At 51.6% G+C, this 57,671-nt stretch carries 51 protein-coding genes and 3 pseudogenes (1 of these 54 running past the window's edge); 29 read left to right on the top strand and 25 right to left on the bottom strand.

Annotated features, from left to right (window positions below; translation table 11 throughout):
• The 4 genes from J4728_RS00005 to ybiB all read left to right on the top strand — a co-directional run.
• The coding region (locus tag J4728_RS00005; protein WP_072276872.1) for an iron-containing alcohol dehydrogenase at positions 1-311 on the top strand (311 nt) is incomplete at its 5' end.
• Positions 312-492: 181 nt separating this feature from the next.
• Entirely contained in the window at positions 493-1,857 is a 1,365-nt protein-coding gene (rhlE, locus tag J4728_RS00010) for an ATP-dependent RNA helicase RhlE (protein WP_000007059.1), read from the top strand.
• 207 nt (positions 1,858-2,064) lie between these two features.
• Positions 2,065-4,209 carry an ATP-dependent DNA helicase DinG gene (dinG, locus tag J4728_RS00015; RefSeq protein WP_001218630.1) on the top strand — a complete coding sequence of 715 codons (2,145 nt, stop codon included), beginning with the start codon at positions 2,065-2,067 and terminating at the stop codon, positions 4,207-4,209.
• A 29-nt stretch (positions 4,210-4,238) separates the two neighbouring features.
• The gene (gene ybiB / locus J4728_RS00020) at positions 4,239-5,213 is read left to right on the top strand and encodes a DNA-binding protein YbiB (protein ID WP_208210819.1); all 975 of its coding nucleotides are present in this window, start codon (positions 4,239-4,241) and stop codon (positions 5,211-5,213) included.
• A 155-nt stretch (positions 5,214-5,368) separates the two neighbouring features.
• Here the strand turns inward: ybiB and ybiJ are convergent, their stop codons facing one another.
• Complete coding sequence (ybiJ, locus tag J4728_RS00025) at positions 5,369-5,629, bottom strand: DUF1471 family protein YbiJ (RefSeq protein WP_000849089.1); 261 nt, start codon at positions 5,627-5,629, stop codon at positions 5,369-5,371.
• A 284-nt stretch (positions 5,630-5,913) separates the two neighbouring features.
• Complete coding sequence (locus J4728_RS00030) at positions 5,914-6,180, bottom strand: DksA/TraR family C4-type zinc finger protein (protein WP_000146330.1); 267 nt, start codon at positions 6,178-6,180, stop codon at positions 5,914-5,916.
• Between the two features lie 204 nt (positions 6,181-6,384).
• Between J4728_RS00030 and rlmF the strand changes: the two genes are divergently transcribed.
• Complete coding sequence (gene rlmF / locus J4728_RS00035; protein WP_001275962.1) at positions 6,385-7,311, top strand: 23S rRNA (adenine(1618)-N(6))-methyltransferase RlmF; 927 nt, start codon at positions 6,385-6,387, stop codon at positions 7,309-7,311.
• Here the strand turns inward: rlmF and ybiO are convergent.
• The 6 genes from ybiO to rhtA all read right to left on the bottom strand — a co-directional run bounded on the left by ybiO (position 7,308) and on the right by rhtA (position 14,089).
• Positions 7,308-9,530, bottom strand: coding sequence for a mechanosensitive channel protein (gene ybiO / locus J4728_RS00040; protein WP_001267701.1), 2,223 nt, complete (start codon positions 9,528-9,530; stop codon positions 7,308-7,310). The two genes, rlmF and ybiO, sit on opposite strands and share 4 nt — an antisense overlap.
• Before the next feature lie 118 nt (positions 9,531-9,648).
• Positions 9,649-10,371 (bottom strand): glutamine ABC transporter ATP-binding protein GlnQ, encoded by a 723-nt coding sequence (glnQ, locus tag J4728_RS00045; protein WP_000569093.1) that lies wholly within the window; start codon positions 10,369-10,371, stop codon positions 9,649-9,651.
• Positions 10,368-11,027, bottom strand: a complete 660-nt coding sequence (glnP, locus tag J4728_RS00050) for a glutamine ABC transporter permease GlnP (RefSeq protein ID WP_001159076.1) — start codon at positions 11,025-11,027, stop codon at positions 10,368-10,370. Before glnP ends, glnQ begins: the two co-directional genes overlap by 4 nt.
• Positions 11,028-11,172: 145 nt before the next feature.
• A complete protein-coding gene (gene glnH / locus J4728_RS00055) occupies positions 11,173-11,919 on the bottom strand; it encodes a glutamine ABC transporter substrate-binding protein GlnH (RefSeq protein WP_000838671.1) in 747 nt (248 codons plus the stop codon).
• A 476-nt stretch (positions 11,920-12,395) separates the two neighbouring features.
• On the bottom strand, positions 12,396-12,899 hold the full coding sequence (dps, locus tag J4728_RS00060; RefSeq protein WP_000100805.1) for a DNA starvation/stationary phase protection protein Dps: 504 nt from the start codon (positions 12,897-12,899) through the stop codon (positions 12,396-12,398).
• A gap of 302 nt (positions 12,900-13,201) precedes the next feature.
• Positions 13,202-14,089 (bottom strand): threonine/homoserine exporter RhtA, encoded by an 888-nt coding sequence (gene rhtA / locus J4728_RS00065; protein WP_001119554.1) that lies wholly within the window; start codon positions 14,087-14,089, stop codon positions 13,202-13,204.
• Positions 14,090-14,442: 353 nt separating this feature from the next.
• On the opposite strand from rhtA, the gene ompX reads away from it, so the two are divergent.
• On the top strand, positions 14,443-14,958 hold the full coding sequence (gene ompX, locus J4728_RS00070) for an outer membrane protein OmpX (RefSeq protein WP_000716763.1): 516 nt from the start codon (positions 14,443-14,445) through the stop codon (positions 14,956-14,958).
• Between the two features lie 62 nt (positions 14,959-15,020).
• Here the strand turns inward: ompX and J4728_RS00075 are convergent, their stop codons facing one another.
• Both J4728_RS00075 and mntS read right to left on the bottom strand, forming a co-directional pair.
• Complete coding sequence (locus tag J4728_RS00075; RefSeq protein ID WP_001089319.1) at positions 15,021-16,601, bottom strand: phosphoethanolamine transferase; 1,581 nt, start codon at positions 16,599-16,601, stop codon at positions 15,021-15,023.
• A 264-nt stretch (positions 16,602-16,865) separates the two neighbouring features.
• Positions 16,866-16,994 carry a manganase accumulation protein MntS gene (mntS, locus tag J4728_RS00080; protein ID WP_001001755.1) on the bottom strand — a complete coding sequence of 43 codons (129 nt, stop codon included), beginning with the start codon at positions 16,992-16,994 and terminating at the stop codon, positions 16,866-16,868.
• Positions 16,995-17,179: 185 nt separating this feature from the next.
• On the opposite strand from mntS, the gene mntR reads away from it, so the two are divergent.
• Together mntR and J4728_RS00090 are read left to right on the top strand one after the other, a co-directional pair.
• Positions 17,180-17,653, top strand: coding sequence for a manganese-binding transcriptional regulator MntR (gene mntR, locus J4728_RS00085; RefSeq protein WP_000533542.1), 474 nt, complete (start codon positions 17,180-17,182; stop codon positions 17,651-17,653).
• On the top strand, positions 17,650-18,762 hold the full coding sequence (locus J4728_RS00090) for an anion transporter (protein WP_001046521.1): 1,113 nt from the start codon (positions 17,650-17,652) through the stop codon (positions 18,760-18,762). Before mntR ends, J4728_RS00090 begins: the two co-directional genes overlap by 4 nt.
• Positions 18,763-18,805: 43 nt before the next feature.
• Here J4728_RS00090 and ldtB read toward each other — a convergent pair whose 3' ends face one another.
• Positions 18,806-19,726 (bottom strand): L,D-transpeptidase, encoded by a 921-nt coding sequence (gene ldtB / locus J4728_RS00095; protein WP_001056404.1) that lies wholly within the window; start codon positions 19,724-19,726, stop codon positions 18,806-18,808.
• Positions 19,727-19,944: 218 nt separating this feature from the next.
• On the opposite strand from ldtB, the gene J4728_RS00100 reads away from it, so the two are divergent.
• Complete coding sequence (locus tag J4728_RS00100) at positions 19,945-21,540, top strand: ABC-F family ATPase (protein WP_208210822.1); 1,596 nt, start codon at positions 19,945-19,947, stop codon at positions 21,538-21,540.
• Between the two features lie 121 nt (positions 21,541-21,661).
• Here the strand turns inward: J4728_RS00100 and J4728_RS00105 are convergent, their stop codons facing one another.
• Positions 21,662-22,927, bottom strand: coding sequence for a DUF1479 domain-containing protein (locus J4728_RS00105; protein WP_208210825.1), 1,266 nt, complete (start codon positions 22,925-22,927; stop codon positions 21,662-21,664).
• Positions 22,928-23,188: 261 nt separating this feature from the next.
• On the opposite strand from J4728_RS00105, the gene J4728_RS00110 reads away from it, so the two are divergent.
• Entirely contained in the window at positions 23,189-23,998 is an 810-nt protein-coding gene (locus J4728_RS00110; RefSeq protein ID WP_000217910.1) for a Cof-type HAD-IIB family hydrolase, read from the top strand.
• Between the two features lie 77 nt (positions 23,999-24,075).
• On the opposite strand, the gene J4728_RS00115 is transcribed toward J4728_RS00110, so the two are convergent.
• From J4728_RS00115 to moeA, 4 genes are all read right to left on the bottom strand, one after another.
• Complete coding sequence (locus J4728_RS00115) at positions 24,076-26,508, bottom strand: glycyl radical protein (protein ID WP_064043249.1); 2,433 nt, start codon at positions 26,506-26,508, stop codon at positions 24,076-24,078.
• Positions 26,509-26,513: 5 nt separating this feature from the next.
• A complete protein-coding gene (locus tag J4728_RS00120; protein WP_000576947.1) occupies positions 26,514-27,413 on the bottom strand; it encodes a glycyl-radical enzyme activating protein in 900 nt (299 codons plus the stop codon).
• A 277-nt stretch (positions 27,414-27,690) separates the two neighbouring features.
• Positions 27,691-28,440: a molybdopterin-synthase adenylyltransferase MoeB gene (moeB, locus tag J4728_RS00125; RefSeq protein ID WP_208210828.1), complete on the bottom strand. Its 750-nt coding sequence runs from the start codon at positions 28,438-28,440 to the stop codon at positions 27,691-27,693.
• Complete coding sequence (gene moeA / locus J4728_RS00130) at positions 28,440-29,675, bottom strand: molybdopterin molybdotransferase MoeA (RefSeq protein WP_208210832.1); 1,236 nt, start codon at positions 29,673-29,675, stop codon at positions 28,440-28,442. Before moeA ends, moeB begins: the two co-directional genes overlap by 1 nt.
• Before the next feature lie 203 nt (positions 29,676-29,878).
• Here moeA and iaaA point away from each other — a divergent pair, with 203 nt between their 5' ends.
• Genes iaaA through gsiD form a run of 5 tightly spaced genes read left to right on the top strand, consistent with a single transcriptional unit; the run spans position 29,879 to position 36,168 of the window.
• On the top strand, positions 29,879-30,820 hold the full coding sequence (iaaA, locus tag J4728_RS00135) for a beta-aspartyl-peptidase (protein ID WP_020437977.1): 942 nt from the start codon (positions 29,879-29,881) through the stop codon (positions 30,818-30,820).
• Positions 30,821-30,830: 10 nt separating this feature from the next.
• On the top strand, positions 30,831-32,702 hold the full coding sequence (gene gsiA, locus J4728_RS00140; protein WP_208210835.1) for a glutathione ABC transporter ATP-binding protein GsiA: 1,872 nt from the start codon (positions 30,831-30,833) through the stop codon (positions 32,700-32,702).
• 32 nt (positions 32,703-32,734) lie between these two features.
• Positions 32,735-34,273 (top strand): glutathione ABC transporter substrate-binding protein GsiB, encoded by a 1,539-nt coding sequence (gsiB, locus tag J4728_RS00145; protein ID WP_000191427.1) that lies wholly within the window; start codon positions 32,735-32,737, stop codon positions 34,271-34,273.
• A gap of 60 nt (positions 34,274-34,333) precedes the next feature.
• Positions 34,334-35,254, top strand: a complete 921-nt coding sequence (gsiC, locus tag J4728_RS00150; RefSeq protein ID WP_000936067.1) for a glutathione ABC transporter permease GsiC — start codon at positions 34,334-34,336, stop codon at positions 35,252-35,254.
• Between the two features lie 2 nt (positions 35,255-35,256).
• A complete protein-coding gene (gene gsiD, locus J4728_RS00155) occupies positions 35,257-36,168 on the top strand; it encodes a glutathione ABC transporter permease GsiD (RefSeq protein WP_001236024.1) in 912 nt (303 codons plus the stop codon).
• Positions 36,169-36,258: 90 nt separating this feature from the next.
• Here the strand turns inward: gsiD and rimO are convergent, their stop codons facing one another.
• Positions 36,259-37,584 carry a 30S ribosomal protein S12 methylthiotransferase RimO gene (gene rimO / locus J4728_RS00160; protein WP_000073317.1) on the bottom strand — a complete coding sequence of 442 codons (1,326 nt, stop codon included), beginning with the start codon at positions 37,582-37,584 and terminating at the stop codon, positions 36,259-36,261.
• Positions 37,585-37,814: 230 nt separating this feature from the next.
• On the opposite strand from rimO, the gene bssR reads away from it, so the two are divergent.
• The 8 genes and pseudogenes from bssR (at position 37,815) to J4728_RS00195 (ending at position 44,753) form a co-directional block, all read left to right on the top strand.
• The gene (gene bssR, locus J4728_RS00165) at positions 37,815-38,198 is read left to right on the top strand and encodes a biofilm formation regulator BssR (RefSeq protein ID WP_208210838.1); all 384 of its coding nucleotides are present in this window, start codon (positions 37,815-37,817) and stop codon (positions 38,196-38,198) included.
• Positions 38,199-38,299: 101 nt separating this feature from the next.
• Positions 38,300-38,585 (top strand): annotated as a pseudogene (locus tag J4728_RS23740) (IS4 family transposase); the annotation flags it as partial.
• A gap of 325 nt (positions 38,586-38,910) precedes the next feature.
• On the top strand, positions 38,911-39,426 hold the full coding sequence (locus tag J4728_RS00170) for a CoA ester lyase (protein ID WP_001521476.1): 516 nt from the start codon (positions 38,911-38,913) through the stop codon (positions 39,424-39,426).
• A gap of 22 nt (positions 39,427-39,448) precedes the next feature.
• Complete coding sequence (locus J4728_RS00175) at positions 39,449-40,198, top strand: electron transfer flavoprotein subunit beta/FixA family protein (RefSeq protein WP_001523061.1); 750 nt, start codon at positions 39,449-39,451, stop codon at positions 40,196-40,198.
• Between the two features lie 10 nt (positions 40,199-40,208).
• Entirely contained in the window at positions 40,209-41,162 is a 954-nt protein-coding gene (locus J4728_RS00180) for an electron transfer flavoprotein subunit alpha/FixB family protein (RefSeq protein WP_000157772.1), read from the top strand.
• Positions 41,163-41,194: 32 nt separating this feature from the next.
• Positions 41,195-41,392: a hypothetical protein gene (locus tag J4728_RS00185; protein WP_001200424.1), complete on the top strand. Its 198-nt coding sequence runs from the start codon at positions 41,195-41,197 to the stop codon at positions 41,390-41,392.
• Positions 41,393-41,455: 63 nt separating this feature from the next.
• Complete coding sequence (locus J4728_RS00190) at positions 41,456-42,619, top strand: acyl-CoA dehydrogenase family protein (protein WP_000835387.1); 1,164 nt, start codon at positions 41,456-41,458, stop codon at positions 42,617-42,619.
• 448 nt (positions 42,620-43,067) lie between these two features.
• A complete protein-coding gene (locus J4728_RS00195) occupies positions 43,068-44,753 on the top strand; it encodes an electron transfer flavoprotein-ubiquinone oxidoreductase (protein ID WP_208210841.1) in 1,686 nt (561 codons plus the stop codon).
• Between the two features lie 5 nt (positions 44,754-44,758).
• Here the strand turns inward: J4728_RS00195 and J4728_RS00200 are convergent, their stop codons facing one another.
• Entirely contained in the window at positions 44,759-45,649 is an 891-nt protein-coding gene (locus J4728_RS00200) for a LysR family transcriptional regulator (protein WP_000545335.1), read from the bottom strand.
• A gap of 264 nt (positions 45,650-45,913) precedes the next feature.
• Positions 45,914-46,339, bottom strand: a complete 426-nt coding sequence (locus J4728_RS00205) for a GntP family permease (protein ID WP_000287110.1) — start codon at positions 46,337-46,339, stop codon at positions 45,914-45,916.
• A gap of 346 nt (positions 46,340-46,685) precedes the next feature.
• On the opposite strand from J4728_RS00205, the pseudogene J4728_RS24225 reads away from it, so the two are divergent.
• A pseudogene (locus tag J4728_RS24225) lies at positions 46,686-46,889 on the top strand (IS1 family transposase); the annotation flags it as partial.
• Positions 46,875-47,365, top strand: a pseudogene (locus J4728_RS24230) (PQQ-dependent sugar dehydrogenase); the annotation flags it as partial. The pseudogenes J4728_RS24225 and J4728_RS24230, both read left to right, overlap by 15 nt.
• On the opposite strand, the gene J4728_RS00220 reads toward J4728_RS24230, so the two are convergent.
• Positions 47,362-47,988 carry a glutathione S-transferase family protein gene (locus J4728_RS00220; RefSeq protein ID WP_079787718.1) on the bottom strand — a complete coding sequence of 209 codons (627 nt, stop codon included), beginning with the start codon at positions 47,986-47,988 and terminating at the stop codon, positions 47,362-47,364. The pseudogene J4728_RS24230 and the gene J4728_RS00220 overlap by 4 nt on opposite strands.
• Before the next feature lie 243 nt (positions 47,989-48,231).
• Here J4728_RS00220 and dacC point away from each other — a divergent pair, with 243 nt between their 5' ends.
• Entirely contained in the window at positions 48,232-49,434 is a 1,203-nt protein-coding gene (gene dacC, locus J4728_RS00225; RefSeq protein ID WP_000195712.1) for a serine-type D-Ala-D-Ala carboxypeptidase, read from the top strand.
• A gap of 45 nt (positions 49,435-49,479) precedes the next feature.
• On the opposite strand, the gene deoR is transcribed toward dacC, so the two are convergent.
• A complete protein-coding gene (gene deoR / locus J4728_RS00230; protein WP_000450103.1) occupies positions 49,480-50,238 on the bottom strand; it encodes a DNA-binding transcriptional repressor DeoR in 759 nt (252 codons plus the stop codon).
• Positions 50,239-50,309: 71 nt separating this feature from the next.
• On the bottom strand, positions 50,310-50,918 hold the full coding sequence (ybjG, locus tag J4728_RS00235; protein WP_023221706.1) for an undecaprenyl-diphosphate phosphatase: 609 nt from the start codon (positions 50,916-50,918) through the stop codon (positions 50,310-50,312).
• A 312-nt stretch (positions 50,919-51,230) separates the two neighbouring features.
• Here ybjG and J4728_RS00240 point away from each other — a divergent pair, with 312 nt between their 5' ends.
• The gene (locus J4728_RS00240) at positions 51,231-52,463 is read left to right on the top strand and encodes an MFS transporter (RefSeq protein ID WP_208210844.1); all 1,233 of its coding nucleotides are present in this window, start codon (positions 51,231-51,233) and stop codon (positions 52,461-52,463) included.
• Between the two features lie 53 nt (positions 52,464-52,516).
• On the opposite strand, the gene J4728_RS00245 is transcribed toward J4728_RS00240, so the two are convergent.
• Together J4728_RS00245 and J4728_RS00250 are read right to left on the bottom strand one after the other, a co-directional pair.
• Positions 52,517-53,332 (bottom strand): Cof-type HAD-IIB family hydrolase, encoded by an 816-nt coding sequence (locus tag J4728_RS00245; protein WP_000023554.1) that lies wholly within the window; start codon positions 53,330-53,332, stop codon positions 52,517-52,519.
• The gene (locus tag J4728_RS00250; RefSeq protein WP_000217420.1) at positions 53,329-54,540 is read right to left on the bottom strand and encodes an MFS transporter; all 1,212 of its coding nucleotides are present in this window, start codon (positions 54,538-54,540) and stop codon (positions 53,329-53,331) included. The genes J4728_RS00245 and J4728_RS00250 overlap by 4 nt, the downstream gene beginning before the upstream one ends.
• Positions 54,541-54,707: 167 nt before the next feature.
• Between J4728_RS00250 and J4728_RS00255 the strand changes: the two genes are divergently transcribed.
• Positions 54,708-55,328, top strand: a complete 621-nt coding sequence (locus J4728_RS00255; protein WP_000661873.1) for a TetR/AcrR family transcriptional regulator — start codon at positions 54,708-54,710, stop codon at positions 55,326-55,328.
• A 116-nt stretch (positions 55,329-55,444) separates the two neighbouring features.
• Here J4728_RS00255 and J4728_RS00260 read toward each other — a convergent pair whose 3' ends face one another.
• Positions 55,445-57,130, bottom strand: coding sequence for an aspartate:alanine antiporter (locus tag J4728_RS00260; RefSeq protein WP_001024853.1), 1,686 nt, complete (start codon positions 57,128-57,130; stop codon positions 55,445-55,447).
• A gap of 270 nt (positions 57,131-57,400) precedes the next feature.
• Here J4728_RS00260 and J4728_RS00265 point away from each other — a divergent pair, with 270 nt between their 5' ends.
• Positions 57,401-57,671, top strand: partial view of an inner membrane protein YbjM gene (locus J4728_RS00265; RefSeq protein ID WP_000680850.1) — the 5' portion only. 107 nt of this gene lie beyond the right edge of the window; 271 of the gene's 378 nt are visible here — the first part of the coding sequence; its start codon is at positions 57,401-57,403; its stop codon lies off the right edge, out of view.

The raw sequence follows: 57,671 nt of genomic DNA on the forward strand, positions 1-57,671 counted from the left end.
GTCCGCAGGCACGCCGTCGTTACGCTGAAATTGCTGACCACCTGGGCCTGAGCGCGCCGGGCGACCGTACCGCCGCTAAGATTGAAAAACTGCTGGCATGGCTGGAAAGCATTAAAGCTGAGCTGGGCATTCCTAAGTCTATCCGTGAAGCAGGCGTACAGGAAGCTGACTTCCTGGCACACGTTGACAAACTGTCTGAAGATGCCTTCGATGACCAGTGCACCGGCGCTAACCCGCGTTATCCGCTGGTATCGGAACTGCGCCAACTGCTGCTGGCAAGTTTCTACGGCGAGGCGTTTGCTGAACAATAACGCATGGATCTCCGTCGCGGGGCGTCATTTTCCCCGCGGCTCACCGTAAGGATAATTTATGCGCCGCATCACAAAAACTGCTACACTCCGCCCCTTCATGACATTGTGGTTTTTGTCATTCCAAATTTGAGCATCTCCCTGAAAACTACACCGGCAACGGTCGGGGCGGTCCGGAGTAGTTATGTCTTTTGATTCCCTGGGATTAAACCCTGATATCCTGCGCGCCATTGCCGAGCAGGGTTACCGTGAACCTACCCCTATTCAGCAACAGGCGATTCCCGCCGTGCTGGAAGGCCGCGATCTGATGGCCAGCGCCCAGACCGGAACCGGTAAAACGGCGGGTTTTACCCTGCCATTGTTGCAGCATCTGATTACCCATCAGCCGCACGCTAAAGGTCGTCGCCCGGTGCGTGCGTTGATCCTCACGCCAACCCGCGAGCTGGCGGCGCAAATTGGCGAAAACGTCAGAGATTACAGTAAATATCTCAATATTCGCTCGCTGGTGGTATTTGGCGGCGTAAGCATCAATCCGCAGATGATGAAACTGCGCGGCGGCGTGGATGTGCTGGTGGCGACGCCGGGACGTCTGCTCGACCTGGAACATCAAAATGCCGTGAAGCTGGATCAGATTGAGATTCTGGTACTGGATGAAGCCGACCGTATGCTGGATATGGGCTTTATTCACGACATCCGTCGCGTGTTGGCGAAACTGCCGGCGAAGCGTCAGAATCTGCTGTTCTCCGCCACGTTCTCCGACGACATCAAAGCGCTCGCCGAAAAGCTGTTGCGCAACCCGCTGGAAATCGAAGTGGCGCGCCGCAACACGGCCTCAGAGCAGGTGACGCAGCACGTGCACTTTGTCGATAAAAAACGCAAACGTGAACTGTTGTCGCAGATGATTGGCCAGGGCAACTGGCAGCAGGTGTTGGTCTTCACCCGCACCAAGCATGGCGCGAACCATCTGGCGGAACAGCTTAATAAAGACGGTATTCGCAGCGCGGCGATCCACGGTAATAAATCGCAGGGCGCACGTACCCGCGCGCTGGCCGATTTTAAATCCGGCGATATTCGCGTGCTGGTGGCGACGGATATTGCGGCGCGTGGTCTGGATATTGAAGAGCTGCCGCACGTGGTCAACTATGAACTGCCGAACGTGCCGGAAGATTATGTACACCGTATTGGCCGTACCGGTCGCGCGGCGGCAACTGGCGAGGCGCTGTCGCTGGTCTGTGTTGACGAGCATAAACTGTTGCGTGATATCGAAAAATTGCTGAAAAAAGAGATCCCACGCATTACGACGCCGGGCTATGAGCCGGACCCGTCGATTAAAGCGGAGCCGATTCAGAACGGTCGTCAGCAGCGCGGCGGCGGCGGCGGTCGTGGACGCGGACAAAATCAGGGGGGAGCGGGGCGCAGTCAGCAGCCGCGACGTCAGGATAGCGGGGCGGCGAAGGCGAAACCAAAACCGCGCACAGGCGAGGGGAAACCCGCTGGCGACAAAGCACGTCCGCCGCGTCGCCCGCGCAGAATCACGCCTGCCCAGTAAATTTTATCCGGCAACATGCCCGGTAGCGCGACGCTTACCGGGCCTACGGACTATGCAAATACGTAGGCCGGATAAGGTGCTTGCACCGCCATCCGGCAAAATACACATCGCGTTGCGAGCCGCCTTCCAGAACCGGTAAAAAAGGTACTTCCCGCCCCTGAAATGTGACACAATAGTGGCTGTTTATACAGTACTTCAGGTTTTCTCATGGCATTGACCGCTGCGCTGAAAGCGCAAATCGCCGCCTGGTATAAGGCGCTTCAGGACCAGATTCCCGACTTTATTCCCCGTGCGCCGCAGCGGCAGATGATTGCTGACGTCGCCAGAACGCTGGCCGGGGAAGAAGGGAGACATCTGGCTATTGAAGCGCCGACCGGCGTCGGGAAAACCCTCTCCTATCTTATTCCCGGTATCGCCATTGCCCGGGAAGAGCAAAAAACACTGGTGGTCAGTACCGCTAACGTGGCGTTACAGGATCAGATCTTTAGCAAGGATTTGCCGCTGCTACGAAAAATCATCCCCGATCTGCGCTTTACCGCCGCCTTTGGCCGCGGGCGTTACGTGTGTCCGCGAAACTTGGCGGCGCTCGCCAGTAGCGAGCCTACGCAGCAGGATCTGCTCGCCTTTCTTGATGATGAACTGACGCCTAACAACCAGGAAGAGCAAAAGCGCTGCGCCAGGCTGAAAGGGGATCTTGACGGTTACAAATGGGATGGTCTGCGGGATCATACCGACATTGCTATTGACGACGATCTGTGGCGGCGATTAAGTACCGATAAAGCCAGTTGTCTGAACCGCAACTGTCACTATTACCGCGAGTGTCCATTCTTTGTCGCCCGACGTGAAATACAGGAAGCGGAAGTCGTGGTGGCGAATCACGCGCTGGTAATGGCGGCGATGGAAAGTGAAGCCGTACTGCCGGAACCAAAGCATCTGCTGTTGGTACTGGATGAAGGTCATCATCTGCCCGATGTCGCGCGCGATGCGCTGGAGATGAGCGCGGAAATTACCGCCTCCTGGTATCGCTTGCAACTGGACCTGTTCAGCAAACTGGTGGCGACCTGCATGGAGCAATTTCGCCCTAAAACCACGCCGCCGTTAGCGAATCCTGAGCGACTTAACGCCCATTGCGAGGAGGTGTACGAACTGATCGCCTCGCTCAATGCCATTCTTAATCTGTATATGCCCGCAGCGCAGGAGGCGGAGCACCGTTTTGCAATGGGTGAGTTGCCTGATGAGGTCATGGAAATCTGCCAGCGACTGGCGAAGCTGACCGAGACGCTGCGTGGGCTGGCGGAATCCTTTCTCAACGATCTCAGCGAAAAAACCGGGTCGCACGATATTGTGCGTTTGCATCGGGTGATTTTACAGATGAACCGGGCGCTGGGAATGTTCGAGGCGCAAAGTAAATTATGGCGGCTGGCTTCGATGGCGCAGTCTTCAGGCGCGCCGGTGTCCAAATGGGCGACGCGTGAAATACGCGAAGGGCAACTCCACGTCTGGTTCCATTGTGTCGGTATCCGCGTCAGCGATCAGCTGGAAAGATTGTTATGGCGCAGCGTACCGCACATTATTGTCACCTCGGCGACACTGCGCTCGCTCAATAGCTTTTCGCGCCTGCAGGAAATGAGCGGCTTAAAAGAAAAAGCCGGCGACCGCTTTGTGGCGCTGGATTCGCCGTTTAATCATGTGGAACAGGGGAAACTGGTGATTCCTCAAATGCGCTACGAACCCACTATTGATAACGAAGAGCAGCATATTGCCGAAATGGCGGCCTATTTTCGCGAGCAACTGGAGAGCAAAAAACATCATGGTATGCTGGTACTGTTCGCCAGCGGGCGGGCGATGCAGCGTTTTCTGGAGCATGTCGCTGATGTACGCTTACTCCTCCTGGTCCAGGGCGACCAGCCGCGTTACCGGCTGGTGGAGCTGCACCGTAAACGGGTGGAGAGCGGCGAACGTAGCGTGCTGGTTGGGCTTCAGTCTTTTGCCGAAGGGCTGGATCTTAAAGGCGAGCTGCTGACGCAAGTCCATATCCATAAAATTGCCTTTCCGCCGATCGACAGCCCGGTCGTGATCACCGAAGGCGAATGGCTAAAAAGCCTGAATCGTTATCCGTTTGAGGTACAAAGCTTACCAAGCGCGTCTTTTAATTTAATTCAGCAGGTAGGGCGATTGATCCGTAGCCACGCCTGTCGGGGAGAAGTGGTCATTTATGATAAGCGTTTGTTGACCAAAAACTACGGACAGCGTTTACTGAATGCCTTACCTGTTTTTCCGATAGAGCAGCCTGCCGTGCCAGACGTTATAGTAAAACCAAAAGCAAAACCTGCACGCCGCCGACGGCGTTAATGCTGTGAGCACACTTCAAGGAGCTTTCAATGGATTATCGCAAGATCATCAAAGAGATCGGGCGAGGTAAAAATCACGCCCGCGATCTGGATCTGGATACCGCGCGCGGTTTGTATACCCGAATGCTGAATGGCGACATCCCCGACCTGGAAATGGGCAGTATATTGATGGCGCTGCGTATTAAAGGCGAAGGCGAAGCCGAAATGCTGGGCTTTTATGAGGCCATGCAGAATCATACCATCAAACTGACACCGCCCGCAGATAGGCCGTTGCCGGTCGTTATTCCCAGCTATAACGGCGCGCGTAAACAGGCGAATTTAACGCCGTTGCTGGCTATCCTGCTGCATAAATTGGGCTTTCCAGTTGTAGTACACGGCGTCAGTGAAGATCCGACCCGCGTACTGACGGAAACAATATTTGAGCTGATGGGGATTGTGCCCACCCTACACGGCGGACAAGCGCAGGCCAAACTGGACGGGCGCCAGCCGGTGTTTATCCCGGTGAGCGTGCTCTGCCCGCCGCTGGAAAAACAACTGGCGATGCGCTGGCGGATGGGCGTGCGCAACAGCGCGCATTCACTGGCCAAGCTGGCGACGCCATTTGCTGAGGATGCCGCGCTGCGTTTATCAAGCGTTTCTCACCCTGAATATGTCCCGCGTGTGGCGACCTTTTTTAGCCGCATTGGCGGGCGGGCTTTGCTAATGCATGGTACCGAAGGCGAAGTCTATGCCAACCCGCAACGCTGTCCGCAAATCAGCCTGATTGAGAGCCGTGGCGTGCAGGTACTGCATGAGCGTCAGAGCGACACGCACGACGAGCCGCTTTCACTGCCTGCGACTAAAGATCCTGAAATCACCGCGCGCTGGATTGAGCGCTGCCTTGCCGGCCATGAGCCGGTGCCGCAATCATTAAAAACGCAAATGGCCTGTTGTCTAGTTGCGACGAGAGAGGCGGCGACGTTAGAAGACGGGCTTGCGCGCGTCGAACAGGCTTTTAGCGAATAAAAAAAGCCCGTCCAGTGACGGACGGGCAAATAAGGGTAACAAACAGGGTTAATGAGGGTTGGAGCAGTGGGTCTGTTGGCAAACAGACGAGGGTAATACCCGTCAGAATTCAAACAACAGCGATGTTACAGCCTGAAATCTGGCGGGCAGGTAAATTATTTATAAATCACCGCAGTGCCGCTCATTTTGTCATTACCCACGGCGGAGGTGATGTTATAAGCGCTTGCGCCAGCAGCGGCGGCTTTTTCAGCCAGTTTAGCTTCCAGGCCATCCAGCGTGGTGGCGCCATCGGCAGACACTACGCCGATTTTATGCAGGTTTTGCGTCTGAGACGCGCTAACCGGTTCTGCGGCAAAAGCGCCAAAAGAAAGGGTGGAAAGCGCGATGGCTGCAACAGCATATTTAATGGTTTTCATGATTAATCTCTCGCAGGTTATTCTGTTTATGGGACGATGTTCCGTCGATGTGATGAGTATCACGGTTTTTTGCGAAAGATAAAATCGAATAGAATTGACTGCCTTGCTCAAAATTTTTGAATGACAAATAACCTATTGATTATTAATTAATTCAACGGTTGAATTTACCTTTCTTGTCATCTGGCTTTACAGAGTCGAGGTTAACGGCACATTCTGCGACGCAGAACGCTAAAAAGCATGAGCGTAAAGGAATGGATAATACTGGCGGTTTCGGTAAAGAAAAGTCAGCGTAACTGGCTGTCTTTTGAACCTCTACGATTATATCCTGAAAATGTTGCGTTATGTAAATCTTTCTCCTGTTGGCAGGCTATACATAACCGAACGCCCGGCACGGCTTTACGCCGCGCTTCAGGGATAGGGTCGCCGCACGATTCGCATTCATCGCGACTTTCGCCGTGGGGAAGTTCGCCGCGAGCGCGGGCAACGGCATCTTCAATGGTATTGTTGATTTGTTCATTCACTGCGTCGTCATTTGCCCAGCCGGATGCCATCACGCTCTCCTGATTTTAGGGTACCTGAGGTTAAGTGTAGCGCCGTCAGGTGAAAAAATCGCATCGCGCGATCTTTTCAGACCATGAGCAGAGCCCATGTCATTCAGATATCCGATCAAACGAGCGAGGCAGGGAATTCGCGGTGGTATATTTACCCCGTGGCGTTATACGGGTATCTTACGCCGCTGCTAAAAGGAGAATGCCATGTCCGCCCAGAAACCGGGGTTACACCCGCGCAACCGCCACCAACACCGTTATGATCTCGCCGCACTGTGTCAGACCACGCCGGAATTGACGTCCTTTCTTATCCGCACGCCCGCCGGTGAACAGAGCGTTGATTTTGCTAATCCGCAAGCGGTAAAAGCGCTCAATAAGGCGTTGCTGGCGCATTTTTATGCCGTTACACACTGGGACATTCCGCCAGGGTTTTTATGTCCGCCGGTGCCTGGTCGTGCGGATTATATCCATCATCTGGCGGATCTGCTTGGCGAAACGACAGGGAGTATTCCGGCGCAGGCAACTATTCTGGACGTGGGGGTGGGCGCCAATTGTATTTATCCGCTTATCGGCGTACATGAATATGGCTGGCGATTTACCGGTAGTGAAGTCAGCGACGCAGCGATGTCCAGCGCGCAGGCTATCATTCAGGCTAATACGGGGTTAAGCCGCGCCATTCGTCTGCGTCGGCAAAAAGATCCGGCGGCCATTTTTACCGGTATTATTCATAAAAATGAATTTTATGACGCAACGCTTTGTAACCCGCCTTTTCACGACTCCGCCGCCGCAGCCCGCGCGGGCAGCGAGCGTAAGCGCCGCAATTTGGGGCAGAATAAAGATGATGCGCTGAACTTTGGCGGTCAACAGCAGGAGCTATGGTGTGAAGGCGGCGAAGTCGCCTTTATTAAAAAAATGATTGCTGAAAGCCAATCCTTCCGCCGTCAGGTGTTGTGGTTTACGACGTTGGTGTCGCGCGGCGAGAATTTACCACCGCTTTACCGGGCGTTGACGGAGGCTGGCGCGGTGAAAGTGGTGAAAAAAGAGATGGCCCAGGGGCAAAAGCAAAGCCGCTTTATCGCCTGGACCTTTATGGATGACGACCAGCGTCGCCGTTTTATCACCCGTAAACGCTAAATCGTCGGTTCGCGCGGCGGCAGTGAATCAGGCGGCGGGCCGCCGGCGGGGGCGGGCAGAACCTGATACGTTTGCACCGGCGCGCGCACATTAGCCAGATCAAAATGCTTTTTCACCTGGCTATCAAGGGCAAAACGCACCGTCCACTGCTTGAGCGGTAGCGTGGTGAACGACACGCGTAAAGTAAACGCCGTGTTCGTTAAACCGACAATACCGGCGAACGTGGGTTCGCCGATAATCAGCCCGCGAATATCCTCCGTCTCCATCAGCGCCGTTACCGCGTCTTTCAGCGCCTGATTCGCTTTATCCGCATCCTCATGGCGATCCACGTCATAGTTGGCGACAACAGAGCCGATACCGCGCACAAAGTTGGCGAAAGTGGTGATCGAGGACCACGGGATAATATGGTATGCCCCGGTATCCTGCCGCACGCCGACGGAGCGAATCGACATTCTTTCGACCGTCCCCGTCAGCGGGCCTATGGTGACTAAGTCGCCGGTATTCATCCCGTTTTCAAACTGAATAAAAACGCCGGTGATAATATCTTTCACCAGGGTTTGCGAACCGAAAGAGATAGCCAGACCTAACGCCCCCGCGCCAGCCAGCAATGGCGCGATATTGACGCCGATTTCCGATAACACGATCATGATGGTTATGGTACTGATAATCACTGCCAGCGCATTGCGGAACAGCGTCAGCAGCGTGCGCGTGCGGGCGCTGGGTAGCGGGCGACCATGAATATCAGAGGCCAGGCGATTCTCAATCAGACTGGCGAGAATCGTCCATCCCACGGCGGAGAAGAATAAGATTAACGCGATACGGATGAGGATATCGACCATCTTTTCCCCCGCGCCATAATGTAGCCAGTGCCAGAAATCGAATAGCCCCCAGGCGTTGAGCAACAGCATAACGGCGACGCAGACGGTCAAAAAGCGTGCGACTTTTAGTGCCGAGGAGAGCCAGCCGTTAAGCCGCTTTTGTAATTCCGGGTAATTGCGCTGCGTATGGGGCGACAGGGTGATGGTTTTCGCTATCCAGCGGGTAAACATACCGGAGATAAACGCCGCGATGCCAATAATCGCCAGACTGCGCACAGTCGCGCCCATCATAAACTTCAGGCTATTGCCTGGGTCGAATAACGAGAAGAAAAACAGCACGATAAAGTAAGCGCTGGCCAGCCAGTGCCACACCAGCGCAAAGGCGCGGATAAACAGGCTAAAAAAGGCTAATGATCGTTCCGCCAGGCTTAATAAATGTTGCGTAATCTCCGCTTTGTTTTTAAAGATCAGGTACAGCGCCCAGATGGTGATGCAGAGCATGATCGCCACATTAGCCATCGCGCCAACCTGAACATTCACCTGGTTGGAAATAATCGGAACGGCAACAATTAGCCCGTAGCCAATCAAACTGCTAAGGGAACTCATACGGCGATTCCAGTAACGCGCTGTCGCATCCTGAATCGCGAATGGGCGTAATTCCGGTACATTAGGGCAAAAAATAAGCCGCAGAATCGCTTTAAAGAACTCTATCAGCGCGAAGGCATTCAGGAACAGGCTTTGCTGAAAAGCGATAGTTCGACTTCCCGCATGGAAATTATCACTGAGCATCTGACCGATAAATAAGGTGAGCGCCAGTAGCAGCAGGTCGATAATAAACGCGCCGACGATCATCGCCGGGAGCTGTAACCAGTTGCTGCGTTCACGGTTTTTCTTGCGTGCCCACAGGCCCATTTTTCGATATAACGGCAGGGCGCAAAGCCGTATCACGCTATAAAAACCAAATACCGCGACGGCCAGAAATAAAAAGTGGGTTAACGCGTTGGTGAAGGTTTGCGAGTTAAACGGTTTGTGCGGCGCATCGGTGATGTTGCGATAAAGCTGGGCGAAACGGGTAGCGAAAGCATCGCCGTACTGACGGGTAACGGTGGTGACGTTCTCCAGTACCGTTTTCTCATCTTTGGCCGCAGGCGGCGCAAGCGCTGGCGCCGGCTCGGTCGGCGGCGTGGTTGAGGCTTCGCGGAGTTGCGCTATTAATTCGTTACGTGAAGCCTCGTTCTCCAGTACGTCAGCCAGGGCCGCATAGGCCGCTTTTTTTTGTTCAGGACTGGGCTCTGGCGCTGCTTGCTGGCTGGTTGATGTCCCCGTGGTCACGCCGGGTATGGCGACCGCATGGGCAGGCGCGCCCAGTAGACAAAAAAGGATGAACAGGGTCCACCGCATGACTCCTCCAGTGAGAAAAGAGACGCAAAACACTAAGTATAGATGGCGCAGGGGAGGGAAAATGAAATGGGACTATTCCATGATGCCCTTCCTGCCGCAGGGTAGGAAGGGCGATATCTCAGGAGACGTGCTGTAAAAATTCCTGTAAACGTGGGCTTGGCGGGTTTTCGATCAACGCCTGCGGACTGCCATCTTCGGCAATACGGCCTTTATCGATGAAAATCAGCCGTGAGGCGACTTTTTCGGCAAAGCCGATTTCGTGAGTGACAATGACCATGGTCATGCCTTCTTCCGCCAGATCCTGCATGACTTTCAGCACTTCATGGCGCAGTTCAGGGTCCAGAGCGGAGGTTGGCTCGTCAAAGAGCATCATTTTCGGCTTCACTGCCAGCGCTCGGGCAATGGCGACGCGCTGTTGTTGACCTCCGGAAAGCTCGGAGGGGTAGTGGTGCGCCCGTTCCGCCAGTCCAACTTTCGCTAACAGAGCTTTCGCCTGTTTTTCCGCTTCTTCTTTCTTTACGCCGCGCACGCGCAGAGGACCGAACATCACGTTTTCGAGCGCGGTCAGATGCGGGAACAGATAAAACTGTTGAAACACCATGCCAGCTTCCTGGCGAATCAGCCGTTCGTCTACTTTAGGATCGTTGACTTTCAGACCATCGACAATCAGATCGCCGGAGGTGATCTCTTCCAGTTTATTGATACAGCGTAATAACGTGGATTTACCCGAACCGGAAGGGCCGATAATCACAACCACTTCGCCCTGACGGATGTTTAAATCAATGTTATGTAGCACCTGGGTGGGGCCAAAGTGCTTGGAGACGTTTTTAAATTCAATCACAGGATTTTCATCCTTCTTTCAAGACGACGCAAAATAAAGCTCAGCACCAGCGTAATGATCAAATAGAAGACGGCCACGGCGCTCCAGATTTCCAGGGCGCGAAAGTTACCGGCAATAATTTCCTGGCCCTGACGGGTCAGCTCGGCTACGCCGATAACAATAAACAACGAGGTGTCTTTGATGCTAATGATCCACTGATTGCCCAGCGGCGGCAGCATACGGCGCAGAGCAAGCGGTAAAATAACATGGCGGATGGTTTCCCGGCGAGAAAGGCCCAGCGCCAGACCCGCTTCGCGAAAACCTTTGTGAATGGATAGTACTGCGCCACGAGTAATTTCCGCGATATAAGCGCCGGAGTTAATCATAATTGTCACGACCGCTGCGCTGAATGGATCAATACGCAAATCATTAAATGCCATCGGCAGGGCAAAGTAGATAAACATGACCTGGACAACGATGGGCGTGCCGCGAATAATTTCAATGAAAACCAGGGCGATGTGGTTGGCGAACCAGCCGCCAAACGTACGGGCAAAACCTGCCGCCAGTCCAATAACCAGGCCGCCAGCCAGACCGAGGACCGAGATCCACAGGGTCATTTTAGCGCCCTCAAGTAAAAGCGGAATGGCGGGCCAGATGGCGCTCCAGTCAAACTGCATATGTCGTTCCTGTTACCGTGGTGTAAATAGTCAAATGCTCTATCCGGTGCGGAAATGGCGTGAAAGTGTCTTATCCGTCACGGAAAAGAGCTGTAGGCCCGGTGAGCGTCCTCACTACCGGGCCACAAGCCAACATCAGGTCGTTTTATTTAGGTTCTGTACCGAACCATTTTTTGTAGATTTCGTTATAGGTGCCATTCTCACGCAGCGTTTTCAGCGCGCCGTTGACTTTCTCGCGCAGTTCATCGCTGCCTTTCGGGAAGGCAACTCCGTATTGCTGTGCTTCCAGCGATTCACCTACCGCCTTGAACTGGCCGTTGCCTGCGGTTTTGATAAAGTACAGGATGTTCGGCGTATCGTGCAGAACGGCGTCTGCGCGGTTGGTGCCTAATTCCATGTACGCGTTATCAATGTTCGGGAACTGACGCAGGTCTTTGGTTTTGATATTCGCTTTCGCGTAATCCACCGACCCGGTTCCGCTCTTCACGGCCACGACTTTGCCATCGAGGTCTTTAACGCTTTTAATATCGTTATTGTTGGCTTTCACCATCACGAGCAGACCGCTTTTGTAATAGCCATCGGAAAAGTCGATCGCTTTTTTACGCTCGTCCGTAATCGTAATACCCGCCAGCGCCAGATCGATATTTTTGGTTTGTAATGCCGGAATAATGCCGCTGAAATCCATCGGTTTCAGGGTGTAGTCCAGCTTCAGTTCTTTCGCGATAGCGTCCCACAGATCAACATCAAAACCGACGTATTTGTCGCCCTGTTTAAATTCAAACGGAACGAACGCCGTATCGGTTGCCACCACGAGTTTCTTATCCGCAGCGTGCGAAGACACCGCAAAAGCCAGGGTAAGTGCAGCCAGTGAAACTTTTAATAGAGACTTCATAGCATTTCCTTTTCTATCCACGGGGCGATCCCCTGCGAGAACATGTAGCGTAATGAAAAAATCATGCCAATTATGTAACTCATTGTTTTAACAGAAGCGTCAATCATTCCTGTGCACAATAAGTCGGGCAAAACCAGTATGCCGCACTGTTTTGGGGCACTGATTTAGTGCATGAATAACAAAGTAGAGATACAGGGTCTATTTAGCGTAAAAATTGTTGTTAAAACAATCTTTAATTAACGATTGTGTGATGTAATTATTACAAATAATTCACTTTTATCGGAGGGGAGTACAAGACGTGTGCACTATTTAAGTGCAAAACCCCTGTGCCAGGCAGGGGTATAGGGATGACTTATATACCTGTGTACATCAAGTTGCAGGTGCGTTCGCTTCAGTTACCGACGGAAGTCAGGCTTCTGCGGATTCGCTGCGTTTGTACCTTCCTGCAACTCGAAGTAGTCAGGGTAGAGATAGATTTATTCGATGTTGGATTCGATAAACCACAGGAATTTATCGAGGTCGCGTGATGCGGCGGTAAAGATATCGGCAGTGTCTTCATCTTTGGCTTCACCGATAGCTTTGCGAACATCATTAGCGACAACAGCGTAGCGATCGGCCAGTTCTTTTAAGTGATCCTGCACATTATGGATGTCGAGCGGATAGCTTTTCAGTGGAGTTTTGCTGTTGATAACTTGCGTGGTGCCTAACGCCACACCGCCAAGCTGTACGGCACGCTCGGCCATAGTATCCAGATGATCGGTCAGTGCGGTACGGAAGCCATCCAGCATCTCATGAACGGCAATAAAGTTAGCACCGCGCATGTTCCAGTGGGCCTGTTTCGTGATCAGCGACAGGTCAATGAACTGGATCACCTGACGATTAAGCAACTCAACCGTCGCTTTTTTATCGCTCTCTGATACATCGTTACGGGTATAAAGCAGATTAGACGCTTTTGTTTTTACCAGTTTAGCGGTACTCATAATCTCATATCCTCTTGATGTTTGTGTCCCAGGTAATTAACGAAAATAAGTATAGCACCGGTTTTTAACTTTGCTTTTTTGAATTTACCTATCACTTTAATAGTACAGACAAGATTTAATATTTATTATGATTAAAAATCAATTAGTTAGATGAGTTTGCTGTTTGGTGGGTAATAATTCTCATTTTAATGTAAAAAATGAGAAAAAATATGACAAAAAATGACGAAGTAATAGCGCAATAATAAAAGGTGAATAACGAGGTGATATTCTGCATGATTATGCACATCATGCAGAATAAGAAACTATTTTACGTCAACTTGTTTAATTTGCGGTTCGCGTCGAATCGTTAGGGTAGAACCCATTGAGGCGGCAATGATGGCGCACAGGGCCAGGATTTGTATGCCCGTAAGCGTTTCGCCCAGAAAAATCATCCCGGAAACGGCGGCCAGCGCGGGTTCCATGCTCATCAGCGTACCGAAGGTGCGGGTTGGCAGGCGCGTCAGTGCAATCATTTCCAGTGAATAAGGCAGCGCCGTAGAAAGCACAGCGACCGCTAACCCTAAGGGAAGAATCGACCAGTGCCATAGCGCGTCGCCAGCCTGAACTGCGCCAATCGGCACGAAAATGATGGCGGCAATCAGCGAGCCTACCGCCACCGTGGCCGGACCATGTTCCGCGCCTGCTCGCTGGCCGGTAAGAATATAGACAGCCCAACAGGCGCCAGCGCCGAGCGCCAACGCGGCCCCGGTAAGATCGACGTGAGACATATCTTGCCCTAATGGCAGCAGGAACCAGAGCCCAAGCACAGCCAGTACGACCCAAATAAAATCTACCGGCCGCCGGGATGAAAACAGCGCGACCGCCAGAGGACCGGTAAATTCCAGCGCGACCGCAATACCCAACGGCACCGTCTGAATCGACAGATAGAATAGATAGTTCATCCCGCCCAGCGACAGACCATAAAACAGTAAAGGCAGCCGCTGCTCTTTGGCAAAACGCAAACGCCAGGGTTTGAAAAAGGCGATAAGGATAAGCGTTCCCAACGCCAGACGAAGCGCCGTTACGCCCGGGGCGCCGACAAGAGGAAATAACGATTTCGCCAGTGAAGCGCCACTCTGAATAGAGGACATGGCAATGAGCAAAACCAAAATGGGCAACCAGACTGGTAGTTTACGTGTTGACCCCGGCATCCTTTCTCCTGTCAAAAAATGTCAGTACGAGTAAAGGTGGCAGTGTAATGGAAATTCCCCGCGGCGGTTGAGGATTCGTTGAAAAAAAATTTCCAGGATTCCATAAAATGAACTTAAATTGATGGATAAATAGACTGTTAGTTTAGGAATAATCTGGATGAATGTATCGCGCCACACGCGCATTATTGGTGCAATCAGTCGAAAAAATGATGTTAATTGAATAAGATAGCGCGTTATGGAAACGTTCTGTTACATGAAAGGCGCCCTTAGACACCGTGAATCGCAAAGAGTTTCCCATTAATTTTTGATATATTTAAAACTTAGGACTTACTTGAAGCACATTTGAGGTGGTTATGAAAAAAATTGCATGTCTTTCAGCACTGGCCGCTGTTCTGGCTTTTTCCGCAGGTACTGCAGTAGCTGCTACTTCTACCGTTACCGGTGGTTACGCTCAGAGCGACGCGCAGGGCGTAGCGAATAAAATGAGCGGTTTCAACCTGAAGTATCGTTACGAGCAGGACGACAACCCGCTGGGCGTAATCGGTTCCTTCACCTACACCGAAAAAGATCGTACTAACGGTGCGGGCGATTACAACAAAGGTCAGTACTACGGCATCACTGCCGGCCCGGCTTACCGTCTGAACGATTGGGCGAGCATCTACGGTGTAGTCGGTGTGGGTTACGGTAAATTCCAGACGACCGATTACCCAACCTACAAACATGACACCAGCGATTATGGCTTCTCCTATGGCGCTGGTCTGCAATTCAACCCGATGGAAAATGTTGCTCTGGACTTCTCTTACGAGCAGAGCCGTATTCGTAGCGTTGACGTTGGCACCTGGATTGCTGGCGTAGGTTACCGCTTCTAATCACGTCGGTGAAAATGAAAAATCCGCCTTTCGGGGCGGATTTTTTTTGCCTGAAACGTGCATTATTTTAGTGAAAAAATATCGCTGCCCAGATGGTTATAGTCCACTTTCTGTAATTTGAAATTGGTGATATAAACGGGCCCGGCTTTCTGTTCCGAAATAAATCGATAGCGATTTTTGATCTCTTTAGCGCTAATTCCTGTCCATTGCGAGAAAAAACTCAGGAAATCGTTCGCGGAACGGCGAGCTTTAATGATCCGATGCGCTTTACTGTCGCTGGATAGCACCATAAACGGCACCTGGAAGTTTTGCTGGAATTTGTCGTCATGCGCCAGGTACTGTACCGCTTTGCCGCGCTCTTTAAACGCCAGCCCGTGATCGGAGAAATAGACGAGCGAAAAACTGTCGCCGCTATGACGAAGCTGAGTATAGAGCTGACGGAGCAAATCGTCGGTTTGCGTCATGGTGTATAAATAACAAGACGTCTCTTTCGACTGGACAAACGTCGCGTATTTTCCCTGAGTACGGTCGCAGGCCTGGGGATGCGATCCCATTAAATGCAACACAATCAACTGCGGTTGCGTGCGTTCTGTCGCCAATACCTGCGCCGTCATGGTTAACAGCGCGTCGTCGCGAGTATTTTTATCCGCTTCAAAATCGCCGTTTTTCAGGAAATGCGCTTCATCGGCGCGTTTGGCGATACTGGCGATGGCCGTGTCGTATTCGCCAATTTGCCCCTGATTGGAAAACCACCATGTCTGAAAACCGGCGCGGTTAGCCAGCGTGACGAAGTTATCCTGATACTGCGGTTTGTTATCCACCACGCGATTGAGCGTTAAACCAAGCGATTTTTGCGTTGAGCCGCTGGCGGCGATGTAATCCATAAAGAAGTCGCCATTCACATGGCTGGCGAAGGGGGTATTATCCCAGTGACCGCCGAAAGCGCCCATGGCATCCCGTCGCGCGCTTTCACCAATCACCACGACATAGATGTGATATCTGGGTTTCACCGCAGTAACCGTCCAGCTATCTTTTATGCCGGATAGCTGCGCCATACGGTGCTGCTCTTCAATGACTTCGTTGTTATTGACGATAACGTCTTTGGCGAAGCGAAAAACCGGATAGCCGGTATCAATAACCTTAAAAACGCCGCCCCAGGCCAGATTTTGTATCGGCGCGACGAAAAATGCCGCGACGCTGATCAGCAGGCACAGGCTGTCGAGGCTATTCCAGCGCGGCCTGACCTCTTCTTTTCGGCGGCGAAGCGCAATAATACCCAGCGCAAAAATAAAAAGTCCGGTCAGGTAGCTATACCACGGGAAGATGGTCAGGATTTCGCTCGACTCTTCCATATTGGTGGAGTGCAGCGCCAGCAGCGTATTAAAGTTCGGGGCGCCGTAAGCCTGGCCAAAGGGAAAATAGCAAGCGGCTACCAGCGAACAGATGCCGAGCAGCGCTTTTTGTCCGCGGGGCAGGTAGCGCCAGAGCAGCAGCAACAGGCAGGTAAACGCCGCGGTATAAAGCAGGCTAAAGGGGTAGCCGAGCGCGAGGTTAATCAGCAGCGACTGTAAAAAGTAGAGGCCCGCCCATGGGCTTACCGCCCGACGACGGGCGAGAAGTGAATCGATAAGGGTTGAATTCATATGCCACTATTGCAAAAACGCCATGTGCTAACCCTGGCGCGAAGGGTCATTACCTGCCTGATTATGCGTAAAAAAGGTATTGGGTTCGCAACGGCGAGTCGCAAAATATTCAGGGCTGCCAGAAGATAGAGCGTGCGGGTAAGAAGGTCAACCGCCGGAAAGAAAATGTTTTGCGAAGAGAATAGCAAAACCACAAAAAAACAGGGGAAATGGGCGCCATTTCCGTTGAGGATGCAAAATAAAGCGGCGTACCGCGCCGCCGCGTTATTTCGTGGAAGGGTTATCCTGTTCCGGTTTGCCGTTGATCATATCGCACAACATAGAGAGCAGCATTAACCGGACTTTAAAGGGAGAGTGACTGAACACGCGTATACACCTCTTAAATTCGTTCATATAAACCTCCTGATGTTTCTATCCCATCGATCCGTGAGGGATGTCTGCATTACATACAGATATAGCACAGGCTATGTTTTATAGCTATTGCTAAAACGTTAATTTTTTGTGCCCGGACAACTCTGGTTTACAATGAGCGCTCTGTCAGCTGACGCGTTAACGCGTCACAGAAACGAGGAAGCAAAATGGGTCGTCGCGCAGGTACGCCAACAACAAAAAAAGTGACGCAATTGGTGAACGTAGAAGAACACGTTGAAGGATTTCGTCAGGTCAGAGAGGCGCATCGCCGTGAGTTGATAGACGACTACGTTGAGCTGATTTCCGATTTAATTATTGAGGTAGGGGAAGCGCGTCAGGTGGATATGGCGGCTCGGCTCGGCGTCTCCCAGCCAACTGTGGCCAAAATGCTTAAGCGCCTGGCATCGTTAGGATTTATTCAAATGATCCCCTGGCGCGGCGTTTTTCTGACGCCGGAAGGGGAGAAGCTGGCGCAGGAAAGCCGCGAGCGGCACCAAATTGTCGAAAATTTTTTACTGGTGTTAGGCGTAAGTCCGGAGATCGCGCGTCGTGATGCGGAAGGGATGGAACACCATGTCAGCCAGGAGACATTGGATGCCTTTTTGGCCTTCACGCAACAGCATGGAACATCTGCAGAATGAATCTGGCCTTTTTACGGGCGCTGCGGCGTGACCGTTTTTTTCAGTTGTTGATCATTGTGGGGATGGCGCTAAGCCTGTTTGTTCCTTTTGCGCCCCGCGCCTGGCCTGGCGCGATTGACTGGCACACCATTATTACCCTCAGTGGGTTAATGTTGCTCACTAAAGGCGTTGAGCTGAGCGGCTATTTTGATGTGCTGGGACGCAAGATGACGCGCCGATTTCATACCGAGCGGCAACTGGCGATGTTCCTGGTGCTGGCTGCGGCGGCGCTGTCGACCTTTCTGACAAACGATGTCGCGCTGTTTATCGTTGTGCCGCTGACGATAACGTTAAAAAAACTGTGCGCGATTCCGGTCAACCGATTGATTATTTTTGAAGCGTTGGCGGTGAACGCCGGTTCGCTGCTGACGCCTGTCGGTAATCCGCAAAATATTCTGTTGTGGGGACGCTCCGGCTTAACCTTTGCTGAATTTAGCGGGCAAATGGCGCCGCTTGCCGTCATGATGATGCTGACGTTACTGCTCCTGTGCTGGTTTTGTTTTCCGGGTAGGGCGTTACAGTATCATACCGGTACGCGTTCGCCGCAGTGGCAGCCCCGTCTGGTGTGGAGTTGCCTGGCATTATATGTCGTTTTTCTTACCGCGCTGGAGCTCAGGCAAGAGTTATGGGGACTGGTGTTGGTGGCGGCTGGGTTTATTGTGCTGGCGCGCAGGGTGATAGTCAGCGTGGACTGGACGCTGCTGCTGGTATTTATGGCGATGTTTATTGATGTCCATCTGCTAACGCAATTGCCGGCGTTGCAGGGCGTTTTCAACCAGGTTGGCGCACTGTCTCACCTGGGGCTTTGGCTAACCGCTATCGGCCTGTCGCAGGTTATCAGTAATGTGCCCAGTACCATTCTCCTGCTGAACTATGTACCGGCCTCGACGTTGCTGGCGTGGGCGGTGAATATCGGCGGGTTTGGTCTGCTGCCGGGGTCGCTGGCAAATCTTATTGCTTTACGGATGGCGAACGATCGCCGAATCTGGTGGCGATTTCATTTCTATTCGCTGCCGATGCTGGCATGGGCGGCGCTGGTGGGATATGGATTATTGCAACTGATGCCGTAAGAGAAGCCCGATAGTGTCTATCGGGCTTCGCAGGCAGAGTCTGTCAGTTCAGACGAACCGGCATCCCGGAACGATCCTGAACTGCCTGTTGTACGACGGTCTGATCAACGTCAGGCTCGTTGGTGACGGCCAGGATACTCTTATTAAGCGTGATCGGCACCGCTTCCTTACCTTCAAACTGCGCTTCCGTCGTTGACAGCGGGTTATGCACCTCAATGTAACGGCTACCGTCCGGCTCGGTGGTGGCTTTTACCGGTTCATCGATAAACTGCACGCGGGTACCGACCGGCACATTTTCAAACAGGAATTTGATATCGTCGTTGCGCAGACGCACGCAGCCGTGGCTCACGCGAAGCCCGATGCCGAAGTTGGCGTTGGTGCCGTGAATAGCATACAGGCGACCAATGTACAGCGCGTACAGGCCCATCGGGTTATCCGGGCCCGCAGGTACGACGGCAGGCAGCGGCTCGCCGGCGGCGCGATATTCAGCGTGCATTTTTGCCGTAGGCGTCCAGGTCGGACCGGCTTTTTTACGTTCAACTTTGGTCGTCCAGTTGATAGGCGTGTCTTTACCTAACTGACCGATCCCAATCGGCAGGACGATAACGGTGTTTGTGCCTTTCGGGTAGTAATAGAGGCGCATTTCCGCGCTATTGATGATAATGCCTTCGTGTACGGTATCCGGCAGGATCAGCTGCTGCGGAATATTCAGCACGGTACCGCCCTTCGGCAGGAAGGTATCCACGCCCGGGTTGGCTTCCAGCATGTTGGACAGCCCCATCTGATACTCCGCGGCAAAATACTCCAGCGGCTGGGTATTGCCCTCAGGAACGGTGATGACCTGATTTTGCCCAATTAAACGGCTACCATCGGTAGGCAGCGGGTAAGTGACTGCTGAGGCTGTTTTACAAAAACCAACTACAGCGAAAGCCGCCGCGAAAAGCGTTGTTAATTTCATATTCATGTTATGCGAGATTCTGTGCCAAGCAGGCTAGTAGGTTGAGAATTCTGTCATGTTGGGAGCGCATTATAGGTGCATTCCAGTAAACAGGGAATTCAGATGTATACGAAATCACGTTTTTTTCCCTTACGGTTCAGTGTAGCCCTTTGTACAGGGCGCGATCTTATTTCAGACTTGTGGCATAATAAGCGGTTTGTCACATCTTTTTTCAGGATAAGCCTGTGTTAGTTTCCAGCAACGTTACCATGCAGTTCGGCAGTAAGCCGCTGTTCGAAAACATTTCCGTCAAATTTGGCGGCGGCAACCGTTACGGCCTGATTGGCGCCAACGGTAGCGGAAAGTCCACTTTTATGAAAATCCTCGGCGGCGACCTGGAGCCGACGCTGGGCAATGTTTCCCTCGATCCGAATGAGCGCATCGGTAAGCTGCGTCAGGACCAGTTCGCTTTTGAAACATTCACCGTACTTGATACTGTCATTATGGGGCATGGCGAACTGTGGGAAGTCAAGCAGGAGCGCGACCGTATCTACGCCTTGCCGGAAATGAGCGAAGAAGACGGCTATAAAGTCGCCGATCTGGAAGTAAAATACGGCGAGATGGACGGTTATTCCGCTGAGGCGCGCGCGGGCGAACTGCTGTTGGGGGTGGGCATCCCGCTGGAGCAGCATTACGGTCTGATGAGTGAAGTCGCGCCAGGCTGGAAATTACGTGTGCTGCTGGCGCAGGCGTTATTCTCTAATCCGGACATCCTGTTGCTCGACGAACCGACCAACAACCTGGATATTGATACTATCCGTTGGCTGGAGCAGGTGCTGAACGAGCGCGATAGCACGATGATCATCATTTCGCACGACCGTCACTTCCTGAACATGGTTTGTACGCATATGGCGGATCTGGATTACGGCGACTTGCGCGTCTATCCGGGTAACTATGATGAGTATATGACGGCGGCGACCCAGGCGCGTGAACGTCTGTTGGCCGATAATGCGAAGAAAAAAGCGCAAATTGCCGAGCTGCAATCTTTTGTTAGCCGTTTTAGCGCCAATGCCTCTAAATCGCGTCAGGCAACGTCGCGCGCGCGGCAGATCGATAAAATCAGGCTGGAAGAGGTGAAAGCCTCCAGCCGTCAGAACCCGTTCATCCGTTTTGAGCAGGATAAAAAACTGTTCCGTAACGCTCTGGAAGTGGAGGCGCTGACGAAAGGTTTTGATAACGGTCCGCTGTTTAAAAATGTCAATTTGCTGCTCGAAGTCGGCGAGAAGCTGGCGGTACTCGGCACCAATGGCGTGGGTAAATCTACGCTGCTGAAGACGCTGGTTGGCGATCTGGACGCCGATCACGGCACCGTTAAATGGTCGGAAAACGCGCGTATTGGTTACTACGCGCAGGACCACGAATATGAATTCGAAAATGACCTGACGGTGTTTGAATGGATGAGTCAGTGGAAGCAGGAAGGCGACGACGAGCAGGCAGTGCGCAGTATTCTGGGCCGCCTGCTATTTAGCCAGGATGATATCAAAAAGCCTGCGAAAGTCCTCTCCGGTGGCGAGAAGGGCCGTATGCTGTTCGGCAAACTGATGATGCAAAAGCCGAATATCCTGATCATGGACGAACCGACTAACCACCTGGATATGGAGTCGATCGAATCGCTGAATATGGCGCTGGAGCTGTATCAGGGCACGCTGATCTTTGTTTCGCACGACCGTGAGTTCGTCAGCTCGCTGGCAACCCGCGTCATTGAAATTACGCCGGAGCGCGTGGTGGACTTCAGCGGCAACTACGACGATTATTTGCGTAGTAAAGGGATTGAAAGCTAAACACTGACGCCCGGTGGCGTTGTGTTTACCGGGCCTACGTATCCTGGCGCGTAGGTCCGGTAAGACGGGTGCGCCCAGACAAAGGGCGCACCGCAGTTAAGCGGGCAGGGCGGTACGACCGTCAAACGTCCATACCTAATGCCCGTTTACCGTGAATATTCAGATCGCGCAGCGTGAAGCGCCCTTCCCAGGTGGTTTCATAGTCCTCGCGCGGGAAATCGCCCGGTGATGCGCCTGTCTCCAGCGCCGCTTTCACCTTACGCGCATAGGCTAGGTTTTTCTCACACATTGGCGCGGCAGGAATGTACATCACATTGCCCCAGCCCTGCTGATTTTCGACGGGGGCGACGGAGTGGATGACATCGCAATGCCACCACACGGAATCCCCGGCTTCCAGCGGCGGAATGCTGGTTAACGCCGCCATCAGTAAAGGATGCCACTGTTCAGAAATCGGCAGCACCCGGCCCGGCGCGACGCCGCATAATTCATCTTCCGGGACATCATCCAGCAGCGGGCGCAGCAGAATATACGCCATCGCCTCCGGGATAGGGACGACATGAAGCAACCCCTGACCGGGCAGCATATCGGAGAGCGCGGTCCAGCCCTGGAAGGTGCGAAATACCGAGCATTTGGTGGTGTTATCCACCGTATACTCTTCAACTTCGGTACGGTGTGCCGCATTCCACGGATCGTACTGCTCGACGTTGCCGTTAAACACGCTGGCGAATACCCGCTGATAGGCTGGCAGCAGCCAGCGCTCCAGCGCACCGGAGTCGGTATGCGCCCCCAGTCCTTTGGATGTGGTGCCCGGCGGGCGGCGGCGGATGCGATCCGGGTAAATGATGCTGATATCCGGATTAAACCATCGCTTGCCGTCGTGCTCTACCTGCCATAGACGGTTGAGGAACGACTGCGCCAGCGCCATCTCTTCACTTTGGCGGGCCTGCATTTGCGCCTGCGACCAGTAGACAGGATAGATTTCAGGCCGGGAGGCGCTCAGCGTACCGAAAAAATTATCCCCCGGTCCTTTATACACCTCGTCAAAATGGTTCTTGTCCAGATAGTCGAGCATCGACTGGTCCCATGCCAGCGCCTGTTCGCGTGGAAAATGACCTTTAATCACCGCGCACCCGCGGCGCTTAACCTCGGCGCGGGTGACATCGCTAATGTTGCCCATCGCCAGTTCGCTAAAAGGGATAATTGGCCATACCGGCTGCCCCTGCGCCTTCAGATCGTTAATTTCCGCCACCCGGGCTGCTATGGTGGCGCTCAAACGGTCGAACACCGCCTGTACGTCGCCGATTTGCGCGCGTAGCGCCTGCTTCATCTGACGAATGGCCGCTTTTGGGTCGGCGGGCAGCGTTTCGTGGGTAAAAGGAGTTGTCATATCAACCTCATCATCTTTCGTTCGAAAGTAAAATTATTTACATGTGATACTTTAAGTTAAAATAAGGTTAATGCAAGTTTAAAATATTGCAGGGACGCACAAAGAGGGAAGCGAGAGGAAAACGTAAGGTGGCCAGGACGCCTTAATGTCTTATGCGGCTATTCCTTTCGTTCAGCTACTTTTCATTCGAAATAAATTTGTGGTTCTGCTCACATTGTTATTAAAATGTTTCTGGTCGCAGTTACAGCCAGGAGCTTAAGTATGACCGTTAACGTTGTCGTTACCGATATGGACGGCACTTTTCTCGACGATGCCAAGCAGTACGATCGTGTACGCTTCATGGCGCAATACCAGGAACTGAAAAAACGTAATATCGAATTTGTGGTCGCCAGCGGTAATCAGTACTACCAGTTGATCTCCTTCTTCCCCGAGCTGAAAGACGAAATTTCCTTTGTCGCAGAAAATGGCGCGCTGGTGTATGAACATGGCAAGCAGTTGTTTCACGGGGAGCTAACCCGGCATGAATCGCGGATTGTGATTGGCGAACTGCTGAAGGATAAGCAGCTTAACTTCGTCGCCTGCGGTCTGAAAAGCGCTTATGTCAGCAAAAACGCTCCCGAGACTTTCGTGGCGCTGATGGCCAAACATTATCACCGCCTGCAGCCGGTAAACGATTATCACGACATTGACGATATCCTGTTTAAGTTCTCCCTGAATTTGCCCGATGAACAAATTCCGCTGGTTATCGACAAACTGCACGTATCTCTGGATGGCATCATGAAGCCCGTCACCAGCGGCTTCGGTTTTATCGACCTGATTATCCCGGGACTGCATAAAGCGAATGGCATCAGTCGTCTGTTAAAGCGCTGGAACAGGTCGCCACAGAATGTCGTCGCCATTGGCGACAGCGGTAATGATGCGGAAATGTTGAAAATGGCGCATTACTCTTTTGCCATGGGCAATGCCGCAGACAATATCAAAGCGCTTTCACGCTATCACACTGATGATAATAACCATCAAGGCGCGCTCAACGTCATTCAGGCCGTGCTTGACGGCACCGATCCCTTCTGATTAACAGGCCTGCGTCGGCCTGTTAAACGTAGCGCCATCAGGCAGTTCGGACATATTGCCGATGGCGCCTGGGCAAATTACAGCATATGTTCGGTACGGGCGATGATATCGTCCTGCGCGTCCGGCGACAGCGCGGTGAAGAAGGCGGAGTAGCCTGCCACACGCACGACCAGATCGCGGTACTGGTCCGGATGTTTTTTCGCATCCAGCAGCGTTTCGCGTGACACGATGTTGTACTGAATATGCCAGCCTTTATGCACCTCAAAGAACGTCCGTAGCAGAACCATCAGTTTCTGTTTGTCGGATTCGTTTTCCAGCGTCGTTGGGTTCAGTTTCTGGTTGAGCAGCACGCCGCCGAGAATGGAACCGGTAGGTAATTTGCCTACGGAACCAATCACCGCCGTCGGGCCGAGATGATCCGTACCTGATGCAGGGCTTGCGCCTTCCGCCAGCGGTGTATGCGCTTTGCGACCATCCGGGGTAGCCATAGTCGCGGCGCCAAACGGCACGTTTGCTGAGATAGAGGACGTACCGGCGTAATAGTTGCCGCCCACAGGGCCACGACCGTAGCGCGGGTTATGGTACTGCTTCAGCTCATCAATATAGGTCTGATAAGCGCGCGCCAGCAGCGTATCGACGGTATCATCGTCGTTACCGTACTTCGGCGCGCCGTTAATCAGACGCTGGCGTAACTGCTCGTGAGTCAGGCCGTCAAAGTCATCGGCCAGCGCGGCGGCAAGCTGCTGTTGACCGATAACGCCCTGTTCGAAGACCAGTTTTTTCACGGCGGCGAGGCTGTTGCCCAGGTTGGCGATACCGACCTGGAGACCGGATACCCAGTCATATTTCGCGCCGCCTTGCTTGATACTCTTCGCTCGCTCAATACAGTCATCTACCAGCGCTGAGCAGAGGATATCGTGGACGTTCTCTTCCAGCATGGTGTCGACCACATACTCAATTTCAATCGATTTGCGCGTGTAGTAGCGAATTTGGGTATCCCAGGCGGCCATCACTTCGTCAAAATTGTTAAAGTTGCCTGCGGAGAGCGCCTTTTCCTGCGGCAGAAATACCTTGCCGCTGGTGGCGTCGCGACCGCCTTCCAGCGCCGCCAGCATGACGCGGGCGAAGTTAATAAAGCTCATGCCGGTGCAGCGATAACCCCATTTCCCGCCGACGGCGGTTTCGATACAGCCGATCGCCGCATAATCGTAAGCGTCCTGCGGTTCGATCCCCAACTTGATAAATTCCGGGATGACGATTTCATCATTGTTAAACGCCGGCATCCCAAAGCCGCAGCGGATGACCTGGACGCAGGCGTCAAGGAAATCGTTACTCATTCCGGCGTGATAACGCACACTGAGGTTGGGCTGGGTAGAACGCAGACGTCCACAGGACTCCAGAATGGCGTAAGACAGCGGATTCACTGCATCCATTGGCTGACCGTTGATAAGTTTCTGACCGCCAATGGTGACGTTTTGATACAGCGGGCTGCCCGCGGAGGCTTTAGAGTGCGAACCGGAGCGGATCTTGTTTACTTCCAGCAGTTTCAGCCAGCAGCTGTGCAGCAGTTCAATGGCGTGCTCACGATCCAGCGTCTGGTTTAGTTCGACATCGCGACGATAATAGGGGTAAAGATACTGGTCCATACGACCAAATGACACCGAGTGACCGTTAGACTCAATTTGTAGAATCAGTTGGATGAAGTAGCACAATTGCAGTGCTTGCCAGAAGGTCTGCGGCGGTTGGTGGGCGATCACCTCGCAGTTTTCGGCGATGGTAAGTAGCTCTTTACGACGGCTTTCACGGGACTCTTCGCCCGCCATCTGGCGCGCCAGCGCGGCAAAGCGCGTGATATGCTGGCTTACCGCGTCCAGCACAATATCAATCGCCTTCAGGAACTGCTCGCCATGCAGATCTTCCAGCACGGTCAGGTTGATGCGTGAGCGGCGCTCGGCGACTTTATCGCGCAGGCCATCAAGCCCTTTTTCCAGCAGCAGCGGGAAGTTCACCGCCAGGTGCGCGTCACCGGAGGTCATATTGCCTTCGGCTTTGATAATGCCAGTCGCCAGAAGCCCTTTTTGTTCATCGGTAAACATGCCGTAGCAGCGATCCTGGACGGTTTGACCGCGCCACCACGGACAGACGTCGTGCAGAATACGCTTGTTTTCTTCACTTACGGAAAAACCTGCGCCGGGTCGGTCCGCCAGGTCGTCGATCTCTTTTTCAATCCACGAGACGGTATATTCCGGGAAAATCGGCGCGGCGCGGACTTCACTTGCCTGGTTGCCGACGATCAGTTCATCGTGTTTTATCCAGATAGTGCGTTCCGCCAGGTGATGGGCCAGCGCCAGCGCGCGGCGTACCGGAATCGGTTTATCCAGATGCTGCTGATACATTTCGGTATAATGCTGCGCGCGCTCGGTACAGACCGGCGGTTTCACGATATGTACCAGCGCGGTTTTGTGCGCCTTAATGCGGTCACTGAGCGTGTCCAGTTTCAGTTGGGTCATGATAATTATCCTCGTAGGGTCGCGGTTAAACCTTTTTGGCAGGCGTACTTCTGGGCAAAATCAAGTAACGCCGGTGCATCCAGTGGTTTATCCGGGGCATGATAGGGCTGACTGAGTAAGTGGTATTTATTGATGCCCAGCGTGTGGTAGGGCAGAAAATGAATTTCCCCGACGTGCAGTTCGTCGGCGGCAAAGTCGGTAATGGCTTTAATGGCCTCCTCATCGGCATTAAATCCCTGAATCAGCGGGACGCGAATCACCATTTTTTTGCCCGCGGCGGCGAGTTTCCTGAGATTTTCCAACACCCGCGAGGCGCTGCCATCGGTCCACTGCTTAAACGGCCCGTCGGCGACATGCTTCAAATCAGCCAGAAACAGATCGATATAAGGCAGTGAGGGCGCAATGTATTTCCATGGAACATGCAGACAGGTCTCAACCGCTGTATGAATACCGGCGTCATGGCTGGCTTTAAACAGCTCTGCCGCCAGCTCCGGCTGCATAAACGGTTCGCCGCCGGAAAGCGTAAGACCGCCGCCGCTGCGATCGTAAAAAGGTTTATCGCGCAGTACCGTCGCCATGATCTCATCCACGCTTTTTATTTCGCCGCACACGGTTAACGCCTGTGTGGGGCAGCAATGCGCCAGGATGGAAAAATGGGCGTCGGTCAGTTTCTCGCGATGGATGAGCAGGCCGTTTAGCGCGCGCTCAATGACGTCCGGCGCGGCTTGCGCGCACAGGTCGCATCCTTCGAGACACAGCCGCGCGTCGTATAACAGATCCTGAGCGCGGGCGCGGCTTTCCGGGTTCTGGCACCAGCGACAGCCCAACGAACAGCCTTTGAGAAATACTACGGTACGGATACCGGGGCCATCGTGGGTAGAATAGCGCTGAATATTGAAGATCATAAACGGCCTCTCTTATTTCATATAAAGATTAAATTACTTTCGAATGAAAGTTATCTTGATGTGCGTCAACGAATGGAGAGGTTCTGACAAAGAGGCGTTAAATGAGGTACAACATCACGGTTTGAGGTTGTGGTATGGCGTTTAAGATGATGCCGCGCTGCTTGAGCCGATCGTCAGTCGGAGCTTGGGTAAGCTGGCTTTGCGTCTGATGGCAGTAATTATCTGTTGATACAGCACGGCCATAAACCGTGCTTCGGTATGTTTATCCGTAAAGTGGCTACTGCCCGCAGACCTCACAGCTGGGGTTGCGCATTAACTTCATTTCGCGGAACTGACAGGTCATCGCATCGTACATGACGATTTTTCCGCTAGCGGGCTGACCGTAATGCGCCAGCAGCTTAATGGCCTCCATTGCCTGTAGCGAACCGATCACGCCAATCAGCGGCGCCATCACCCCTGCCTCTACGCAGGTCAGAGCGTTTTCGCCAAACAGATGGCTCAGGCAGCGGTAACAGGGTTCGTTTTCCTGATATGTAAAGACGGTAACTTGTCCTTCCATACGAATGGCCGCGCCGGAGATTAGCGGCACTTTCGCGGTATAGCATCCGGCGTTAAGTTGATTACGTACGCTAACGTTATCGGTACAGTCCAGTACCAGCGAATGCCCGGCAATCAGGCTGGTCATAGCGTCGTCGTCCAGCCGCGCGTTAACGGGCGTAATGGTAATATGCGGGTTGATTCGCGCCAGCGCGTCGCGGGCGGACTCTACCTTTGGCTGCCCGACCGTGGCGTCGCTGTGCAAGGTTTGACGCTGGAGATTGGAAACGGAAACGGTATCAAAATCGAGTAGCGTCAGTTGCCCGACGCCAGCGCCGGCCAGATACTGCGTTGCCGCGCAGCCGAGTCCGCCCAGCCCGACCACTAATACCCGCGCCTCTTTTAACGCTTCCTGCCCTTCAAAATCGAAGCCGCGCAGAATAATTTGTCGGTTATAGCGCAGCATCTCCTGGTCGCTAAGTTCCGCCATTACAGGCCTCCGAACAGAGCATTAAACGGCTCGACTTCCACCCATTCTCCCGGCTCAACATTGCCGCGTTCACGCTCCAGCACAATAAAGCAGTTGCCCAGACTAAACGAGCTAAAAATATGTGAACCCTGGTGTCCGGTGGTCGTGACCTCCAGTTCGCCGTTGGCGCTACGTTGCAGGATGCCGCGCTGGAAATCGAGACGCCCTGGCGTTTTCTTCAGACGAGATGTTGTGCGTACACGCTGGCGCGGCGGTACAGCGCTTGCCGTATTGCCGCCAAGCTTCGCCAGTAAGGGCTGAACCAGTTGATAAAAAGTGAGCGCCGCAGAGACTGGATTCCCCGGCAGGCCACAGAACCAGCTATTACTGAGCTTGCCGAAGGCAAACGGTTTGCCTGGCTTGATAGCCAGCTTCCAGAAGGCGATTTCGCCCAGCTCCTCAAGGATGGTTTTGGTATAGTCCGCTTCACCAACCGAGACGCCGCCGGAGCTTATCACTACATCGGCCTGGCTGTCGGCGTCGATAAACGCGGCGCGAAGCTTACCGGGATCGTCAGGAATAATGCCTAAATTGATCACTTCGCAGCCAAGCTGTTGCAGCATCAAATGTATAGTTAGACGGTTAGTGTCATAAATTTGTCCCGCCTCCAGCGGCTGGCCCGGAAGCTGGAGCTCGTCGCCGGTCGAGAACAGCGCTACGCGCACTTTACGTACAACCTGCGCATCGGCAATTCCCAGCGACGCCAGCACTGGCAGTTCGGCAGTAGTCAGGCGCGTACCGGCCGGAAAGACCACCGCATCCTGGCGAATATCCTCGCCGCGGCGGCGGATGTTTTGCCCGCAACGAACATCGGCGGTAAAACGCACGCCGTCATCGGTTTGTTCCGTCTGCTCTTGCATGACGACCGCCTCGCAACCTGCCGGCACCAGGGCGCCGGTCATAATGCGAATACAGGTTCCCGCAGGCCATTCTCCCTGGTAAGGCTGACCGGCAAATGCTTTGCCGGCGACGGGCAGCGGCTTATCGGCGGACAAATCCGCCACGCGTACCGCATAACCATCCATGGCTGAATTATCAAAGCCGGGGACATCAAGGGGTGAAACGATATCGGTCGCCAGGATGCGGCCAAAGCAGTTCACCAGCGGCAACGTTTCTACGGCGGTGAGCGGGGTAATACGTGAAAGCATCTGGGTCAGCGCCGTTTCAAGCGGCATCAATCCGGCGGAAAATTCCATGAACATACTCCTGCGAGGCAAAATCGAATCCGGCTATTATGTCAGAAAACAGTGGCGGGCAGTATGCTACCTCGGTCTTAGAGACGGCCTTGCGCCTTTACATACCTTACGCATCTTTCTATATTCAAAAATCGAATGAATAACTCACAACAATTCTGATAGTTATAGTAAAAGTTGTGTGCCACCGTTAATGGACCCTAAAAATGAATAAAGCAGTGATTGCGATTCACGGCGGCGCAGGCGCGATTGCTCGCGCGCAAATGAGCCATGAGCAGGAGCTACGCTATATCCAGGCGCTGTCAGAGATTGTCGAAAGCGGGCAAAAGATGCTGGAAGCGGGTGACAGCGCGCTTGATGTAGTGACGGAAGCGGTGCGCCTGCTGGAAGCGTGTCCGCTCTTCAATGCGGGTATCGGCGCGGTCTATACCCGAGACGAAACTCATGAACTGGATGCCTGCGTGATGGACGGCAATACCCTGAAAGCCGGAGCCGTCGCGGGCGTGAGTCATGTTTGCCATCCTGTGCTCGCCGCCAGACTGGTGATGGAGCGCAGCCCGCATGTACTCATGGTGGGGGAAGGGGCGGAAAACTTTGCCTTTTCACAGGGGATGGCGCGCGTTTCGCCGGATATCTTTTCCACCCCGGCGCGTTACGAGCAATTGCTGGCGGCGCGTGCGGCGGGCGAAATGGCGCTCGATCACAGCGGCGCGCCGCTGGACGAAACGAAAAAAATGGGTACAGTCGGCGCGGTGGCGCGGGATAAATTCGGCAATCTGGCGGCGGCAACGTCTACCGGCGGGATGACCAATAAATTGCCCGGGCGCGTCGGCGACAGCCCGCTGGTCGGCGCCGGGTGTTATGCCAACAACGCCAGCGTCGCCGTTTCCTGTACCGGAACGGGAGAGGTCTTTATTCGCACGCTCGCGGCTTACGATATCGCCGCATTGATGGAATATGGCGGACTCAGCCTTGCCGACGCCTGTGAGCGCGTGGTGATGGAAAAATTACCGGCGCTGGGCGGCAGCGGTGGATTAATCGCCGTTGATCACGAAGGTAATGTCGCGTTGCCGTTTAACAGCGAAGGGATGTATCGCGCCTGGGGATATGCCGGGGATACGCCTACCACAGGAATTTACCGGGAATAAGGAGCCGCAGGTGCCGCACAGCGATGAACTGGATAGCCGCGATGTTCTGTCCGTCAGTGGCCTGAATATCGCGTTTCACCACGAAGGGCAACAGGTAGACGCCGTGCGTAATGTGTCATTACGCCTGAAGCGTGGAGAGACTCTGGCGATTGTCGGCGAGTCGGGATCGGGAAAATCGGTGACGGCGCTGGCGTTAATGCGGCTGATTGAGCAGTCGGGCGCGAACGTGCGCTGCGGCGAAATGCTGTTGCGTCGGCGTAATCGCCAGGTGATTGAGCTGTCTGAGCAGAGTGACGCGCAGATGCGGCGTGTGCGCGGCGCGGATATCGCCATGATTTTCCAGGAGCCAATGACCTCGCTCAACCCGGTATTTACCGTTGGCGAGCAAATTGCCGAATCTATTCGTTTGCATCAGGGCGCCAGCCACGAAGAGGCGCTGGTGGAAGCGAAACGTATGCTCGATCAGGTACGGATCCCGGAGTCGCAGGCGATTTTATCGCGTTATCCGCATCAGCTTTCCGGCGGGATGCGCCAGCGAGTCATGATCGCGATGGCGCTATCCTGCCGTCCGGCGGTATTGATTGCCGATGAACCCACCACGGCGCTGGATGTCACTATCCAGGCGCAAATTCTGCAACTTATCAAAGTGTTGCAGCAAGAGATGTCGATGGGCGTGATTTTTATCACCCACGACATGGGCGTCGTGGCGGATATCGCCGATCGCGTGCTGGTGATGTATCAGGGCGAGGCCGTGGAAACCGGCAGCGTAGAGCAGATTTTCCATGCGCCGACGCATCCTTATACCCAAACGTTACTGGCCGCCGTTCCTCAGCTTGGCGCGATGCGAGGCCACTCGCTGCCACGCCGTTTCCCGTTGATTTCCGCTGACGAACCGGCCCTTTATGAATCGCAGATTGAGCAAGACACGGTGGTGGAAGGCGAACCTATTCTCCAGGTTCGGGGGCTGGTGACGCGATTCCCGCTGCGTAGCGGTCTCTTTAACCGCGTTACGCGTGAAGTTCATGCCGTTGAGAATATCAGTTTCGATCTCTGGCCCGGCGAAACGTTATCGCTGGTGGGCGAGTCCGGTAGCGGAAAATCGACGACCGGACGCGCGCTGCTGCGGTTGGTTGAATCCCGGCAGGGGGAGATTATCTTTAACGGCCAGCGCATTGACACGCTGTCTGCGGGTAAACTCCAGCCGTTGCGCCGCGATATTCAGTGTATTTTCCAGGACCCTTACGCCTCGCTCGACCCGCGCCAGACCGTGGGGTATTCCATTATGGAACCTTTACGGATTCATGGTCTGGGGCAGGGGGACGCTGCGGCAAAGCGCGTGGCCTGGTTGCTTGAGCGTGTCGGATTACGTCCTGAACATGCCTGGCGTTATCCGCATGAGTTTTCCGGCGGTCAACGTCAGCGCATCTGCATTGCTCGCGCGTTGGCATTGAATCCTAAAGTGATTATTGCCGATGAGGCGGTCTCCGCGCTGGATGTTTCCGTTCGCGGGCAGATCATTAATTTACTGCTCGATTTACAACGGGAAATGGGGATCGCCTACCTGTTTATTTCGCATGATATGGCGGTCGTGGAGCGAATTAGCCATCGCGTGGCGGTGATGTATCTTGGTCAAATTGTTGAGATGGGGCCGCGGCGCGCCGTTTTTGAAAATCCGCAGCATCCTTATACGCGTAAATTGATGGCGGCGGTGCCGGTTGCCGATCCCTCCAGACACCGGCCGCGGCGCGTTCTGCTATCAGATGATATACCCAGCAATATTCATAAACGTGGCGAAGAGACGCCCGCCGTTTCATTACAGTTGGTCGGGCCGGGACATTATGTTGCGCGACCTCAGCAGGATAATGCGCTCTCGCGCTTATAACATTCAGACTGGCAGGGTTTCAGGAGAACAACATGACGCAATTTATTACGCATAAATGGCTGGCGGCGCTGGGACTGGCCTCATCCATTGCGGCTTTTCCGGCCCTGGCGGCCAAAGATGTGGTGGTGGCGGTAGGGTCTAATTTCACCACGCTCGATCCGTATGACGCCAACGATACGCTCTCGCAGGCGGTGGCGAAGTCATTTTATCAGGGGCTGTTTGGCCTGGATAAAGACATGAAGGTAAAAAACGTCCTGGCGGAAGGCTATACCGTTTCTGATGACGGTCTGACCTACACCATTACCCTACGGCAGGGGGTGAAATTTCAGGACGGCGCGGATTTTGATGCGGCGGCGGTGAAAGCGAATCTCGATCGCGCCAGCAATCCGGATAACCACCTCAAGCGTTATAACCTGTATAAAAATATCGCAAAAACGGAGGTCGTCGATCCGGCAACGGTAAAAATTACCCTGAAACAGCCGTTCTCCGCTTTCATTAATATTCTGGCGCACCCGGCGACGGCGATGATCTCGCCGCAAGCGCTGGAAAAATATGGCAAGGATATTGGTTTTCATCCGGTCGGTACCGGTCCATACCAGCTTGAAACCTGGAATCAGACCGACTTTGTCAAAGTGAAAAAGTTCGCCGGTTACTGGCAGCAGGGCTTACCCAAGCTGGATTCTATTACCTGGCGTCCGGTTACTGACAACAATACCCGCGCGGCGATGCTGCAAACCGGCGAAGCGCAATTTGCTTTTCCTATCCCTTATGAGCAGGCCGCGTTACTGGCGAAAAATAAAAACCTCGAACTGGTCGCCAGCCCGTCCATTATGCAGCGTTATATCAGTATGAATGTGACGCAGAAGCCGTTTGATAATCCTAAGGTGCGTGAGGCGTTGAATTACGCTATCAATCGTCAGGCGCTGGTTAAAGTGGCGTTTGCCGGATACGCCACGCCGGCGACGGGCGTGGTGCCGCCGTCGATAGCCTATGCGCAAAGCTATCAGCCGTGGCCCTATGATCCGGCTAAAGCGCGCGAACTGCTGAAAGAGGCGGGGTATCCAGACGGTTTCAGTACCACGCTGTGGTCATCGCATAACCATAGCACCGCGCAAAAAGTGTTGCAGTTTACCCAACAGCAACTGGCGCAGATTGGCATTAAAGCCCGGATAACCGCGATGGACGCCGGCCAGCGCGCTGCGGAAGTCGAGGGCAAAGGGCAAAAAGAGAGCGGCGTGCGAATGTTCTATACCGGCTGGTCGGCGTCGACGGGCGAAGCTGACTGGGCGTTATCGCCGCTCTTCGCCTCACAAAACTGGCCGCCGACGCAGTTTAATACCGCTTTTTACAGCAACAAGCAGGTCGACAGCGATTTGGCGGCGGCCTTAAAGACCAACGATCCGCAGGAGAAAACACGATTGTACAAAGAGGCGCAGGATATTATCTGGAAAGAGTCGCCCTGGATACCGTTGGTGGTGGAGAAATTGGTTTCTGCGCACAGTAAAAATTTGACCGGTTTCTGGATTATGCCGGATACCGGTTTCAGCTTTGACGATGCGGATTTGAAGTAAGTAATGCGATGGGGCTGGATGGCGCGCGCGTTGTCCGCCATCCGGTAAAAGGTTCGTGTGATGCTTAACTATGTTCTCAAGCGCCTGCTGGGATTAATTCCTACTCTGTTGATTGTGGCAGTGCTGGTGTTTTTATTTGTTCATTTGTTGCCCGGCGACCCGGCGCGGCTGATAGCCGGACCGGAAGCCGACGCGCAAGTGATCGCGCTGGTTCGTCAGCAGCTGGGGCTTGATCAGCCGCTTCATGTCCAGTTTTGGCGTTACATCACCCATGTTTTACAAGGCGATTTCGGGACGTCAATGGTTTCCCGCCGCCCGGTTTCTGAGGAGATCGCCAGCCGCTTTTTGCCGACGCTGTGGCTGACGATAACCAGTATGATATGGGCGGTTCTGTTTGGCATGGCGATCGGCATCGCCGCCGCCGTGTGGCGTAATCGCTGGCCTGACCGGTTAGGAATGACGCTTGCCGTGACCGGCATTTCTTTCCCGGCTTTTGCGCTGGGAATGTTGTTAATGCAGATTTTTTCCGTGGATCTGGGCTGGCTACCGACCGTGGGGGCGGATAGCTGGCAACATTATATTTTACCCTCCCTGACGCTTGGCGCGGCGGTGGCATCAGTCATGGCGCGTTTTACGCGCTCCTCGTTTGTCGATGTCCTGAGCGAGGATTACATGAGGACCGCGCGGGCGAAAGGCGTCAGTGAAACGTGGGTGGTGTTAAAACATGGCCTGCGCAATGCGATGATCCCGGTCGTCACCATGATGGGACTGCAATTTGGCTTCCTGCTTGGCGGATCGATCGTCGTTGAAAAAGTGTTTAACTGGCCGGGGCTTGGGCGATTACTGGTCGACTCCGTCGACATGCGCGACTACCCCGTGATTCAGGCGGAAGTGCTGCTGTTTTCTCTGGAATTTATTCTTATCAACTTAGTGGTGGATGTCCTCTATGCCGCCATTAATCCGGCTATCAGGTATAAGTAAGGATGCGATTATTTAACTGGCGCCGTCAGGCGATTTTACATGCTATGCCGGTGGTAAAACCCGACCAGATACGCACGCCGTGGCGGGAGTTCTGGCGTCGTTTTCGCCGCCAGCATGTCGCGTTGGTCGCCGGGGGATTCGTACTGGCGTTAATTCTGGTGGCGATTTTTGCCCGTTGGCTGACGCCCTACGATGCGGAAAACTATTTTGACTACGATAGCCTGAACAATGGCCCCTCTTTGCAGCACTGGTTTGGCGTTGACTCGCTGGGAAGAGACATCTTTAGCCGGGTTCTCGTTGGGGCGCAGATCTCACTGGCGGCGGGCGTGTTCGCGGTATTTATCGGCGCGATAATCGGTACGGTGTTGGGATTGCTGGCGGGATATTATGAAGGCTGGTGGGATCGTTTTATTATGCGCATTTGCGATGTGCTGTTCGCCTTCCCCGGCATTTTGCTGGCGATTGCCGTTGTGGCGGTGTTAGGCAGCGGTATTGCTAATGTGATCGTTGCGGTGGCGATTTTCTCTATTCCGGCGTTTGCTCGTCTGGTGCGCGGAAATACCCTGGTCTTAAAACAGCAGACGTTTATTGAGTCTGCCCGCAGTATCGGCGCCAGCGACACGACGATTTTGTTTAGCCATATATTGCCGGGAACGGTCTCGTCAATTGTGGTTTTCTTTACGATGCGTATCGGTACGTCAATTATTTCCGCGGCAAGCCTGTCATTTCTCGGATTAGGCGCGCAGCCGCCAACGCCGGAGTGGGGAGCGATGCTCAATGAAGCGCGGGCGGATATGGTCATCGCGCCGCACGTAGCGCTCTTCCCGGCGGTGGCGATTTTCCTGACAGTGCTGGCGTTTAACCTGTTAGGCGACGGGTTGCGCGATGCGCTGGACCCGAAGATTAAGGGGTAAGCCAGCCCGGTGGCGTTGACGCCTGGCGGGCCTGGAACGGGCTCGTCAGGCGGGATAACACATCCGGCACCCGCGCCGGGGGAGGTGGCGTTAAACCCGACTGCCCCACAAATCATATTCGTCGGCGTTTTCCACTTTCACGCGCACGATATCGCCCGGCTTGACGTTGGTTTCGCCGTTCAAATAGACCGCGCCGTCAATTTCCGGCGCATCCGCCATGCTACGCCCGATAGCGCCTTCTTCGTCAACCTCATCGACGATCACCAGAATTTCGCGGCCCACTTTTTCCTGCAAGCGCTCAGCGGAGATTTGCTGTTGCAGTTGCATAAAGCGGTTCCAGCGCTCTTCTTTCACCTCTTCCGGCACCTGATCCGGCAGCTCATTCGCGCCTGCGCCTTCCACCGGGCTGTACTTGAAGCAGCCTACACGATCGAGGCGCGCCTCTTTCAGGAAGTCGAGCAGCATCTGGAAGTCTTCTTCCGTTTCGCCGGGGAAGCCGACAATAAAGGTGGAGCGTAGGGTCAGTTCCGGGCAGATTTCGCGCCACTGCTTAATGCGCGCCAGCTGGCGGTCAACGGAACCGGGACGTTTCATCAGTTTAAGAATCCGCGGGCTGGCATGTTGCAGCGGAATGTCCAGATAAGGCAGGATTTTGCCTTCCGCCATTAGCGGAATCACATCATCAACGTGTGGGTAGGGGTAGACGTAGTGCAGACGTGTCCAGACGCCCAGTTTTGATAACTGCTCGCACAGGCTCACCATACTGGTTTTCACCGGTTCGCCATTATGGAATCCGGTGCGGTGCTTCACATCTACGCCGTAGGCGGAGGTATCTTGCGAAATCACCAGAATCTCTTTGACCCCGGCATCAACCAGACGTTTCGCTTCGCTTAATACGTCGCCAATCGGACGGCTGACCAGATCCCCGCGCATCGACGGGATGATGCAGAACGTGCAGCGGTGATTACAGCCTTCAGAAATTTTCAGATACGCATAATGGCGCGGCGTCAGTTTTACACCCTGTTCTGGTACGAGGCTTAAAAATGGATTGTGCTTCGGCTTCGGTACGTAATGATGTACGTGCTGCAGAACTTGCTCATAGCTATGCGGCCCGGTGATTTCCAGTACTTTCGGATGCACTTCGCGGATCTGATCTTCTTTTGCGCCCAGGCAGCCGGTGACGATTACCTTACCGTTTTCGTTCAGCGCTTCGCCAATGGCTTCCAGTGACTCTTGTACCGCGCTGTCAATAAAGCCACAGGTATTAACGATAACCATATCCGCATCGTCATAGCGTGGCACAACGTCATAGCCTTCGGTACGCAGCTCAGTCAGGATGCGTTCCGAATCAACGAGGTTTTTCGGACAGCCCAGGGAAACGAAGCCGATCTTTGGCTGGTGGGTTACATTACTCATAGCTTAAAAAGTGTTCATTTATTGGAATGGTCAGGGCAGCGATTCTACAGATATCCGAACAAAAATTGTATCGCAATCTCATCAGGAGCCGCGGCATCAACCGTTGTGGTTATCAGCAAAAGGTGAAAAAGGGCAATTCTAAGAAAATTCTTGATCTCTGACACCCATTTGTCTAAAAAACGACCATACTATTAAGTTGAACCCTGGTAGAAAAGAGGAGGAAAAAAGGTATGGTCGTTGACAGACTGAGAACCGATCTTCTCAACAAGCTGATAAACGCGCGTATCGATCTTGCCGCTTATCTGCAATTGCGAAAAGCGAAGGGGTATATGTCAGTCAGCGAAAGTGACACTCTGCGTGACAATTTTTTTGAACTGAATCGCGAGCTCCACGATCACGCTTTACGGCAGGGACTGCATCTCGATCAGGAAGAGTGGAACGCGCTGCGCCGTGTCGAAGGCGCGCTTGCAGCCGCTGCCGTTTGTTTAATGAGCGGACACCATGATTGCCCGACCTTTATTGCCGTCAACGCAGATAAACTTGAAAACTGTCTGACAACTTTGACGCTGAGTATTCAGAGTCTGAAAGCACATTCACCGCTTATACAGGTCTGAACAAGGGGAGGCGACTCCTGAGGAATCCCCAGCAAACCAGGACAGGCATAGTGTTATGTGATCTAATTGATTGCGCTAACACTTTCAAGGAGATCATCACTATGCCTGCTCGTTCATTATGCCAAAAATCCTTTAAAAATATACTGGAGCCTTTGCACCTTTACCGCCGTCAATCTCTGATTGAGGCTACCAGTGTAGTGATTAACGGTGCATCTCTTACACTTATTCAGTATTGGGCGTGATTTGTCAGGAGTAGCATCGGTCAGGCACAAGATAAAACGTATCGATCGACTTCGGGGAAAGTCTCACTTGCAGAATGAAGTTTCAGATACTTTTTCAGCGTGTTACTAAAAAATCACGGAGGGAATGACCCGGGTTGTCATGCTCTCCTATATGCCAGCCTGTTCTCCGCCAAAGGTGACTAAATTCGGTTCACCAGACAATCGTTGATGTTCTTAGGGAACGGTATAGTCGAATTCACTCCTGAAACAGGTACGGAATGTCGGCCGTTTACTATTCTGAAACGCTATTTATATCAAATAATTAAATTTTATTTTTATCTTTGTTATTGTAACAATAAATTACATGTTTCTTTCTGTTATCAGCGAACCTGAACCAATTTTAATGGGGGGTTAGATAAAAGCTAATTCAGAAAATTATTTTTTTAAGATATATTGAATTATCAGATGCTCCATTCAAATGAGAGACGAGAATGCAAACGTTAGAACGGTTTTTTCTTTTCGTTACGGGGGACCAACCTGAACGATTTGAAAAAGCAAATAGCAGTTGTGCTGATAGCGTAATCCTTGATTTAGAAAATGCGGTGTCATCTGAGAAAAAAATAATTGCCAGAGAAAATGCTCTGAATTTCATGAGTAATGATGAAAAAGTACTGATTGCTGTACGTGCAAAAATTGTAATAACTTCACGCCTGGCTGGATCATATCCTTCTGTTGACGGTATCACAACTGAATTTATGAAAAACGAGTTGACAATACAAAATGCTATTCACTCCTGTAAAATGGGGTTCAGTGGCAAGGTATGTATTCACCCTCCACAAATTTCACATGTAAACAGAGCATTCAGCTATTTAAAACAAGAAATCGAGTGGGTTCCCCAGATTATGCGACTGGCTCAATATCCCCATGGAGCGTTCAGTCATGAAGGGCAAATGGTGGATAAACCGTTACTGGAAAAAGCAAAAAGGATTTTGGCTCATAGCATTTAGTAAATATATGAAGGAGTCACCAATGAAAGCTTTAGTTTGTGTAAAACAAGTTGTCGATCATAACGTTAGAATTAGAATAAAGCAAGATCATTCTGATGTTGATATTTCTGATTCAAAACTCAGTATCAATCCATTTGATGAAATTGCAGTTGAAGAAGCAGTACGTTTAAAAGAACGGGGATTAATCAGTGAGGTTGTTGTAGTGTCTATAGGAAACACAGGTGTAGGGGACGTATTGCGTACAGCACTGGCAGCAGGGGCAGACAGGGCAATACACATATTAACAAAAAACTCTCTTACACCACTAATTGTGGCCAAAACTATCACCGCTATTACCCGGAATGAAAAACCCGATATTATATTATTAGGCAAGCAAGCTATTGACGATGATTGTAATCAGGTAGGCCAAATGCTGGCAGCATTACTCGATCTTCCCCAAGCCACTAATGTTAGTGAAATTACTATTTCTGATAATTCATTAACTGCTGTTCGTGAGGTTGATGGAGGATTAGAAACGTTAAATTTATCCCTGCCTGCAGTACTCACTACAGATCTACGTCTGAATACACCGAGGAATATCAGTTTGCCGAATGTTATTAAAGCCAAAAAGAAACCTGTTAAGGAGATAGATTTCGATTCACTTGGTATTAACCCGTCATCCAGATTGACTATTATCAAAGTTGATGAGCCAGCAAGAAGGAAAGCAGGCATAATCGTTCCAGATATTAACACACTGCTAGATAAATTAAAAAACGAAGAAAAAGTAATTTAAGGAGAAAAATATGGCTTCTTTAGTTATTGCTGAACATAACGGCAATACTCTTTTACCTTCAACACTCAGTACTATCACTGCGGCAAAAGCCATTAATAGTGATATAGATATACTTATGTTAGGATATGGTATAGAAAGTATTGCAGTTAAAGCCAGTCATATTCAGGGAATATCCACTGTATTTGTTGCTGACAGCCCACTATTCGAACACCTTCTGGCAGAGAATGTGGAAAAACAGATCAGCTATTTTTTGAATAGTGGGAAAAATCATTATCAGTCCATTCTTTTTCCTGCAAGCTCTTTTGGAAAAAACTGTGCGCCACGCTTAGCAGCAAAACTTGATGTATCTCAGATTAGTGATATTACGCGTGTCATTGATCAACATACCTTTGAACGTCCAATCTATGCGGGTAACGCTATTGCCACAGTACACAGTGATGATGAATATAAAGTGATAACTGTTCGTCCTACCTCATTTGCGGCTGCGGCTGCGGTTGCGGAAGATGAGGGAAAAGCCCCCATTGAATTTACAGAGGTTGTTCTTGGTTCAGATCAGGTAAAATTTATTAGCCAACATGTTAATAAAAGTAACCGTCCAGACTTACAATCCGCCAGAGTTGTAGTATCAGGTGGACGAGGAGTAGGAAGTGCACAGGCATTCAAAGAACTTGTTGATAACCTGGCAGATAAATTAGGCGCTGCCGTGGGGGCAAGCCGGGCTGCTGTAGATGCTGGTTATGCACCAAATGATTATCAGATTGGCCAGACCGGAAAAATCGTTGCGCCTCAACTTTATATTGCTCTGGGAATTTCTGGCGCCATACAACATCTTGCCGGGATGAAAGAGTCAGGCGTCATTGTCGCTATTAATAAGGATCCTGACGCTCCTATCTTTTCTATTGCGGATTATGGTTTGGTAGCTGATATTTTCAAAGCTGTACCTGAACTTATCGATAAATTATAAATCATATTTTTTCCTCCTTAAAGGTAACTTTTATGCAATATACTGATATTCAAATTTGGCAGCCTGGCATTCTGCGCAACACCGATTATCTTAACCCCGGTCCCGCTAAGCTGCTGGCCGCCACTCTGGATAAAGACATCAAAATCTTTAAAGAGGGGGGGCGTTCTGCCAGAATTATGGCACTGGCTCTATTTTCTTCCTGTCGACCGCCAGTCAGATCTATCTGCTGATGGTCATCCGATAAAAGGTCATTTTCTACCCCCTGTTGGCGCTGGTTTATTGAGGAAAAAATTATGAAAAGTATTGAAAAGGATAAATATCAGGATATTCGTGATGCGGTTCGTTCATTATGTAGTGAGTTTGATGATAAATATCACCGTAAGATAGATGAAGCAAAAGCCTATCCTGAAGAGTTTGTTAATAAACTAACCAAAGCTGGTTGGCTGGCTGCGCTCATCCCGGAGGAATTTGGAGGGTCAGGGCTTGGTTTAACTGAAGCATCTATTATCATGGAAGAGATCAATAGATCGGGTGGAAACTCTGGAGCCTGCCATGGTCAGATGTATAACATGAATACGTTGTTACGTCATGGATCCGATAAACAGAAAGAATTCTGGCTGCCACGGATAGCTACTGGTGAATGGCGCCTGCAGTCGATGGGCGTCACAGAACCCACAGCAGGTACAGATACCACCAGAATTAAAACTACAGCTGTAAAAAGAGAAGACCGGTATGTGATAAACGGACAAAAAGTCTGGATTTCACGTGTTCAACATTCAGACTGGATGATTCTTCTGGTTCGAACTACTCCGCTTGCAAATGTAAAACGTAAATCCGAAGGGATGTCTATTTTCATGGTTGATATTAAAGAAGCTATGAAAAATGGAATGACAGTACGACCTATTCCCAATATGGTCAATCATGAAACCAACGAGCTCTTTTTTGACAACCTGGAAATTCCCGAAGAAAATCTTATTGGTGAAGAGGGTATGGGTTTTCATTACATACTTGATGGTTTAAATGCAGAGCGTACCTTGATTGCGGCAGAATGTATAGGCGATGGATATTGGTTTATGGATCGTGTTACCCGCTATACCTGCGAGCGTGAGGTTTTTGGTCGTCCCATTGGTCAGAACCAGGGGGTGCAGTTTCCTATTGCAGAAGCATTTATTGCAGTGGAAGCGGCTAATCTGATGCGTTTTAAAGCGTGCGAGCTTTTTGATCAGCATCTTGATTGTGGAGCACAGGCTAATATGGCGAAATACCTTGCTGCGAAAGCCAGCTGGGAAGCAGCCAATGCCTGCCTGCAATTTCATGGTGGATATGGTTTTGCCTGTGAGTATGATATCGAACGAAAGTTTAGAGAAACACGTTTATATCAGGTTGCTCCCATATCTACCAACCTGATCCTGAGCTATATCGCTGAGCATGTGCTGGAGATGCCACGTTCATTCTGATGTCAAATCAATTGGAAAAATATTATGAAACAGTTACCTCTGTCCGGAGTCATTATAGTCTCGATTGAACATGTCATTGCCGCTCCCTTCTGTACCCGACAGTTGGCTGATTATTTCTCGCGGGTAACTATAATAGAATGCCAAGAAAATAGGGACTTTTCCTGCAATTATGATGAACGGCTTAAAAATGATTTGTGTATATTCTTTTTCATCTGAGGGAGAAAGATAAATATAAATGTTATGGAATGCTTCATCATCACCGACATTTTTTTTATAGTTGATAACTGGCTATATAGTCTTATAGGCACCTTTTTCTAAGGTTGAACATTCCTATACCATTTCATCTGTTTCATCACTATGATATTTATTTCATTGGTTACAATATGAATGCAATTTTATTTACATAATATAGCTGTTCCTACGGTGCTGAAAAATTAAGGAGTTAATAATGAACGATACACTTTCTAATACCCAGCAATCACGTGAGACAATAGAATGTGATGTTCTTATTGTGGGAGCAGGACCCGCCGGATTATCTGCAGCTCTTAAACTTAAATTACAGGCAAATGACGCAGGAAAAGAACTGTCCATTATCGTCCTTGATAAAGGAGCTGAGCCTGGTTCTCATATTCTCAGTGGGGCAGTCATGGATCCCCGAGCGCTGAATGAACTAATTCCTGATTGGCAGGAAAGAGGCGCACCCATTAAACAGCCTGTTACTCAGGATAAATTACTGTTACTGACGAATGAAAAATGTATTAATTTGCCGGATGCATTGATTCCTGATAATTTTCGCAACCATGGAAACTTTATCGTAAGCCTCGGTAATCTCATTAAATGGCTCGCCGGTCAGGCAGAAACGTCAGGCGTGGATATTTATGCAGGCTTTTCGGCAACTGAGATACTGTATGATCAGGATACTAACATTATCGGTGTAGTAACTGGTGATATGGGACGTCATCGGGATGGCAGCAAGAAAGAGGGGTTCCAGAGTGGAATAGAAATTCTGGCAAAATATACAATTTTTGCCGAAGGGGCCCGCGGTAGTCTGGCTAAAGAACTGATCAAAAAATTTCATCTTGATACAGGCAAAGCACCCCAGAGTTTTAGCATAGGCATAAAAGAGTTGTGGGAGGTTCCATCAGACCAGTCCCATCCGGGGCTTGTAATTCACACCACAGGTTGGCCTCTGGATAAAGAGTCGTTCGGGGGGGGGTTTCTCTATCATCTTAATGATAATAAAATTGCACTAGGTTTGGTTGTGGGACTTGATTATTCAAATCCCTGGTTAAGCCCTTTTCAGGAAATGCAGCGCCTGAAAACACACCCTTCTATACGCAAATACATTGACCGGGGTAAGCGTATTGGTTATGGCGCAAGAGCAATCAATAACGGCGGGATTGCGTCTATGCCTGATCCCTGTTTACCTGGTGGTCTGCTGATTGGTTGTAATGCCGGTACGCTCAATGCAAGTAGAATCAAGGGCATCCATACAGCTATCAAAAGTGGCATGATAGCGGCTGACGCTATATTTAATGCTTTGCTGGACAACAGGAAAAACGACATACTGACAGAATATCAAACATTACTGCGACAGAGCTGGCTTTGGCAGGAACTGGAAAATGGTAGTAATTTCAAACCCTGGTTTAAAAAAGGGCGTGTGATAGGTTTTATCATGACTGGCATTGAGCATTGGCTGCTTCCCCGAATGGGTATAAAAAAAATCCCCTGGCGTGTAAAAAATAACCGACCGGACAATATCACTCTGCAACCGGCCAACAAAAGCCAGAAAAAACTGTACGACAAACCTGACGGTAAACTGACGTTTGATATTTTGTCATCCGTCTATCTCAGTAACACCTGGCATGATGACGACCAGCCAGTACATTTGAAAATCAGTGATCAGAATATCCCTATATCCATTAATCTGGATATTTATGGTGGCCCCGAAGAACGATATTGCCCTGCCGGAGTATATGAATTTTTACAGGATAGTGAAACACAAAATATGCGTCTGCAAATAAATTCACAGAACTGTATTCACTGTAAAGTTTGTGACATTAAAGATCTTAAACAAAATATAACCTGGACTACGCCTGAAGGTGGCAACGGACCAAATTATACAGGGATGTAACGCTATCACTCAGTCTGAGCTGTGAGCATAGTAACCAGTTTTTGTGTGAAGCCGGGTAATTTGTCAAAGCTTCTGGCGCAGATTTGTAATTTTCTTAATGACCAAAATTCATCAAGATCAATAATCGAAAATTCATGCAACTGACGCAAACGGGATGCAGCAGAGTGAGGCATTATACCAATGCCCACTTTTGCTTCAACCATACGGCAAAATGTTTCAAAGTTGCCGACCTGTATTCTAATTTTCAGTTTAGATGGTACTAGTTCTGCCTTTTTTCGGATAAATTCAAACATTCCTGTCCCTTCAGGCAGGCTGATTTGTTCATATTGAATTAATTCATGAAAGGTCACGCTTTTTCTGTCAGCAAAGGGATGGTCTGTCGCGGTGATAAGCACTAGCCTATCAGTACGGAACGGCAGTATTTCAAGATTATCTGTTGTAATATTACCAGCAACAATTCCGAGATCAGTTTTCCCCTCAATAACAGAACGTACAATTTCCGGACTTGGATACTCCCTGAGATCAATATTCACATCGTTATATAGTGTAAGGAAATGGCTCAACAATGGGGGGAGATACTCTGCAATAGCAGTTATACTGGAAAATATTCTGACATGTCCTTTGATGCCTTTAACATGCTCCTGCATATCGCTACGTAACATTTCCATTTGATTCACAATAAGGCTGGCGTGGTGTTTAAATGTTTCACCAGCAGAGGATAACGTTATCCCCTTGCTACTACGATACAGCAATCTCAGATTGATACTCTGTTCAAGATTACGTATACGCACGCTACCAGATGCGGCAGACATGTAAGTTTTTTCCGCTCCACGTGTTAAGCTCCCTTCTTCACTGATAGCAAGGAATAATTTTAAATCTTTTATATCAAAGTGCATCGTTGTGGCTCATAATTAACGTATAATACAGTGTGCTGCTTTTTTATAGACTCAGTCAGACTGAGTATTTCGGCCTATCCGAATTCCTGTCACGTCGAGATAACTACAAAATGTAGGCTGACGGTGTCACCGCCCTACCATGATCCGGGGCGGATCTGGTAGGACGCTGATGACCGCTGACAGGGGGTCAGGTCAGACATATTGTCGGAACCGTTGTAACGTAGATGCTAATACCTGCTCCCCGTGGTCATCAGGTTAACCCGTTTACAGCGGTTTTTTCAGCCCCGGCAGATTTATCATAAACTGATCACCGTAAATATGTGGAATCAGCCAAGTAAAGAACAGATTGGCAAACGCCACCACAAACAATGATACGCCTCCATAGGTCAATAAAGCGCATACAAGAATAATCATCGGCATGGCTTTGTTCTGGCCCACCATACAGGTCACAGCACTGACAATTGAGTAGTAAAAACCAGCAAATTCAATCAGCTTGCCAAATACTGCACCCAGCAGAAAGACAGGAAAATAAAGTTTTACAAAACCGATCAACTTATCCATAAATATATCACTGAAAACCGGGGCGACCGTCACTGGACGGGTGAACAGAACTGCGCCAAGTGCTACCAGCGGAGCAAAAAGGATCACACTGTAACCACGATAAGCGACCAGCATCAGTAATGAATACATTCATTGTCTTATCTCGCTAGCATGACTACCCATTTTATCCATGTTATGCAACAGCTTGTGTCATATTTTTCTGATCTCCATTTTAGATCAGACAGGCTATTACTCAGGGATTCCGGCGCGAAGAATGGAACATACTCTAAAAAGTACTCGGCGGATTCAAGTCGGTATCACTCCGTTAATAATCTTTATTCTCGACCCGCTGCATGTTGATTTTACGGTTAAACGCCGTTCTCTTATTCATCGCAGGAGTAAACCATCATGACATGCAGTGAAATCCCCAGAAAACGATCATGTATTCAATCGTTGATTATCGTTTCGAATACCGACTTTTATCGCAGGATTTATGATGGCTAAAGTCGATGTGAAATGCCCGTTTTGCGCGCAAACGGCATCCGTTAAAAAGTATGGTCCGGGGAGTGCAGGGCACCAGCATTACCGCTGTCAGGCATGTTGCCGCAGCTTTCAGGTCGACTATGAATACCGCGCCTGTCAGCCCGGCATGAAAGGGCAGGTTGTTGATCTTGCCATGTACAATGCCGGTATTCGTAATCCGCAGGGGCTGGCCATCAATCCCTGGAGCGGCGCGCTATGGCTGCATGAACACGGTCCGCGCGGCGGCGATGAAATTAACATCCCGGAAAAAGGCAAAAATTATGGCTGGCCGCTGGCTACATGGGGCGTTAACTATAGCGGTCTGAAAGTGTCGGAAGCCAAAGGTAAAATTGTCGCGGGGGCGGAGCAGCCGGTTTATTACTGGAAAGATTCTCCGGCAATTAGCGGGATGGCCTTTATATCAGCGACGTTTTTGTGCCGTGACGGCATAAACTGTTTATCGGCGCGCTAAAAGATAAAGAGGTTATTGTGATGCGCGTCAATGGCAATACGGTGACGGAAGAAGACTGTATTTTGAGTGACAGAAAGCAACGTATCTACGATGTGCGTGTCGGACCTGACGGCTACTTATGTGTGTTAACCGATGAGTCCGACGGGCAGTTACTCAAGGTAAGTCCTGCAGCCACGCGTTAGGTCACCGGGATCATCACCACTTTGCGAAAAGCAGGGCGCTCGGTAAGCTGCTGATACCAGCGTTCCAGATTCGGGCGCTGCGTCCACTTCAGACCCACGTTCAGCAGGTTATAGACGAAAGGCGCAATAGCGATATCGCCGGTGCCAAAGTTATCCCCTGAGAACCACGGCTGGTGGGCCAGAGCGTCATCAAGCAGCGCAAACAGGCTATCACACTTTTCGATACCAGCTTCAATTGCCGCCTGGTCGCGTTTTTCCGGCGGGGTTCTGACCAGTCCCATCAGGATCACGCGGTGCGCCGGGCTTAACGTTTGATTCGCCCAGTCCATCCATTTTTCGCCCTCCGCACGCCGCGCCGGATTATCAACCCATAGCCGGTTCTGGCCGTATTGCGCCGCCAGATAGCGGACAATGGCATTGGATTCCCACAATAACAGGTCGGTTTCATCATCTTTAAGCAGCGGCACCAGCCCATTAGGATTCATCGCCAGATAGTCGGCATCCTGGTTAACGCCGAATTTTCCGCCTGCCAGAATTTGATCGTATGGCAGTTCCAGCTCTTCAAGCGTCCACAACACTTTTTTAACATTAGTCGAGTTGTTCCGGCCCCACAGCGTAATCATATTAACCCCTTCCGTTTTATCAGGATGATGACAGTAATCGGCCTACCGTGAGATAAACCTAACATTTACACAATGGTCTGTAAAAAAATCGTTATGAAGGAAGCGTAACGGGATGTTATTGCATAAACTTTAAAAACTTTACCAAGTTACGGTTTCTTTAACGTCGTGAGTGCGTTATTACTCACCGCACTTATTACACGGTGGTGTGACGTGTGTTTTTGGAATGGATACTCGGGTGGTACTATGACGCAATACGCTTCTTCCCTTCGTAGCCTCGCGGCAGGTTCGGTTCTCTTATTCCTTTTCGCTTCGCCTGTAAAGGCAGAGGAACAAACGATCGCGCCGCCGGGCGTTGATGCGCGAGCCTGGATCTTAATGGATTACGCCAGCGGTAAAGTACTGGCGGAAGGCAACGCCGATGAGAAACTCGACCCTGCCAGTTTGACAAAAATTATGACCAGCTACGTGGTGGGCCAGGCGCTGAAGGCAGGGAAAATCAAGCTGACCGATATGGTGACGGTGGGCAAAGATGCCTGGGCGACGGGGAACCCGGCGCTACGTGGGTCGTCGGTGATGTTTCTGAAGCCAGGCGATCAGGTGTCGGTTGCGGATCTTAATAAAGGCATCATCATTCAGTCAGGTAACGATGCCTGTATCGCGCTTGCCGACTACGTCGCCGGAAGCCAGGAGTCCTTTATCGGCCTGATGAACGCCTATGCGAAACGACTGGGGTTAACCAATACAACCTTCCAGACGGTACACGGTCTTGATGCGCCAGGGCAGTTCAGTACCGCTCGCGATATGGCGTTGCTCGGCAAGGCCTTGATTCACGATGTGCCTGACGAATACGCCATTCATAAAGAAAAAGAATTTACTTTTAATAATATTCGTCAACCGAACCGCAACCGCCTGTTGTGGAGCACCAATCTGCATGTCGACGGCATGAAAACGGGGACAACGGCTGGCGCTGGGTATAACCTTGTCGCCTCCGCCACTCAGGGCGATATGCGCCTGATCTCTGTCGTGCTGGGGGCGAAAACGGACCGTATTCGTTTTAATGAGTCAGAAAAACTGCTGACCTGGGGTTTCCGCTTCTTTGAAACGGTCACGCCGATTAAACCTGACGCGACATTCGTGACGCAGCGGGTCTGGTTTGGCGATAAGCGTGAGGTCAATTTGGGGGCGGGCGATGCGGGGTCTGTGACGATTCCGCGTGGGCAGCTTAAAAACCTGAAGGCCAGCTTTACGTTGAACGAACCACAGCTCACGGCGCCGTTGAAGAAAGGGCAGGTTGTCGGCACCATCGATTTCCAGCTTAACGGAAAATCCATTGAGCAACGCCCGTTAATGGTGATGGAAAACGTCGAGGAGGGGGGATTTTTCAGCCGGATGTGGGATTTTGTGCTGATGAAACTCCATCAGTGGTTTGGCAGTTGGTTCTCGTAAAATAACTCCGTTGCCGGGTGCGCGTCGCATCCGGCAAACCTGCGGTTAATACATCAGAGTAATTTGTTGCGCTTTAGCGTAGGCCACAAAGGCCTCATCAGGACGGCGGTCGCTGATAATCGTATCAAAGCGTGATAATTCCCCCATCCGCGCCGGACGTACCTTGCCGAATTTACTGTGATCCACCACCAGTACATGGCACTGTGCCATTGTCATTGCCCAATGTTTTACCGGCAGCTCTTCCAGATTAAAGCAGGTAGCGCCTTTACTGGTATGAACGCCAGCGGCGGAATAAAACGCGATATCCGGACAAATATTGTTTAACGTTTCATGGAAATCAAGCGGTTTGAAAATGGCGTTGCTGGCGTGAAACTCCCCGCCGCTGAGGATGGCGCGGCAATGGGGTTTGTCCTGCAGCGCCAGAAAGGTATTAAGTGAATAGCACACCGCCGTAAAGGGAAGGTCATTATCAATGGCTTCAATGATCCACGGCGTGGTGGTGCCGCAGTCAATAAATACCGTCTGATGCGCTTGTACCAGGCCCGCAGCCAACTGAGCGGCTCGGCGTTTTTCTTCCACCAGACGAGATTTTTGATCGCTTAACAGATAATGACTGGCGCTGCGGGGCTCCAGTACGATATATCCGCCCAGCAACACGACAGGCGCGCTTTTATGGTTCAGGTCGCGACGAATGGTCATTTCAGAGACGCCCAACAGGGTCGCGGCTTCTTTAAGATGAAGTTTATCGCTGCGTTTTAAGGCCTGCAGCAATTGACCAATACGCTCGTCGCGTCGCGTTTCCATAGTTCCCCTGGAGAGTTAAATAAGCGCTCCGCACCATACAGAGCGCTTAATATTACTCTTTTTTTCGCTGTTTAGTCACGTACCCAGCCTTTTCGAATGGGCAACGCGAAACAGAAACGGTAACAACGTTGCAGCGCCTGGTAGAGCGGCGCGCCGTACCACTGCCAGATCAGTTGCGCGCTCAGGCAGCCAAGCATCGCTACCAGCAGCGCGCCAATCATATCTAACGGCCAGTGTACGCCGAGATAGACGCGCGACCAGGCGATGGTCATGGCTATCGCCATCATCACGATGCCTGACCAGAGGCGGTGCCAGAACAAAAACGCCAGCGCAAAGGTAAAAATCACCGTACCGTGATCGCTGGGGAACGAGTCATCGGCGGCATGATGCAGGAAGTTATAGCCGATATGATCGACAAATGGACGGTCGTGCGGGAAAAGGTGTCCCATTGTCCAGGAGACCGCCAGACTGATAATCAGCGCGATGCCGATTTTAACGATCAGCTGGCGCTGGGCGCAGACCCGATCGCGGGGCCCCCACAGCCAGAGTACAACGGCTAAGAGCGGGACGATGTTGATGACATCTTTGGCGATAAAGATAGCGAGCGAAATCGTCCACTGCGCGGAATCAGGCGTGGCGTTAATAAAATAAAACAGCGTGTTGTTAAGGTTTTCCAGCATAACATCCAGGCTCGGAGCAATGAAATCAAAAGGGATAGCCAGCTCATCCCCGTGCAAACTGAGCATAAATGCAGCGTAACAGAGAGGAAAAGCAGTATTGTCTTATTTGGCGGCAACATGAAGAGATTTAAGACAATGGCATAAAATAAAGTTGATGATAACGGCGCAAACTTAAATTAACCTTAAAGTATGCAAGCGCTAAGTGGCTTTCTGTAAAAATGTGCGCTATTTCCCTTGCAGCCTCATAATTCGCTATCTCAGTTCCCCGACTTTCATTACACTCTGCGCGGTTTTTATTGGCGAAGAGATGGTATGCAGAATCGTTTACAATCAGGCGGCAGGCTGGGACGTCAGGCGCTGCTTTTTCCTCTCTGTCTGGTGCTGTACGAGTTTTCTACTTATATTGGCAACGACATGATCCAGCCGGGTATGCTGGCGGTGGTTGAGCAGTATCAGGCGGGCCTGGACTGGGTTCCGACGTCCATGACCGCTTATCTGGCGGGCGGTATGTTCTTACAGTGGCTGCTTGGCCCGTTGTCTGACCGGATTGGCCGTCGTCCCGTGATGCTGGCGGGCGTCGTGTGGTTTATTGTCACCTGCCTGGCGACGTTACTGGCGAAAAACATCGAACAATTTACCTTCCTGCGTTTTTTGCAAGGGATTAGCCTGTGTTTTATCGGCGCTGTAGGGTATGCCGCGATTCAGGAATCCTTTGAGGAAGCGGTGTGTATAAAAATTACCGCGCTGATGGCGAACGTGGCGTTAATCGCGCCGCTACTGGGACCACTGGTTGGGGCTGCATGGGTGCATGTTCTGCCGTGGGAGGGGATGTTTGTTTTATTTGCCGCATTGGCCGCTATCGCCTTTTTCGGGCTACAGCGCGCAATGCCGGAGACCGCCACGCGGCGGGGCGAAACGCTGTCATTTAAGGCGTTGGGCCGGGATTATCGGCTGGTGATAAAAAACCGGCGGTTCGTCGCAGGGGCGTTAGCGCTGGGATTTGTCAGCCTGCCGCTGTTGGCCTGGATTGCGCAGTCGCCAATTATCATCATTAGCGGCGAACAGCTCAGCAGCTATGAATATGGTCTGCTGCAGGTGCCCGTTTTTGGCGCGCTCATTGCCGGTAATCTGGTGTTGGCGCGTTTAACCTCCCGACGTACGGTTCGCTCGCTGATCGTGATGGGCGGCTGGCCTATCGTCGCGGGGCTGATCATCGCCGCGGCGGCGACGGTGGTTTCATCCCATGCTTATTTATGGATGACGGCGGGATTAAGCGTATACGCTTTTGGCATTGGGCTGGCGAATGCCGGACTGGTGCGTCTGACGCTCTTCTCCAGCGATATGAGTAAAGGAACGGTCTCGGCGGCGATGGGAATGCTACAAATGCTGATTTTTACCGTTGGCATTGAAGTCAGTAAACACGCCTGGTTAAGCGGCGGCAATGGGCTATTTAGCCTGTTTAATCTGGCAAACGGTATTCTTTGGCTACTGCTGATGCTGGTCTTCTTAAAAGATAAGCGGACGGGGAATTCGCAAACAGTCTGAGAGAGCGGCTACGCCTGATAAGCTTTCTGTTATCAGGCGTAGAGAGGCATCCGCTAGACGTTGAACGGCGGCTCGTTGTTTAATACGCTGTCGATGATATCCAGCACGCCTTCCTGATTGTTCGATCCGGCGCGGTATTTCGCCGCCGCCGCGACCGCTTCGCTGGCGTGCGACATGGCAAAACTAAACCCGGCCTGACGCAGCATCTCAATATCGTTGCCGCCGTCGCCGAATACCACCACTTCACTATCATGAATGCCCCAGCGCTGCTGTAACAGACGCAGGCCGTTGGCTTTATGCACGCCGGGAATTATTAAATCAATACTGCCATAGCCGGTATGAACGGGGACCATGATATCGCCAATAGCGTCGTGCAGCGCCGCCTGTACTTCCGGTATCCGTTCATCGGTAATATTAAGGCCGAATTTGAAAAAGACATCGTTGATGTTATTAAAATTATCCACAAACTCCAGACGATGATAATACATTGCCGCAACGGCTTTTAACGCATCGTTGTACCGTTTCAGCGTGTAGGCGCTGTTTTTTCCACAGGCGATAATCTCCACATCGGCGCGTGTGAGCAGGTGTTCGACAACCGTCTGGAAGTCGGCTTTTGTCAGCTCGCCGTTAAAAATATCCTCGCCTTCGCTGACCACCCAGCCGCCGTTTTCCGCGACAAAAGCGATTTCGTGCGCAATTTCCGGAAAGAACGAGATTAACTGGTAATACTGGTTGCCGCTGGCCACGACAAAGCGAATGCCTTGCCGCTTCATTTGTTGGTACTGCGCCATAAACCGGTCACGGTTATAGGTTTTTTGATCGCTCAGAAAAGTGCCGTCCATGTCGACGGCGATTAATTTGATACTCATGCGTTATGCTCCATCACCGGTTGCGGAGTCGATACAGGTTTGGCGACGGCCTTCGCCACCAGCGCCGCCAGAATAACCAGCGCCAGCACAACCATCATGGCGCTGCGTAATCCATAATGCTCTCCCAGATAGCCCAACAGCGGCGGCCCGACCAAAAACGCCAGATAGCCGGTCGTGGCGACAACGCTCACGCGCGTCGGCGCGTCGGGACCGGTATCGCTGGCGGCGGAAATGGTCAGCGGGAAGCCGAGCGAAGCGCCTAAGCCCCAAAGAATGACCGAGACGCCGGCGACCCAGTCGCTATCGACAAAAATAATCAGGCCAATGCCCAGCGCTCCCATCAACGCGCTGGCGCGAACAACCGTCACCCGGCTATAGCGGTCAATAAACCAGCCGCCGGTAAAGCGGCCAACGGTCATACCAAGCGTGAAACCGGCGTAGATCAGAGAGCCGGAGGTTGGGCTAAAACCGTGTCCGTCTACCATCAGTAGCGGTAGCCAGTCATTCGCAGATCCTTCGGCGAATGCCATTGCCAGCACCACCACGCCAATAAGCAAAAGCTGGATGTCCCGATAAAAAGGTAATCCTTTTTCCTGAAGGTGAGAATCTTCCGATGCGTTTTTACCCGTACCGTCAGGGATCGCCCGAATGGCGATGAAAATGGGCGCGATCGCCACGGCAGCCGCGAGGATGATATGGATGTTAGCCGGGACGCTTAATGCGGTTAACGCCATGCCGACACCAGCGCCCGCCAGCGTGCCGAAACTGTAAAAACCATGCATCATCGGCAGAACGGTTTTATTCAGCTCGCGTTCGACCGCCGCGCCTTCGACATTAATCGCCACTTCGGCGGCGCCAAAACTGGCGCCGAAAACGGCTAATCCAAGGGCAAAAATCAGCGGCGAGGCGCACCACAGCGCGACGCTAAGAATAACCATCCCGCCTACTGCGCAGGTCATCGTCGTGCGAATAACCTTCCGGGTGCCAAATCGTTTCACCAGCCAGGCGGAACAAAGAATACCGCTCATTGAACCGATAGAAAGCCCGAATAAGACCGCCCCCATTTCCGCGGTAGAGACGGAAAGAATATCCCGAATAGCAGGCGTTCGGGTTGCCCAAGAGGCCATCAGCAGTCCGGGTAAAAAGAAGAACATAAACAGCGCCCAGGTACGGCGTTTTAAGGCGTTACGTGAGGAGAGGACGGTCATAGCGTCAGGCCAGAAAATAGAAGCGAGAGGTAAACATTAGCAAGCTTGTGTACATTTGTACATATCGTCGTCATACTTCGTTGTGCAGACAGTTTTTGCTGTCTGTTTTTTCAGCGTAAGCGGCAGGCTACTATCGCCTGCATCCTGAATGAGATGTGGAACTCATCATGAAAGAAAATGCCGTAAGACGCGCCAATGATCCTAAGCGACGGGAAAAAATAATTCAGGCCACACTGGAAGCGGTAAAGACCTATGGCGTTCATGCCGTGACGCACCGGAAAATCGCCGCTATCGCTCAGGTGCCGCTTGGCTCGATGACCTACTATTTTGCCGGTATGGATGCGTTATTGAGTGAAGCTTTTACACTTTTCACCGAGAACATGTCGCGTCAATACCAGGATTTTTTTGCGCAGGTGACGGATGCGGAGGGGGCGTGCCAGGCGATAACGGAAATGATTTACGGCTCGCAGGTTACGACGCCGGATAATATGGCGTTAATGTATCAGTTATATGCCTATGCCAGCGATAAGCCAGCGTTAAAAATAGTCATGCAAAACTGGATGCAGCGTAGCCAGAATACGCTGGCGCAGTGGTTTGACGCGCAGACCGCCCGCGCGCTGGATGCGTTTATCGAGGGGATGACGCTGCATTTTGTAACGGATCGAACGCCGCTGGCGCGTGAAGCGATTTTACAGATGGTAAAGCGAATCGCCGGAGAGTCAATGTCGTGTCACTCTGCGTCAGGCAACAAAAAACCCACCAACCTTGAACCGAAATGGCGGGGTTGATGGGCTCCACAAAATGGGGACATCAAAGAAAAGCAGTGGCAATAGGTATGACTGATGCTTTAACGAAAAGTTCGACCTATTGGCAAAATTTTTTCACTTAAAGGCAAACTTCAGTTTTATCCTAACCCCGGCCAGATGATGACAATAAGCGTCCCCGCCAGCGTGAGCAGAACGTTGGCGATGGCGTAAGTCCCCGCATAACCCAGCGCTGGAATATTACTGCGCGCCGTATCGCTAATGATTTCCATCGCCGGGGCGCAGGTACGCGCGCCCATCATGGCACCGAACAGCAGCGCCCGGTTCATGCGCAGCACATAAGCGCCAAACAAGAAGCAGATCACCACCGGTACCAGGCTGACGACAAGCCCGGCGATCAGCATTTGTCCGCCGACCGCGCCCAGACCGTTGCTGATACCGCTGCCGGCGCTTAAACCAACGCCTGCCATAAACACCATCAAGCCGAATTCTTTCACCATATTAAGCGCGCCCTGCGGAATATAACCAAAGGTAGGATGGTTAGCGCGCAGGAAACCGAGCATGATCCCGGCGAACAGCAATCCGGCCGCGTTGCCGATACCGAAACTAAAATTGCTGAACTGGAAGGTAATCATCCCGATCATTAACCCGATGATAAAAAAAGCGCAGAAGGCAAGCAGGTCCGTCACCTGACTATGAATCGAAATAAAACCAATGCGATCGGCGATGGTTTTTACGCGTCTGGCGTCGCCGCTCACCTGTAACACGTCGCCTTTATTCAGCACGACGTTATCGTCGATAGGCATTTCGATCTGGCTGCGGATGACGCGGTTAAGGAAGCAGCCATGATCGGTCAGCTTGAGCTGAGCGAGGCGGCGACCGACCGCATTGTGGTTTTTCACCACAATTTCTTCCGTCACGATGCGCATATCAAGCAGATCGCGATCAAACACTTCCTTACCATTACGGAAGCTGGGATCGAGCCTGGCGTGCGCGTCCGGATAGCCGACCAGCGCAATCTCATCGCCCATTTGCAGCACCGCATCGCCATCCGGGTTCGCCAGAATACCGTTACGGCGAATACGTTCGATATAGCAGCCTGTCTGGCGGTAAATACCCAGCTCGCGCAGGTTTTTACCGTCAGTCCAGGCCACCAGTTCCGGGCCAACCCGATAGGCGCGGATAACCGGCAAATAAACCTTGCGATTAGCATCGGTATCCAGACCGCGCTCGCGAGCAATTTGCTGGGCGCTGGTTTGCAAATCCTGATGCTGTAGTTTAGGCAAGTAACGCGCGCCCACGATCAGACTGACCAACCCAATCAGATAGGTCAGGGCATAACCCAGGCTCAGATTATCAAGAGCGGAGGAGAGTTGGGTGCTGGCGATGCCGGAATGTCGCAGGGTATCGCCTGCGCCAACCAGCACGGGCGTGGATGTCATTGAGCCGGCCAGCATACCGGCCGTCAGGCCGATATCCCAGCCGAATAGCTTACCAAGGCCTAAGGCGATTAGCAGAGCGCTACCGACCATGACCAGGGCAAGCATCAGATAATTTTTACCGTCGCGAAAAAAAATCGAAAAAAAGTTGGGGCCAGCCTCGACGCCGACACAAAAAATAAACAGCATAAATCCCAGATTTAGCGCGTCGGTGTTAATACTAAAGTGTTGCTGCCCTAATAATAGAGAGACCACTAAAACGCCAATGGAATTACCAAGTTGGACTGAACCCAGACGTAACTTGCCAAGACACAGGCCAAGAGCCAGGACCACAAATAATAACAGGATGTAATTCCCATTTAACAAATCTGCGACGTTTATATTCACGGAGACTAACTTCTTGTTTACGAGTAAGCTGTTGAAAGAAATGGTAATTTACGCTACTGTTTTTATCATGAATTAAGGGTGCAATCGTATTGCATACAGCATCCAAATAAAAACAACACAACAATATATCCTGCTAGTTTAATCTTATTGCGTACTAACGGCTATAAGAATCGTGCAGGTGTGTTTTTGGCATGGAATGCCACATGACTTTATCTGACTGGATGCCTCACGGCGGAAAGCGTGTTCGATAGAGAGTGTCAGGAGGAACGATTGAAACATAAACACGGGTGGGCAAGCGTTGTCTGCTGCTTTGTACTCTTTATTGTGGTGTGTCTTTCATTAACTATGCATGTACAAGGCGCTTTTCGCGCGGCAGGGCATCCTGAGATTGGACTGTTATTTTTTACGTTGCCTGGTGCGGTGGCCAGTTTTTGTTCTCACCGACGCGAGGTGATCCGACCGCTGATCGGGGCGATGCTGGCGGCGCCGTTTTGCCTGGTGTTAATGCGCGTGGTATTTATGCCTACCCGATCGTTTTGGC

Origin of the sequence: Salmonella sp. 32070601201500089SM (genome assembly GCF_017573605.1) — a bacterium.
Classification (GTDB): Bacteria; Pseudomonadota; Gammaproteobacteria; order Enterobacterales; family Enterobacteriaceae; genus Salmonella; species Salmonella enterica.

What these genes read in the sequence shown, in the direction of transcription:
- moeB (WP_208210828.1), bottom strand. Translation starts at nt 28,440, where the DNA reads ATGGCGGAACTTAGCGACCAGGAGATGCTGCGCTATAACCGACAAATT.
- dacC (WP_000195712.1), top strand. Translation starts at nt 48,232, where the DNA reads ATGACGCAATACGCTTCTTCCCTTCGTAGCCTCGCGGCAGGTTCGGTT.
- J4728_RS00180 (WP_000157772.1), top strand. Translation starts at nt 40,209, where the DNA reads ATGGCTTCTTTAGTTATTGCTGAACATAACGGCAATACTCTTTTACCT.
- deoR (WP_000450103.1), bottom strand. Translation starts at nt 50,238, where the DNA reads ATGGAAACGCGACGCGACGAGCGTATTGGTCAATTGCTGCAGGCCTTA.
- J4728_RS00240 (WP_208210844.1), top strand. Translation starts at nt 51,231, where the DNA reads ATGCAGAATCGTTTACAATCAGGCGGCAGGCTGGGACGTCAGGCGCTG.
- ldtB (WP_001056404.1), bottom strand. Translation starts at nt 19,726, where the DNA reads ATGAATATGAAATTAACAACGCTTTTCGCGGCGGCTTTCGCTGTAGTT.
- dinG (WP_001218630.1), top strand. Translation starts at nt 2,065, where the DNA reads ATGGCATTGACCGCTGCGCTGAAAGCGCAAATCGCCGCCTGGTATAAG.
- J4728_RS00200 (WP_000545335.1), bottom strand. Translation starts at nt 45,649, where the DNA reads ATGCACTTTGATATAAAAGATTTAAAATTATTCCTTGCTATCAGTGAA.
- J4728_RS00255 (WP_000661873.1), top strand. Translation starts at nt 54,708, where the DNA reads ATGAAAGAAAATGCCGTAAGACGCGCCAATGATCCTAAGCGACGGGAA.
- iaaA (WP_020437977.1), top strand. Translation starts at nt 29,879, where the DNA reads ATGAATAAAGCAGTGATTGCGATTCACGGCGGCGCAGGCGCGATTGCT.
- J4728_RS00170 (WP_001521476.1), top strand. Translation starts at nt 38,911, where the DNA reads ATGCAAACGTTAGAACGGTTTTTTCTTTTCGTTACGGGGGACCAACCT.
- J4728_RS00185 (WP_001200424.1), top strand. Translation starts at nt 41,195, where the DNA reads ATGCAATATACTGATATTCAAATTTGGCAGCCTGGCATTCTGCGCAAC.
- glnP (WP_001159076.1), bottom strand. Translation starts at nt 11,027, where the DNA reads ATGCAGTTTGACTGGAGCGCCATCTGGCCCGCCATTCCGCTTTTACTT.
- J4728_RS00195 (WP_208210841.1), top strand. Translation starts at nt 43,068, where the DNA reads ATGAACGATACACTTTCTAATACCCAGCAATCACGTGAGACAATAGAA.
- ybiO (WP_001267701.1), bottom strand. Translation starts at nt 9,530, where the DNA reads ATGCGGTGGACCCTGTTCATCCTTTTTTGTCTACTGGGCGCGCCTGCC.
- J4728_RS00075 (WP_001089319.1), bottom strand. Translation starts at nt 16,601, where the DNA reads ATGAATTCAACCCTTATCGATTCACTTCTCGCCCGTCGTCGGGCGGTA.
- mntR (WP_000533542.1), top strand. Translation starts at nt 17,180, where the DNA reads ATGGGTCGTCGCGCAGGTACGCCAACAACAAAAAAAGTGACGCAATTG.
- rimO (WP_000073317.1), bottom strand. Translation starts at nt 37,584, where the DNA reads ATGAGTAATGTAACCCACCAGCCAAAGATCGGCTTCGTTTCCCTGGGC.
- gsiD (WP_001236024.1), top strand. Translation starts at nt 35,257, where the DNA reads ATGCGATTATTTAACTGGCGCCGTCAGGCGATTTTACATGCTATGCCG.
- ybiB (WP_208210819.1), top strand. Translation starts at nt 4,239, where the DNA reads ATGGATTATCGCAAGATCATCAAAGAGATCGGGCGAGGTAAAAATCAC.
- J4728_RS00250 (WP_000217420.1), bottom strand. Translation starts at nt 54,540, where the DNA reads ATGACCGTCCTCTCCTCACGTAACGCCTTAAAACGCCGTACCTGGGCG.
- J4728_RS00110 (WP_000217910.1), top strand. Translation starts at nt 23,189, where the DNA reads ATGACCGTTAACGTTGTCGTTACCGATATGGACGGCACTTTTCTCGAC.
- J4728_RS00030 (WP_000146330.1), bottom strand. Translation starts at nt 6,180, where the DNA reads ATGGCATCCGGCTGGGCAAATGACGACGCAGTGAATGAACAAATCAAC.
- J4728_RS00090 (WP_001046521.1), top strand. Translation starts at nt 17,650, where the DNA reads ATGAATCTGGCCTTTTTACGGGCGCTGCGGCGTGACCGTTTTTTTCAG.
- mntS (WP_001001755.1), bottom strand. Translation starts at nt 16,994, where the DNA reads ATGAACGAATTTAAGAGGTGTATACGCGTGTTCAGTCACTCTCCCTTT.
- ybjG (WP_023221706.1), bottom strand. Translation starts at nt 50,918, where the DNA reads ATGCTGGAAAACCTTAACAACACGCTGTTTTATTTTATTAACGCCACG.
- moeA (WP_208210832.1), bottom strand. Translation starts at nt 29,675, where the DNA reads ATGGAATTTTCCGCCGGATTGATGCCGCTTGAAACGGCGCTGACCCAG.
- rhlE (WP_000007059.1), top strand. Translation starts at nt 493, where the DNA reads ATGTCTTTTGATTCCCTGGGATTAAACCCTGATATCCTGCGCGCCATT.
- J4728_RS00190 (WP_000835387.1), top strand. Translation starts at nt 41,456, where the DNA reads ATGAAAAGTATTGAAAAGGATAAATATCAGGATATTCGTGATGCGGTT.
- ompX (WP_000716763.1), top strand. Translation starts at nt 14,443, where the DNA reads ATGAAAAAAATTGCATGTCTTTCAGCACTGGCCGCTGTTCTGGCTTTT.
- dps (WP_000100805.1), bottom strand. Translation starts at nt 12,899, where the DNA reads ATGAGTACCGCTAAACTGGTAAAAACAAAAGCGTCTAATCTGCTTTAT.
- J4728_RS00245 (WP_000023554.1), bottom strand. Translation starts at nt 53,332, where the DNA reads ATGAGTATCAAATTAATCGCCGTCGACATGGACGGCACTTTTCTGAGC.
- J4728_RS00105 (WP_208210825.1), bottom strand. Translation starts at nt 22,927, where the DNA reads ATGACAACTCCTTTTACCCACGAAACGCTGCCCGCCGACCCAAAAGCG.
- J4728_RS00175 (WP_001523061.1), top strand. Translation starts at nt 39,449, where the DNA reads ATGAAAGCTTTAGTTTGTGTAAAACAAGTTGTCGATCATAACGTTAGA.
- rhtA (WP_001119554.1), bottom strand. Translation starts at nt 14,089, where the DNA reads ATGCCGGGGTCAACACGTAAACTACCAGTCTGGTTGCCCATTTTGGTT.
- J4728_RS00205 (WP_000287110.1), bottom strand. Translation starts at nt 46,339, where the DNA reads ATGTATTCATTACTGATGCTGGTCGCTTATCGTGGTTACAGTGTGATC.
- J4728_RS00220 (WP_079787718.1), bottom strand. Translation starts at nt 47,988, where the DNA reads ATGATTACGCTGTGGGGCCGGAACAACTCGACTAATGTTAAAAAAGTG.
- bssR (WP_208210838.1), top strand. Translation starts at nt 37,815, where the DNA reads ATGGTCGTTGACAGACTGAGAACCGATCTTCTCAACAAGCTGATAAAC.
- gsiC (WP_000936067.1), top strand. Translation starts at nt 34,334, where the DNA reads ATGCTTAACTATGTTCTCAAGCGCCTGCTGGGATTAATTCCTACTCTG.
- gsiB (WP_000191427.1), top strand. Translation starts at nt 32,735, where the DNA reads ATGACGCAATTTATTACGCATAAATGGCTGGCGGCGCTGGGACTGGCC.
- J4728_RS00115 (WP_064043249.1), bottom strand. Translation starts at nt 26,508, where the DNA reads ATGACCCAACTGAAACTGGACACGCTCAGTGACCGCATTAAGGCGCAC.
- ybiJ (WP_000849089.1), bottom strand. Translation starts at nt 5,629, where the DNA reads ATGAAAACCATTAAATATGCTGTTGCAGCCATCGCGCTTTCCACCCTT.
- glnH (WP_000838671.1), bottom strand. Translation starts at nt 11,919, where the DNA reads ATGAAGTCTCTATTAAAAGTTTCACTGGCTGCACTTACCCTGGCTTTT.
- J4728_RS00120 (WP_000576947.1), bottom strand. Translation starts at nt 27,413, where the DNA reads ATGATCTTCAATATTCAGCGCTATTCTACCCACGATGGCCCCGGTATC.
- rlmF (WP_001275962.1), top strand. Translation starts at nt 6,385, where the DNA reads ATGTCCGCCCAGAAACCGGGGTTACACCCGCGCAACCGCCACCAACAC.